The 45,606-nt window shown below is 69.8% G+C and carries 44 protein-coding genes; 19 read left to right on the top strand and 25 right to left on the bottom strand.

Going from position 1 to position 45,606, the window contains the following annotated elements:
- The first annotated feature begins 269 nt into the window (after positions 1-269).
- Both AB0O34_RS21480 and AB0O34_RS21475 read left to right on the top strand, forming a co-directional pair.
- Positions 270-647: a DUF72 domain-containing protein gene (locus AB0O34_RS21480; protein WP_363917859.1), complete on the top strand. Its 378-nt coding sequence runs from the start codon at positions 270-272 to the stop codon at positions 645-647.
- A gap of 244 nt (positions 648-891) precedes the next feature.
- Positions 892-3,642 (top strand): M36 family metallopeptidase, encoded by a 2,751-nt coding sequence (locus tag AB0O34_RS21475; protein ID WP_363917853.1) that lies wholly within the window; start codon positions 892-894, stop codon positions 3,640-3,642.
- A 56-nt stretch (positions 3,643-3,698) separates the two neighbouring features.
- Here AB0O34_RS21475 and AB0O34_RS21470 read toward each other — a convergent pair whose 3' ends face one another.
- A complete protein-coding gene (locus AB0O34_RS21470; protein ID WP_363917851.1) occupies positions 3,699-4,463 on the bottom strand; it encodes an ATP-binding protein in 765 nt (254 codons plus the stop codon).
- A gap of 417 nt (positions 4,464-4,880) precedes the next feature.
- Here AB0O34_RS21470 and AB0O34_RS21465 point away from each other — a divergent pair, with 417 nt between their 5' ends.
- Together AB0O34_RS21465 and AB0O34_RS21460 are read left to right on the top strand one after the other, a co-directional pair.
- Positions 4,881-5,702 (top strand): helix-turn-helix transcriptional regulator, encoded by an 822-nt coding sequence (locus AB0O34_RS21465; RefSeq protein WP_363917849.1) that lies wholly within the window; start codon positions 4,881-4,883, stop codon positions 5,700-5,702.
- Positions 5,693-5,905, top strand: coding sequence for a DUF397 domain-containing protein (locus AB0O34_RS21460; RefSeq protein ID WP_363917847.1), 213 nt, complete (start codon positions 5,693-5,695; stop codon positions 5,903-5,905). Before AB0O34_RS21465 ends, AB0O34_RS21460 begins: the two co-directional genes overlap by 10 nt.
- 77 nt (positions 5,906-5,982) lie before the next feature.
- Here AB0O34_RS21460 and AB0O34_RS21455 read toward each other — a convergent pair whose 3' ends face one another.
- The 8 genes from AB0O34_RS21455 to AB0O34_RS21420 form a co-directional block, all read right to left on the bottom strand.
- On the bottom strand, positions 5,983-6,300 hold the full coding sequence (locus tag AB0O34_RS21455; protein ID WP_363917845.1) for a hypothetical protein: 318 nt from the start codon (positions 6,298-6,300) through the stop codon (positions 5,983-5,985).
- A gap of 108 nt (positions 6,301-6,408) precedes the next feature.
- Positions 6,409-7,008 (bottom strand): DUF4276 family protein, encoded by a 600-nt coding sequence (locus AB0O34_RS21450; protein WP_363917843.1) that lies wholly within the window; start codon positions 7,006-7,008, stop codon positions 6,409-6,411.
- Positions 7,005-8,297 (bottom strand): AAA family ATPase, encoded by a 1,293-nt coding sequence (locus tag AB0O34_RS21445; RefSeq protein WP_363917841.1) that lies wholly within the window; start codon positions 8,295-8,297, stop codon positions 7,005-7,007. The genes AB0O34_RS21450 and AB0O34_RS21445 overlap by 4 nt, the downstream gene beginning before the upstream one ends.
- The gene (locus tag AB0O34_RS21440) at positions 8,294-8,626 is read right to left on the bottom strand and encodes a type I restriction-modification system subunit M N-terminal domain-containing protein (RefSeq protein ID WP_363917839.1); all 333 of its coding nucleotides are present in this window, start codon (positions 8,624-8,626) and stop codon (positions 8,294-8,296) included. Before AB0O34_RS21440 ends, AB0O34_RS21445 begins: the two co-directional genes overlap by 4 nt.
- A 162-nt stretch (positions 8,627-8,788) precedes the next feature.
- Positions 8,789-9,685 (bottom strand): hypothetical protein, encoded by an 897-nt coding sequence (locus tag AB0O34_RS21435; protein WP_363917837.1) that lies wholly within the window; start codon positions 9,683-9,685, stop codon positions 8,789-8,791.
- A gap of 250 nt (positions 9,686-9,935) precedes the next feature.
- Complete coding sequence (locus tag AB0O34_RS21430) at positions 9,936-10,670, bottom strand: hypothetical protein (RefSeq protein WP_363917835.1); 735 nt, start codon at positions 10,668-10,670, stop codon at positions 9,936-9,938.
- The gene (locus AB0O34_RS21425; protein WP_363917833.1) at positions 10,664-11,260 is read right to left on the bottom strand and encodes a hypothetical protein; all 597 of its coding nucleotides are present in this window, start codon (positions 11,258-11,260) and stop codon (positions 10,664-10,666) included. Before AB0O34_RS21425 ends, AB0O34_RS21430 begins: the two co-directional genes overlap by 7 nt.
- The gene (locus AB0O34_RS21420) at positions 11,257-11,409 is read right to left on the bottom strand and encodes a hypothetical protein (RefSeq protein ID WP_363917831.1); all 153 of its coding nucleotides are present in this window, start codon (positions 11,407-11,409) and stop codon (positions 11,257-11,259) included. Before AB0O34_RS21420 ends, AB0O34_RS21425 begins: the two co-directional genes overlap by 4 nt.
- A 57-nt stretch (positions 11,410-11,466) precedes the next feature.
- Here AB0O34_RS21420 and AB0O34_RS21415 point away from each other — a divergent pair, with 57 nt between their 5' ends.
- Positions 11,467-11,835 carry a UTRA domain-containing protein gene (locus AB0O34_RS21415; protein ID WP_363917857.1) on the top strand — a complete coding sequence of 123 codons (369 nt, stop codon included), beginning with the start codon at positions 11,467-11,469 and terminating at the stop codon, positions 11,833-11,835.
- 195 nt (positions 11,836-12,030) lie between these two features.
- Here AB0O34_RS21415 and AB0O34_RS21410 read toward each other — a convergent pair whose 3' ends face one another.
- The 4 genes from AB0O34_RS21410 to AB0O34_RS21395 form a co-directional block, all read right to left on the bottom strand.
- Positions 12,031-13,122 (bottom strand): Gfo/Idh/MocA family oxidoreductase, encoded by a 1,092-nt coding sequence (locus AB0O34_RS21410; RefSeq protein WP_363917829.1) that lies wholly within the window; start codon positions 13,120-13,122, stop codon positions 12,031-12,033.
- The gene (locus AB0O34_RS21405; RefSeq protein ID WP_363917827.1) at positions 13,107-13,811 is read right to left on the bottom strand and encodes a ThuA domain-containing protein; all 705 of its coding nucleotides are present in this window, start codon (positions 13,809-13,811) and stop codon (positions 13,107-13,109) included. The genes AB0O34_RS21410 and AB0O34_RS21405 overlap by 16 nt, the downstream gene beginning before the upstream one ends.
- 350 nt (positions 13,812-14,161) lie before the next feature.
- A complete protein-coding gene (locus AB0O34_RS21400; RefSeq protein ID WP_363917825.1) occupies positions 14,162-14,521 on the bottom strand; it encodes a VOC family protein in 360 nt (119 codons plus the stop codon).
- A 66-nt stretch (positions 14,522-14,587) separates the two neighbouring features.
- Positions 14,588-15,586 carry a sigma-70 family RNA polymerase sigma factor gene (locus tag AB0O34_RS21395; protein WP_363917823.1) on the bottom strand — a complete coding sequence of 333 codons (999 nt, stop codon included), beginning with the start codon at positions 15,584-15,586 and terminating at the stop codon, positions 14,588-14,590.
- Between the two features lie 48 nt (positions 15,587-15,634).
- Between AB0O34_RS21395 and AB0O34_RS21390 the strand changes: the two genes are divergently transcribed.
- Positions 15,635-16,204 (top strand): maleylpyruvate isomerase family mycothiol-dependent enzyme, encoded by a 570-nt coding sequence (locus AB0O34_RS21390; protein ID WP_363917821.1) that lies wholly within the window; start codon positions 15,635-15,637, stop codon positions 16,202-16,204.
- On the opposite strand, the gene AB0O34_RS21385 is transcribed toward AB0O34_RS21390, so the two are convergent.
- Positions 16,114-17,019 carry a helix-turn-helix transcriptional regulator gene (locus AB0O34_RS21385; protein ID WP_363917819.1) on the bottom strand — a complete coding sequence of 302 codons (906 nt, stop codon included), beginning with the start codon at positions 17,017-17,019 and terminating at the stop codon, positions 16,114-16,116. The two genes, AB0O34_RS21390 and AB0O34_RS21385, sit on opposite strands and share 91 nt — an antisense overlap.
- A 140-nt stretch (positions 17,020-17,159) precedes the next feature.
- A complete protein-coding gene (locus tag AB0O34_RS21380; protein ID WP_363917817.1) occupies positions 17,160-17,396 on the bottom strand; it encodes a DUF397 domain-containing protein in 237 nt (78 codons plus the stop codon).
- A 266-nt stretch (positions 17,397-17,662) separates the two neighbouring features.
- On the opposite strand from AB0O34_RS21380, the gene AB0O34_RS21375 reads away from it, so the two are divergent.
- The 4 genes from AB0O34_RS21375 to AB0O34_RS21360 all read left to right on the top strand — a co-directional run bounded on the left by AB0O34_RS21375 (position 17,663) and on the right by AB0O34_RS21360 (position 21,726).
- Positions 17,663-18,205 carry an ATP-binding protein gene (locus AB0O34_RS21375; protein ID WP_363917815.1) on the top strand — a complete coding sequence of 181 codons (543 nt, stop codon included), beginning with the start codon at positions 17,663-17,665 and terminating at the stop codon, positions 18,203-18,205.
- Between the two features lie 147 nt (positions 18,206-18,352).
- Positions 18,353-19,177 carry an SAM-dependent methyltransferase gene (locus AB0O34_RS21370; protein ID WP_363917813.1) on the top strand — a complete coding sequence of 275 codons (825 nt, stop codon included), beginning with the start codon at positions 18,353-18,355 and terminating at the stop codon, positions 19,175-19,177.
- A 144-nt stretch (positions 19,178-19,321) separates the two neighbouring features.
- On the top strand, positions 19,322-20,599 hold the full coding sequence (locus tag AB0O34_RS21365) for a multidrug effflux MFS transporter (RefSeq protein WP_363917811.1): 1,278 nt from the start codon (positions 19,322-19,324) through the stop codon (positions 20,597-20,599).
- Positions 20,600-20,880: 281 nt separating this feature from the next.
- The gene (locus AB0O34_RS21360) at positions 20,881-21,726 is read left to right on the top strand and encodes a hypothetical protein (protein WP_363917809.1); all 846 of its coding nucleotides are present in this window, start codon (positions 20,881-20,883) and stop codon (positions 21,724-21,726) included.
- Between the two features lie 14 nt (positions 21,727-21,740).
- Here the strand turns inward: AB0O34_RS21360 and AB0O34_RS21355 are convergent, their stop codons facing one another.
- Both AB0O34_RS21355 and AB0O34_RS21350 read right to left on the bottom strand, forming a co-directional pair.
- Entirely contained in the window at positions 21,741-23,207 is a 1,467-nt protein-coding gene (locus AB0O34_RS21355; protein ID WP_363917807.1) for a glutamate--cysteine ligase, read from the bottom strand.
- Positions 23,208-23,273: 66 nt separating this feature from the next.
- Positions 23,274-26,747, bottom strand: coding sequence for an indolepyruvate ferredoxin oxidoreductase family protein (locus AB0O34_RS21350; protein ID WP_363917805.1), 3,474 nt, complete (start codon positions 26,745-26,747; stop codon positions 23,274-23,276).
- Between the two features lie 290 nt (positions 26,748-27,037).
- Here AB0O34_RS21350 and AB0O34_RS21345 point away from each other — a divergent pair, with 290 nt between their 5' ends.
- Together AB0O34_RS21345 and araD are read left to right on the top strand one after the other, a co-directional pair.
- Entirely contained in the window at positions 27,038-28,159 is a 1,122-nt protein-coding gene (locus AB0O34_RS21345; RefSeq protein ID WP_363917803.1) for a hypothetical protein, read from the top strand.
- 138 nt (positions 28,160-28,297) lie between these two features.
- Positions 28,298-30,022: an L-arabinonate dehydratase gene (gene araD, locus AB0O34_RS21340; RefSeq protein ID WP_363917801.1), complete on the top strand. Its 1,725-nt coding sequence runs from the start codon at positions 28,298-28,300 to the stop codon at positions 30,020-30,022.
- A 21-nt stretch (positions 30,023-30,043) separates the two neighbouring features.
- On the opposite strand, the gene AB0O34_RS21335 is transcribed toward araD, so the two are convergent.
- Positions 30,044-30,673, bottom strand: a complete 630-nt coding sequence (locus AB0O34_RS21335; RefSeq protein WP_363917799.1) for a helix-turn-helix domain-containing protein — start codon at positions 30,671-30,673, stop codon at positions 30,044-30,046.
- A gap of 95 nt (positions 30,674-30,768) precedes the next feature.
- Between AB0O34_RS21335 and AB0O34_RS21330 the strand changes: the two genes are divergently transcribed.
- Positions 30,769-31,605, top strand: coding sequence for a methyltransferase domain-containing protein (locus AB0O34_RS21330; protein WP_363917797.1), 837 nt, complete (start codon positions 30,769-30,771; stop codon positions 31,603-31,605).
- Positions 31,606-31,799: 194 nt separating this feature from the next.
- Positions 31,800-32,480: a GntR family transcriptional regulator gene (locus AB0O34_RS21325; protein WP_363917855.1), complete on the top strand. Its 681-nt coding sequence runs from the start codon at positions 31,800-31,802 to the stop codon at positions 32,478-32,480.
- A gap of 22 nt (positions 32,481-32,502) precedes the next feature.
- Here the strand turns inward: AB0O34_RS21325 and AB0O34_RS21320 are convergent, their stop codons facing one another.
- The 3 genes from AB0O34_RS21320 to AB0O34_RS21310 form a co-directional block, all read right to left on the bottom strand.
- The gene (locus tag AB0O34_RS21320; RefSeq protein WP_363917795.1) at positions 32,503-33,279 is read right to left on the bottom strand and encodes a ribonuclease activity regulator RraA; all 777 of its coding nucleotides are present in this window, start codon (positions 33,277-33,279) and stop codon (positions 32,503-32,505) included.
- Between the two features lie 14 nt (positions 33,280-33,293).
- Positions 33,294-34,199 (bottom strand): dihydrodipicolinate synthase family protein, encoded by a 906-nt coding sequence (locus tag AB0O34_RS21315; RefSeq protein ID WP_363917793.1) that lies wholly within the window; start codon positions 34,197-34,199, stop codon positions 33,294-33,296.
- Between the two features lie 192 nt (positions 34,200-34,391).
- A complete protein-coding gene (locus AB0O34_RS21310; RefSeq protein ID WP_363917791.1) occupies positions 34,392-35,885 on the bottom strand; it encodes an alpha-N-arabinofuranosidase in 1,494 nt (497 codons plus the stop codon).
- A 424-nt stretch (positions 35,886-36,309) separates the two neighbouring features.
- On the opposite strand from AB0O34_RS21310, the gene AB0O34_RS21305 reads away from it, so the two are divergent.
- From AB0O34_RS21305 to AB0O34_RS21290, 4 genes are all read left to right on the top strand, one after another.
- Complete coding sequence (locus AB0O34_RS21305; protein WP_363917789.1) at positions 36,310-37,659, top strand: extracellular solute-binding protein; 1,350 nt, start codon at positions 36,310-36,312, stop codon at positions 37,657-37,659.
- Positions 37,660-37,669: 10 nt separating this feature from the next.
- Positions 37,670-38,608, top strand: a complete 939-nt coding sequence (locus AB0O34_RS21300; protein ID WP_363917787.1) for a sugar ABC transporter permease — start codon at positions 37,670-37,672, stop codon at positions 38,606-38,608.
- Positions 38,605-39,465, top strand: coding sequence for a carbohydrate ABC transporter permease (locus tag AB0O34_RS21295; RefSeq protein WP_363917785.1), 861 nt, complete (start codon positions 38,605-38,607; stop codon positions 39,463-39,465). The genes AB0O34_RS21300 and AB0O34_RS21295 overlap by 4 nt, the downstream gene beginning before the upstream one ends.
- Before the next feature lie 99 nt (positions 39,466-39,564).
- Positions 39,565-40,752: a TIGR03118 family protein gene (locus AB0O34_RS21290; RefSeq protein ID WP_363917783.1), complete on the top strand. Its 1,188-nt coding sequence runs from the start codon at positions 39,565-39,567 to the stop codon at positions 40,750-40,752.
- A 213-nt stretch (positions 40,753-40,965) separates the two neighbouring features.
- Here the strand turns inward: AB0O34_RS21290 and AB0O34_RS21285 are convergent, their stop codons facing one another.
- The 4 genes from AB0O34_RS21285 to AB0O34_RS21270 all read right to left on the bottom strand — a co-directional run bounded on the left by AB0O34_RS21285 (position 40,966) and on the right by AB0O34_RS21270 (position 44,952).
- Positions 40,966-42,288 (bottom strand): PHB depolymerase family esterase, encoded by a 1,323-nt coding sequence (locus AB0O34_RS21285; RefSeq protein WP_363917781.1) that lies wholly within the window; start codon positions 42,286-42,288, stop codon positions 40,966-40,968.
- 184 nt (positions 42,289-42,472) lie between these two features.
- Positions 42,473-43,510: a LacI family DNA-binding transcriptional regulator gene (locus AB0O34_RS21280; protein ID WP_363917779.1), complete on the bottom strand. Its 1,038-nt coding sequence runs from the start codon at positions 43,508-43,510 to the stop codon at positions 42,473-42,475.
- Positions 43,511-43,565: 55 nt separating this feature from the next.
- Entirely contained in the window at positions 43,566-44,183 is a 618-nt protein-coding gene (locus tag AB0O34_RS21275) for a hypothetical protein (protein ID WP_363917777.1), read from the bottom strand.
- 1 nt (position 44,184) lies between these two features.
- On the bottom strand, positions 44,185-44,952 hold the full coding sequence (locus AB0O34_RS21270) for a hypothetical protein (RefSeq protein WP_363917775.1): 768 nt from the start codon (positions 44,950-44,952) through the stop codon (positions 44,185-44,187).
- 300 nt (positions 44,953-45,252) lie between these two features.
- Between AB0O34_RS21270 and AB0O34_RS21265 the strand changes: the two genes are divergently transcribed.
- Positions 45,253-45,606: MarR family transcriptional regulator (locus AB0O34_RS21265; protein ID WP_363917773.1), on the top strand; the 354-nt coding region annotated here is incomplete at its 3' end.

Raw genomic sequence — 45,606 nt, 5'->3', positions numbered from 1 at the left:
GTCCCCCACCCAACCGCGCTGATCCGCCGGGGCGGGCCCACGCGGTCCACCACCCCGCCGTCCAGCCCCGGCACCAGTCACTGACTGAGTTTTGCCTCCGTTGACGGAGCAAAGCAGGGCGAGTTCGACTTCTAATCCCTCGCCAGACCCACGAGAAGCCCGTAGGCCACCGCCACGGGCTTCTCGTCATATAAGCCACCCGGTGTCCGGAATAGGCATCGGTCAGCCGCCGTACAACGGCGCCGCCTTCACCGAAGCCGCAGCACCCGCTGGTTGTCGGCGCCCAGGGCATCGGAGGCCGCTTTCAGCACCGCGTTGAGCACGTCGGCGGCCTGCGTGTACCGATCCTCGGTGAGCAGTTCGTCGGACCCGGCCTGCCGCAGCGGGTGTGGCTGGAGCGGTACGCCGAGTGCTTCGACACGGTGGAGAACAACAACGCCTTCTACCGGCTGCCGCCCCGCGAGACGTTCGAGAGCTGGCGCGAGCGGACCCCGGACGGTTTCGTCATGGCGGTCAAGGCCAGCCGGTTCCTGACCCACATCAAGCGGCTGAAGGAACCCGAGGAACCGGTCCAGCGGCTGATCCGCACGGTCCCATATATGCCTATTTCTAACGCTTTACAAGATCTTGTCATGCTTTCTGGGTGATGTTACCACTGTCTCATCACGTGGGACGCGGCCGACGGAGGCCACGTCCCCATTTCAGGAGGCAAGCAGCGTGTCGTCGTCTCTTCCACCGTTACGCATCATCATCACTGCGGTTGCCGCAGCCTCGCTCGCCCTTTCCTTCGCCGGGGTCGCCCAAGGCGAGCAGCGCCATGAGCCGCGGAAACTCCCGGTCGTCCACGGCGATGGACAGGGCAAACCGGATAAGGACAACAGGAAGGGCCGAGTGGCACCCCCGCGCTCGGCCAAGAAACCGGCCAAGGCGACCCTCCGATGGAATGATCTCGGAACTCCCGCACTCGTCACCTCGGAAGAGCCGCTCGCCGAAGGGCTCGCCGCCGATCCCGTACAGGCCGCCCGTGCCTATCTGAAGGCCAACACAGACCTCTTCGGCCTGCGGGCCGAAGCCGTCGACGCATTGGAGACGGTCGCGGTCAATCCGATCGGCAAGGGGCATGCCGTGCTGCTGCGGCAGAAGTTCGGCGACCTGCCCGCCGGCTACGACGGTCTGGTCGCGGTCGGCGTGACCGACGGCAAGGTCCTGCACGCCTCCTCGACGCTGTCACGGGCCACGAGCGCACCTCCGGCCGCGGTCATCACCGAGCAGCAGGCACTGGAGATCGCCGCTCGCGACGCGGAGATCGACCTCAGCGTCGCATCGACCAAGCGCGCCGAGGAGGTGGCGGTCCCCGCCGCCGACGGGGTGCACCGCGCCTTCCAGGTCACGCTGATCGAGCAGGGGCATGAGGAGGAGCCCGCGGCCTACACCAGCTATGTCGACGCCGTCAGCGGCGACATCCTGATCAGGGAGAACCTGGTCGATCACTTCGACCCCGAGAATCCGTCATGGTCGGCGTTCGCGGCCAATCCCCCGGCGGACTACTCCTCCACCGACACGCGCCAGACCTGGTGCGCCGCCCCCCGGCGGGGGTGCGACCTCGTCGTCGGCGGGGACCCGGCCACCGGCAAGGCGTGGGATGTCGATCACACCACGGACACGCCGACGAACACCAGCTTCGGCAACGCGGCCCGCACGGTGGAGAACCGCGCCAGCGGTTCTTCCGGAACGGTCGGTACGCGCAGCAACGTGATCACCCCGAGCCGGAACTACAGCTTCCCGTGGCAGAACCAGTGGTTCAACGCCAAGTGCGACCCGGCCGCGTTCGACCAACCGGGCGAGGCCGACCTAGAGGCGGCGATCAGCAACCTGCACGCGATGCACAACCGCATGCACGACTGGTCGTACCGTCTGGGCTTCACCGAGACGGCCTGGAACATGCAGGTGAGCAATGGTGAGCGCGGCGGGCTCGGCGGCGACCCGGAGCGGGGCAACGCCCAGGCGGGTGCCAGGGTCCTGCCGGTCCGCAACAACGCCAACCAGATCACCCCTGCGGACGGTGTCGCCCCCATCAGCAACATGTACCTGTGGCAGCCGCAGGCCGGGGCGTTCTACGCGCCGTGCGTGGACGGTGACTACGACATGTCGGTGATCGGGCACGAGTACACCCATGCCATCTCCAACCGCATGGTGGCCGGGCCGAACTCGGGTCTCAGCGGGGCTCAGGCCGGCGCGATGGGCGAGAGCATCTCCGACCTGTTCGCCATGGAGTACCTCTTCGAGAACGGTTTCCGCCCGCGTGGCGACACGCCGTACGTGACCGGTGGCTACGTCACCGGCGACGCCGAGCGGGGCATCCGCAACTACGACATGTCGAAGTCGCCGCTGAACTACAGCGACATCGCCTACGACCTGGTGGGACAGCAGGTGCACGCCGACGGTGAGATCTGGTCGGCGACCCAGTTCGACGTTCGGGACGCCTTCATCCACAGGTACGGCAAGGGCTCGGCCAAGGATCAGCGGGCCTGCGCCGAGGGCCGCAAGCCGCTCGACGACTGCCCGGGCAACCGGCGGTGGATCCAGTTGCACTTCGACGCCTTCCTGCTCACGACCGCGGGCAACCTCAGCATGGTGGACATGAGGGACGCGATGCTCGCGGCGGACAGGGTCCGCTTCGGCGGTGCGAACCAGGACATCATGTGGAAGGCGTTCGCCGAGCACGGCCTCGGCGCGGGAGCGGCCAGCAACGGGACGGCCGACCCCGACCCGACGCCCAGCTTCGCCTCCCCGGATGGCGGCAACGCCACGGTGACCCTCCACCCCGAGGGCGAGGCCGCCGACGCACCCGTCCGCCTGTATGTGGGCGACTACGAGGGCCGCGTGGTCCCGGTCGCGGACACCGATCCGGCCACCGCGCTCGGCGCGACCTTCGAGATCGTGCCCGGAACATATTCGTTCGTCGCGGTGGCCCCCGGGTTCGGGCACACAAGGTTCGAGTCCAGGGTGAAGAAGGACCGGAAAGACCGGCCCACAGAGCTTCCCGTGGAGATGTTCCGCAACCTCGCCTCGGCCGCGGCGGGCGCGACGGCGACCGGCGACGGGGTGAACCAGGACAAGCTGATCGACGAGACCGAGGCAACGAACTGGGCATCGCTCACCGCTCCGGTCGCCGGCCGCTCGGTCATGGTCGATCTGGCGGGCACCAAGGCCGAAAAGATCCGGAGGGTTCAGGTCAGCGCCATGCTGCGGCCCGGCATCAACGATCCCGCCGACCCCGGTTCGACGCCGCAGAACCGGTTCACCGCGCTACGCGCCTTCGAGGTTCTGGCGTGTGACGCGACCTCTGGCACCGACTGCGCGAACCCCGCGAACTACACCACGATCTACACCAGCCGTAAGGATGCCTTCGCCACCAGCCTCCCGCGTCCGCGAGGCGGCGACCTGATCATCAAGTCGTTCGATGTCCGGCGGACGCCCGCGACCCACCTGATGCTGCGCACGGTGTCCAGCCAGTGCACCGGCAACCCGCTGTACGCGGGCGAGCAGGACAACGATCCCAACTCCGCCACCGACTGCGCCACCGCCGCCCCGCTCGCCGGTCAGATCCGGGCCGCCGAGTTCCAGGCGTTCTCCCACTGACCCGTCGTTCACACCTGAGGTGCTGGTCAGCTCGCGACGAGCTGACCAGCACCTGTTCATAGGGAGCCGCGACTTGAGTTGGGAAGGTGCCATCGGGCCCAGACGGTCTTGCCGGGGCCATCGGGAAGCCGGGTGGCGCCGCATTCGTGGGCGAGGGCCTCGACGATCGTCAGGCCTCGGCCGTGCACGGCCTCGATGCCGAGGTCGAGGCGGCGGGGCTGGTCACGGCCGTGATCGGTGACCTGGACGCGCAGCCCTTCGGCCTCCGCCGACAGGGAAAGCCTGACCGGGGGTTCGCCGTAGGTGATCGCGTTGGCGAGCAACTCCCCCACCACCAAGATCACATCATCGGCGAGGGTGTGGAGAGCCCAGGAGATGAGTATCTCGTTCACCATGCTGCGGGTCTTGCCGACCATCGACAGGTCGGGGGGCAGGTCCCAGCAGACGGTACGCGGGCCTTCCGGCGCCTCGGGCATGGTGACTCCTTGGGATGGATGTGGGGTTCGCGGGGATGAGCGGGGTGCCGGGGGCGGCGATGGGTGGGGTGCCGGGCCGGGCCGCTCGGCCTCGCGCATGAGGTCGCGCAGCTCGTCGGCGGTCCGGGCCTGGACGAGCAGGGGTCCGTGGGTGGTCCAGCTCGCGACGGCGTAGAAGCACCGCGCTCCGACGCCGTACCAGACGGCCCAGCCGGGTTCGAGCTGGTCAAGTTGCCGGGCGGCGGCTCGTTCGGCCGGATCCCACCGTCGCGGGTGAGCCGGGCCGGCGTCCGCTCCTCGCCGGTGCCGCCCGCTCACCCGGCTTTTGGTGTCACGCCTGGTCATGCCGCTACTTCGTTCCGGTACGGCCCGCGACCGGCGTAGAAGACCCGCCCGCTCGGCGGCGACCGCGCCGGTACGGCACGGGGATCACGGCCGAGGGGTGGCGGAGTGGTGACACGTTCATATCCGGCGGACGGAGAGATCGACCATCGAGGTCACGCCTTTCCGCACTCTCGACGACCATTCTCATCCCCTCTTATCCGGACATAGCTGACGCTTTTTGCGACGGCGCCATAGAGCCCTCATCAATACGGATGAGAGGGCCTCTCCGCCTCTTCGCTTGCTCTTGAAAACCCTTCACAGAGTGCCTCCGACCAGCTACGTTGTGCACCAAAAGGCCCCACACATAGCAGGACACTCGGTAGCGATAATGTGCTGGTTGTGCTGGGGAGTAGCGTTTCCTCGTTGGACGGAGTCGAAATGTCGGTACCCCCCGAGCCCGACCCCACTGTTAAGCCGCTGGCCCTCTTCGGCGCGGAGCTGCGCAAGCATCGGAAAAGAACCGGATTGTCCCAGGAGCGCTTGGCGCAGATTATCCAATTCAGCCCAAGCCTGGTCGGCTTCATCGAGAGAGGTCAACGCACACCAAGCCGTGGTTTCGTGCAACGCTGTGACGGCGCGCTTGAGACGGGCGGCGAACTCGTCCGCCTGTGGACACGCGTCACCGGCGAAGCCACCCCCGGATGGTTCCGCGGCTGGCTGGACATCGAGAAGGAAGCTCACACCCTGCATACCTGGCAACCGCTGTACGTGCCGGGACTTCTGCAAACAGAGGAGTATGCGCGACTCGTTCTACGTGGAGAGCCAGGCATCACAGATGAGCAGGTAGAGAAGCTTGTAGCAGGGAGATTGGAACGACAGTCGATCCTTGCTCAAACCGCTGCTCCACTGTTCCGAGCAGTCCTCGACGAAGGCATCCTTCATCGTCCGATCGGCGGTAAGGATGTTATGCGCGAACAACTTGCACGTCTTGTTGAGGCCGTCAAGTCACCCCGAATCGGGATCCAGATCGTGCCCCTGGCTATCGGAGCGACTACAGGACTCCTCGGTGGATTTGTCATCGCGCAGCTCCCCGGAGGTACGGATACGGTATATATCGACTCCGCGACTCACGGACACGTGACAAATCAGCTAGAAGATGTCAAAGCCGTCCACAGCCGATACGACACCATCCGAGCTGAGGCGTTGCCCCAACATGTCTCGGTCCAGTTGATCAGAGAGGCGGAGAAGCTATGGACTTGAGCGACGAACTGAACACCGCACACTGGCGCAAGGCCAGCAAGAGCGGATCGAACGGCGGTGACTGCTTAGAGGTTGCTCCGCTGTCCGGGGGACGGATAGGCCTGCGGGACACCGAGGCCCCCGAGAAGGCGCCCTTCGTGGTGAGCGCGAGCGTCTGGGACGCCTTCATCGACGGGGCGAAGAAGGGCGAGTTCGACTTCTGACCGCTCCAGACACGCGAGAAGCCCCTGGTTTCGTCGCCAGGGGCTTCTCGTCGTATCAGCTAGGACAACTCATCAGGTCAGCTTCCTGAGAGCCGAAGACGAGCCAGCAAGTCTCGCACCTCCCAGGTACGGTGATGCTGAAGACCGTAGAGGACAGCAAGATCCTCGTGCAGGGGCTGGAGGACGGCCTCCGCATCCTCCACCTGTCCTTCGGCGGCGAACAGGGAGCCGATGTCGCGCCGCAGGTCGAGCACTGTCTGGTCCAGTCCGAGATCCCTAAGGGCGTCGCGAAGTGCCGTGGCCGCGTCGCCGGACTGGGAGGAGCGCGCCTCGTCCACGATGATCGCGAAGCGGCGCTCCTTGATCTCGGTGGGCGTGCGCTTCAGATAGTCCATGAGCGACGGGAAGGTCTACAACGTCACGGTGATGATCTTGCCGCTTGACCATCGCCGAGACGATCGCGGCACCGAACACCGATTCGTGGTGGATGGGCTCATGGGGGGTCACCTCTTCCCGGTGATGAGGTATACGACATCCCGCCAGAACTTGTCGAAGGACGGGGAGTTCTGCCGCGCCAGGTGAAGATCGAAACGGGCCGCCAAACTGGTTTGGTGTTTCTTCGGGTTGTACGGCTGCGCGCCCGTCCGGTTGTTCGTGAGCCATTCTTTGCATCCTCTGAGCCGCTCCGGGTCGTCAGGAGACTTCAGATCCGCTCGAAGGCTCGCATGTCCCCTGAGCGAAATCGCGGCGGCCAGGAACCACGCCTCAAACTCCCGATTGGCGAGCACTACGACCATCGGGACATCCGCTCTCGCCGCACGTGCCCGGGACAGCAGACGGGGGCCAAGGTCAGCTGGACAATCGTCGTCTGAGTCCAACAGCACTAACACGCCGGTCGCACCCTCGATGTCCGAAACCAGGCGGTGAACCGCACCCTCGATGCCTCCCGCCGCCACAAGCGAGTTCCTGTTCACCCGGCGAGGTGGGGGTATGTCCGCCCACAGATGCGGGGCGATCTCCATCGCCAGCCTGCGCAGAAGCACAGGCAATGCCTGCACCTCTCCATGCCCCTCGACAATGGTCCCGATACGAATCCGAGTCATCGCTCAGCTCCCTGCCCACCGTTGGCTGGTGCCGCAGGACGAAGGTGTCCCTGCCGATGCATTTCGGCCAGATGAGAGGGGTTCTTGATCAGATTTCGTTTAGTGTGTTCGCTGAGTTCCCCTATTCGGGTCACCCCGTCCACCATCTCCACCATCCGCAGCACCGAAGGATGCACTCCTTCGGTGTCCAGAAGGTCGGAGCTCTGTGTCGTCACGATGACCTGAGTCCGGTGGGAGGCCTCGTGCAGCGCGTCGAACAGGCACGCGACTCTTGCGGGATGGATGGCGATCTCCGGCTCCTCGATGGTCACCAGCGGGATGGTGGCCGTCAGGGCTTCCGGCTGGAAAAGAGCCGTGAGCACCCCCATCCCGCGAACCGTGCCTTCAGAGAGTTGCTCACTCTGGAACACCTGAACGTGCGGATCCCCAGGGTGAACGGCGTCGGCGTTCACCGCGTTCCAGAACGGCAGGACCGGGTCCCCGGTCCAGAACCGCGCCTGGATCGTCGCGTAGTCTCCCTGGAGTCGCTGATCCACGCCGAGTAGCGACGGGATCAGCCATCGCATGTAGCCGTCCAGGGACTCCTTGAACTCGGGGTGCTGACCGGCGAGGAGCCCCATCACCTGTCCCAGGTGCTCACCGCGCTCACCTAGCTGTGTCCGCCGGACGCGAGTGTCGTCCAGTTGCCGCAAGACATCGGTCTCCAGATCGTAGAACCGCATCGCGAGAAGGGCGCGTAGCAGCCTGTCGTAGGGAGCGAGCCGGCCGACTATCGGCAACAGGAGTTCCTCGGGGTTGAGCCGCGCCCCCGGAATCCCACCGTCCACATTTCGCTGTCGCTCGCTCGTCAGATCAGTGGAGAAGGAGACGTCCTCGCCGGGAAGATGGAGCGAACAACTCTCCCGGAGAACGAGGTGTGTGAATTCCTCCTGCGGGTCCCGGCCGATGCAAACCTCGTACGTCGCCCTCCCGCCGTCCGGCCGCAGGGACAACTCCACGGCGATCAGGAAGGAGTCCGCGATGTCGCTCCTATCTGACTCACCCGGACTTTCCATCCTCCTGAGGACCGACTCCAGCCCACCCCGTTTCGCGATCGCCTGGCCGGGCGAGTAGGCCAGCGCGTCACGGACGAACATGATCGCGTCGAGGAAGTTCGACTTCCCCGACGCGTTGAACCCGGCCAGCACGGTGAGCGGCCCAAGCCGTACATCACACTCAGCGAGGGAACGGAACCCCTGCACACGAACCCGGGAAACGAACGGAGGCGCCTGCTCATGCGTGCTGGTCATGGCACATCCATCCCTCGTCCACCGGCCGTGGACACCTCGAACTGTCCAGTGACAGCAGCCGTGATCAGCGACTGCCGGTACTCGTCGTCGTCCCGCTTCACGGGCCGCAGATCCAGGAGGAAGCGGTCCATGTCGAGGTCCCGGCCGGAGAGCCGATCGACCTCGGCCAGGACCTTGTCCCGCGTGGGCGCCAGCACGCATTCGAGGCGGCGCAGCACGGTGAACGGCAGGATGACCTTGCCATGGTCCGCCTGCTTGTCGTCGCCTCGCGGCAGATCGGTGACCGACCATGCGTGGTTCACGAGTTCGGCGACCTTGTCGTGGTTCAACGGTTTCCTTCCAAAGGCTCCGGGGGGGTTGGTCGCTGGGGGCGGTGAGCGCCTGGTCTCACCCTGTCATTCTTCGGGCGGGAGCACCGCCCCGCTGGTAAGTCCCACATCGTGTTGGCGAGCGGTCTCCGCGGCCAGCCGTACGGCGAGGTCGGCCGCTCGTCACAGCGCGGCCATCCTGCGGAACGCTTTGCCGTACCGGCGCTGCTCTTCCAGCGGAAGGAGCGGCACCCGCAGCCGCCGCGCGTCGACCCGTACGATCGTGCTGCCCGTGGCCGTGCTGTTGAGATTGTCCTCGGCCGACAGGAATCCCGCGAGGAACCACGGATCGAGCCTGTCCAGGTCCGGGCGGAACAGATGGAGGTGCGGGCCGAGGAACGCGCCGGCATCGCCTTGGTCGGCCACCCGGGCCGTGCTGGAGGCGCCATGCAACATCTCGGGGAGCAGGACGTCTCCGCGCCGGATCTCCACGGATTCGGCGAGATGACTCGCCGGGACACTGCCGGAGGCCCCTCGACTCGCGGTCACGTCACCGGCCGTCAGAACCGGCGTGTCATCGTGCTCTGAGGGCGCGTCGTGCCCGGTGGGCTGCTTGTCACGTCCGGGCCTCGCCCTGTGCAGGTCGATCGCGCCGCCGCGCACGAGGTCGGCCACCGTCGCCGTACGCCAGGTGGCGGCCTTCGCGCCGGCGGGCTTCCCACACTCAGCGGCGTCCATCCGCAGCGCGGCGCGCACAACTGCGGGCACGCCTTCAGTAACGACGTCACGGGGTAGTTTGCGCAGCTCAGCCCTCAGCTCATCCAGCGGCGACGCCTCCGGGAGCTGGCCGCGAGCGGCCAACCAAGACTCGACGGCGTCTCGGTCGTAGGTGGGGCTGGCCTCTGTGCCCCCGCTCGGCTGCGAGAAGTCTGGGTGGCGCCGCCGCCAGTTGCTGACCGTCGCTCGCGTCACCCCCGCCAGACGGGAGATCTCCGCGGCCGTCAGCTGCTCGGACCCGTGTCCTACCACTTCGTCCTGCCAACGCTCGGGGGGCTTGTAAGCCAGCTCCACTGCATACACACCGCCAACCGTTGCACAGTGATTGACAGTGCTTTCACTCCATGCTCTCCTGGAGATGCTTTCAGGGGGCGTAACTCTAGCGACGCCTGCCGCCTATGTGGTGAGAACCGCCCCGCCACCCCAAAGCATCACCAGCACCGCGAGCAAGAGCACGTAGACCCTTGGGCTGTTCGGCGCACTCGACGGAAAGCTTCTCGACGAGCTCGCGTTCGCCCCCGCTCTTTCCCGACTTCCCCCGGGACGCGGTCCCCTACCTGGTGCGCGGCCACTTCACGATCCCCAAGGTCGAATGGTCGGGGATCTGTCCCAGCTCGTCGGCGCTCATCGACAGCGTCGGCGTCCGGCGGCACGCCGAGATCGTCCGAAAGCTCGAGAACACCGGCTTCCGGGAGCCCAAAGCCTGATTACCCGATGGTAGCGTTGCGAGAGGCTTGTATGAACGCGGCAATGCGGAATCACAGCCATTGGGCGGATATGCGCATGAGGCACCCGGCAGGCTGCCCCAGTTCGTCGTCTCTTCCAGGCCGGGATCGTTAAAGTCACCGCCCAGCACGGTGACCGCTACGGCCAGGTCGCTGTTGGCCTGCGCTTCCAGCACCCGAAGGTCGGGGCTGAAAGGACTGAAGTGTGTGCTGGCAAAGATCATCTTCATGCCGGCGACCTTGCAGCATATCCGTGCCTGAGCGTGCCAGAACGGCGCGTGTCGTTCGTGCCGTGACCGCAGCACCTCGATATTGCTGCCGTTGCGGACGAGCACCGACAGGTGACATCCATGCCGGGGAGCGGTCACCAGATACACCCGCGCTCCAAGCATCCATTCGGCCATGTGCACGCCCCGGCCGCCGCATTCCAGCCAGTGCTTGGCTTCCTGGATGAGCACCACGTCGGCGCCGATGCCGGCGAGGAGACGAAGCTGGCGGCCCAGACGGCCGGCGTTTCCCTCATCTATCCCGCCGTCCCGAAGATTCCACGAGGCGATCAGCACCTCGGATCCTGGGAGGAACAGGCCGTCACGGGGCGGCGATCACGCGGCTCGAACAGAGCACCCACCTGCAGAGCCGCTATCCGGAGCAGCAGCGGAGGGGAGGTGTACCACACAATCCGGTACAGCCAGTTGAAGGGCCGGTTCTTCCATGGGATGCGCGTTGCCCTTTTCGTCGCCTTCAAGCCGTCGATGCATGCTGTTGCGCTGGTGGCACGCAGAGCGATGGCGTCGCAGATGAGCTCGTTCATCCATCCCATGCCGGCGGTGACGGCCCACCACGCCGAGATCGCGATCCAGCTTCGCATGCTGCCCGCGATGATCCATCCGACCGAGATCCCCGTCTGCTGCGTGGCCGCATACAGGGCCATGATTCCGGTGGCGTGTCCCATCTCGTGGCGCAGCGTCGCCTCCAGTTGGGCGGCCGGTCTGGACGCGTAGCCCGCGCGCGGGACAAGCCCGTGCAGTATCCGTCTGATCGTCATGCCGCGCTGCGCCTTCGGGGATTGCGCCGATGGGTCGGCCAAGCCGGTGGCCTGCTGGTACGACCGGCCGACGACCTCGTCGAACGGCTTCAACCCGGTGGTGCTCACGTCGCCTCGTTTTCGTCGGAGATGCAGGTGATGAGGGTCAGCCCCCAGGGCAGCGGGTGCACCACCTCGGCGATGCGTAAACCCGCTTCCTGCAGCAGCGCTGCGTACTGTCCGAGTCTGCGTTCACCCGTGCCGAACAGGGCCGCCATCCGCAGCCCCAGGTCCCGGGAGGGGTCGGGGGCGGCGAGGACGACGAGCCCGATGTGATGTTCACCAAGTACGTGTTCCGCGGTGACGGCGAACCCGTACAGCTCAGTAGCAGCTGGGAGCCACTGGCGTTGACACGCGGTACACCGGTCGTGCTGCCTGAAGACGGCCCCCACGCCGGCCGTGGAGTGGTGGAACGCATGCGGCAGATAGGGGTGAACATCACGCACGCGGCCGAGGCGGTCTCGGCTCGCCAGGTGCTCGCCGAGGAGGCCTCAGCGCTCGACATCGCACCGGGGGCGATCGTGCTCACCATCGAGCGCACGTACTACGCGGACGCACGCCCGGTCGAGACCGCCGACATCGTGATCCCCGTCGACCGGCACCAGGTGGTGTACGGCACCTCAATCTGGGACAAACCACAATAAGTTACATGCACCCACCGAGCGCCTGCAGCGAGTCGATCAGAGGTGGAGAAACTGTGGATCTGAGGCGCTCCCGCGATCCGCTGGCTGGAGGCATGCCTGGCCATCGAATCGCGCCAGAAGGACTACGCGCTGTGGAAGACGATCGCCGGTCCACGAGCACCGCTGGAGGGGAACATCTGGGTCAAGGTGTGCAGTTCATGGCTCGGCTGGGAGCAAGCCCACGGGCTGGGGTCGTTCACATGTGCTCGTGATGGTCACCGCCGTCCCTAAGCGCGCCGAGGACAGCAGCGACTCCATGATGTCGAGCACGTGGTAGGCCAGCGCCCCGCCGGCGCGGGACTCCCGGCCCGCCGGGGTCGTGGCGAGATCCGCCAGGCCGACTCCGCGCCCGGCCTCGACGTGGCCGGCCATGGCGGGAAGGGTCTGCCAGCCCTCCTCACCCACCCTCGCCAGCAGGACGGGGCCGTCGAAGTGGTTCGGATCGGGGACGACGAGCGAGCCTCGTTCGCCGTGCACTTCGATGTTGGGCGCGCTGGTGGCCGCCCCTTCGAAGCTCATCACCAGTGTGGACAGCGCCCCGGACGCGTGTACGAGCACGCCGGTGACGTGGGTGTCGACAGCGACCGGGATCTCCTCGCCGCGGCGGGGGCCCGAGCCGATGGCCCGCTCGGCCCGCGTGCGGCTGGCGGCGCCGATGACCGTCGTCACCGGTCCGAGAAGGGTGATCAGACTGGTGATGTAGTAGGGGCCCATGTCCATGAGCGGGCCGCCGCCGGGGGCGTAGTAGAAGTCGGGATTCGGGTGCCAGCGTTCGTGACCGGGGGTCATCATGGTCGCGGTCGCCGCGACCGGCCTGCCGATCAGGCCGTCGTCGATCGCCTTGCGCGCGGTCTGCGTACCGGTGCCTAACACCGTGTCCGGCGCGCAACCCACCCGCACCCCGGCGGCGGCGGCCGCGCGTAGCACCCGCGCGGCATCGGCGGCGGTCGCGGCAAGGGGCTTCTCGCAATACACGTCCTTGCCGGCCGCGATGGCCTGCAACGCGATTTGGGCGTGCGCGGCGGGGATGGTCAGGTTGAGTACGACGTCAATGCGCGGATCCGCCATCAACTCCGTCACGCTCAGCACCTCGACGCCCGCGTACGGCCGCACCGCCTCCCTGGCCCGTTCGAGATTCAGATCGGCCACGGCCACCAGTCGCAGCTCCGGCAGTCGTTCGATGCTCTGGCGGTACTGGTCGAAAATGACACCACACCCCACAACGCCGACGTTCACCGGCTGGCCCACAACATTCCCCTCTCGATGATGGTGCGCACGCTGTCGTTACGCAGGACGTCGAGGCTGTGCCCAGGGGTGGTGACGAAGATTTTTCCGTCGCCCCAGCCGCGGGTCCAGATCGCCGGCGAGGTGACCTCCCGGTGCCAGGGGTCCCACGGGCGGACCCTCTGTGTCGTGGTGGCGAGCACGTCGCTGTAATCGTCGGTCAGCACCCAGTACTGTTCGGTGACCAGGTCGAAGTCCGCGATGCCCGCGGTGATGGGATGGGCGCTCGCCTCGGGCGTCATGGTGACGGTGTACGGGACGAAGTTGTCGGCCTGCGAGCCGTCCCGTTCGGCCGGGTCCTTACCGGGATGACAGGCGAACTGCCCGCCGATGAGGTGCAGGTAATCGGAGGAGTTGCGGAAGGAATCGGCGATGCCGCCGTGCCAGCCCGCCATTCCCGTACCGGCTCGAATCGCGGCCTCCAGCCCGCGCAGCTCCTCCGGCTCGATCGTGCCCATGGTGTAGCACTGGACGATGAGGTCGACACCGGACATGAACGCGGGGTCGGCGTACGGCGCCGGGGATTCCGCCCGATGCACCTCGAACCCGTGCTTTTCAAGGAAGGGAACGAAGAGGTCGGTGGCCGCCACCGGGGCGTGCCCTTCCCAGCCGCCCCGCACCAGCAGAGCCCTCCGGCCGTGATCACCTGTCATGCCTTCACCTATCACTTCAGTCCAGGGGCAAAACACTGCAATCGTCACATTTCTGGCCCCGGATCACTAGGGCACCATCTTCTGAGGCGTCGTGCTCACTGCTGGACTCGGCGGGAGCCGGGGTGTCGGTGACAACGGTCGACGGTCACTGACCCCGGTTCGGAGTGCGGCCATCGGTGGCGAAACCCGGGTGCTCCACCTGCTGCGCTCGGTGGCGGCGCCGAGCGGGCGGGCGCCGTAACCGGCCAGCATTCACCCTCCCTGCCGAACAGGCTGAGGAACTCGACCGGTTCGGTACCGGCGGCGCCGAACCAGTGCGGTACGTGTGGCCGCATCGCCGGTCTCGATCATCAGAGGGGCTGGGTCAGGTTCACCATGTTGCCGTCAGGGTCGTGAACGTGGGCCACTCGCTGGCCCCATGGCATGTCGTTGGATGGGCCGAGCACGCGCCCCCCGGTCACCTCGACTCGACCCAGCAGGGCGTTCACGTCGTCGACGTCCACACTCAGCAGGATCCGCTGCGGGGCGGCCAGGTCGGTCGCCGCCTCGTCGACCAGTCCGAGTTCGGAGTTGCCCAGCCTCAGGCCCACGAAGAAGGCGGGGCCGTCGTCGGGGTAGCGGCGCACTTCCACCGCGCCGAGCAGGCGCTCGTAGAACCTCTGCAGCCGAGTCAGGTCGGGTGTGGTGATGATGGGCTGGACTCTGGTCATGTTCCGCCGCTCCTGTTCGCGCGTTCGAGTCGCTGTCGATGGTGATACGCCCTGGGAGCGCGGAACTCATCGGTGTGACGGCACCGTCTCCGGCGCTCTGGAGGAATCGGCCGGCGAGCCGAACAGCGGGATCAGCCGGTCGGCGTCCAGATAGGTGGTGATGCCGCTGATCAGGCCCTCGAACACATCGAGGAGGACCAGCCCGAAGGGCAGGTGGTCGCCATCGGGACCAGGCCGCGTCTGCCAGAACGCCGGCGAGCCGTTCGCCGCGGCCGGGACGAGGCGGGCGCCCGCACAGGACCCGTCCGGGGCCAGCATCACCTGCCGGATCTGGTCACGGCCGCGAAGCCACCAGGTGAAGGGCGGCATCGACATCGTGGCATCCTCGTGGAGCAGAGCCACGAGCGCGGTGATGTCGTGGCGCTCGAACGCGTCGCAATAGCGGGTGAGCAGCTCACGCTGGGTGGGGTCGGACGGCCGGAACGGCTCGCCGGTCCTGACGTCGAGCGCCTTTAGCGTCGACCGCGCCCGCTGCAACGCGCTGGTCACCGATGCGACGGTGGCCCCCAGCAGGTGGGCGACCTCCTCGGCCTTCCAGCACAACACGTCGCGCAGGATCAGCACGGCCCTCTGCCGGGGCGGCAGGTGCTGCAGGGCGGCGACGAACGCCAGGCGGATCGTCTCGCGTCGCACGGCCAGCTCTTCTGGATTGCCGTCCATCGGCAGCACAAGACCGTCCGGAACCGGCTGGACCCAGACCCGCTCTGGCATCGGCTCGCCGATGCCGTCCCCGGCGTTCGCCGCCCGGCTGAGGTCCATGGCGAGGGCCCGGCGTTGTGGGCTGCGCAGCATGTCAAGGCAGATGTTCGTGGCGATGCTGTAGAGCCACGTGCGCAGCGACGCCCGCCGCTCGTCGTAGCGGTCGAGTGACCGCCAGGCACGCACCAGCGTTTCCTGCGCCGCGTCTTCGGCCTCGAAGGCGGACGCGAGCATCCGGTAGCAGTAGCCGGTCAGTTCGGCCCGAAACGGCTCCAGCCGGGCGCCTTCGCCGGTCAACGTCTCCATCACCCATCGACCATACGCATCGTCACGGACATTACGGCGACCCGGCCGATGAGTTTCCGGCGCTTCGCCCGTACCCATGCCGAGAGCGCGCGGCGGGTCCGTGCGCCGGACAGGAGGCATGAGATGACTGAAGATCACCTTCGGGCCGCGGTGACGGCGGAACGTGGCGAACAGGCGGAACTGCTCGCCGCCCTTCGGCCGGAACAGTGGGACGTGCCCACGTTGTGTGCCGGCTGGAGGGTGCGCGAGGTCGTCGCCCACACCACCATGCCCTTCCGCGCCTCACTCGGGCGGACGCTGGTGGAACTGGCGAAGGCTCGCGGAGACATCAATCGCATGGCCGATCAGTGCGCGCGCCGCGACGCGGCCAGGATGCCGGCCGAGGCGCTGCTCACGTTACTGCGGTCGGGCCGAACGCGGCAGGGTCGTGGTCCCGGCGCTCCCGCCATCTCGTGCTGGACCCGCAGGTTTCATCGGCATCCCCGGCGAGTAACGCCGCGAGGCCGGGTGGTCACGGGGCGCCGCGGTCAGATCTCGTCGAGGATGCGGGTGAGGGCTCGCTTGGTGTCGGAGACCGGGACGGCGTCGATGCACAGGCGTTCCATGACGGCCTGGTAGCGGTCGAGGTCGTCGCGCTTGTCGAGGTAGATCGCGCTGGTGAGCTGCTCCAGGTAGACCACGTCGGGCAGGTCGCGCTCGGAGAACCGCAGGATGCTGAACGGCCCGCCGGCGGCGGCGTGGCCGCCCGCGCTGAACGGCATGACCTGCACGGTGACGTTGGGGGACGCGACGATGTCGATGAGGTGCCTGATCTGGCCGCGCATGACCTCGGCCCCGCCGAGCGGGCGGCGCAGCACCGCCTCGTCGATCACGGCCCACAGGTGGGGGGCGTTGGGCCTGCCGAGCAGCTTCTGCCGGGCCATCCGCAGGTCGACCCGCCGCTGGATCTCCTCCTCGGTCCCGTCGGGGTGGCCGAGCAGGACGACCGCGCGGGCGTACTCCTCGGTCTGGAGCAGGCCGGGGATGAACTGGACCTCGTAGCTCCGGATGCGGGTGGCGGCCTCTTCCAGGCCGACGTACGCCTCGAACCAGTTCGGCAGGACGTCGTCGTAGTTGTGCCACCAGCCGGGGCGGTTGGCCTGCGCGACCAGGGACAGCAGGCCGTCGCGATCGCTCTCCTCGGTGACCCCGTAGAGCGTCAGCAGGTCGGCGACGTCCCGGGCGCGGAAGCTGACCCGTCCGAGCTCCATACGGCTGATCTTGGAGTGCGAGGCCCGGATCGAGTGCCCGGCCGCTTCGAGGGTGATGCCGCGGTTCTCACGGAGGCGGCGGAGCTGGGACCCGAGAAGGATGCGCAGGACCGTAGAGCTGCCGCGCTCCCGAGCCATCATGTTGAGCGGGGTCTCGTCCCCTTCGGCTCGGGCAGTGATCATGTCGGTTCCTTAGAACAGCGGTGTCGTCTCACTTCTCGCGGTCACAGAGAAGTTCACGATACCCCCGGGGCGCTAATCCGGATATACCCCAACATCACCCTTAGGCTACGATTTCAAACCCTCCGTAGCTGCCGGTTCGGTCAAAAGGCCAGGTCATCGAAGTCGCCGTTCTTGGCACCCCGAATGAACGCGGCCATTTCCGCCTGGCTGTAAATGAGCGCCGGGCCGCCGGGATGCCGCGAGTTGCGCACGGCGACTCCGCCGTCCGGGAGCGGGGCCACCTCGACGCAGTTGCCGCTCGGGTTGCTGTAGGCGCTCTTGCGCCAGCGCGCCCCGGCGATCGCGGACGCGGCCATGCCGTTGGAGATCTCGTTCATCTCGCCTCTTCACATATCCCCGAAACCCGACGAACCCTGCCATCCGTCACCACAGGTCCCTCACCGGAACGAGGACACCCAGATGGGCGCTTCCATCCTCAAGTGTCAGCATACCTCTGTGCGTTTGCACGTGCATCGGTACTTGCACCTGCACACGGAAAGGGAGCAATATGTCCAAGTAGTTACAACTCCATGCTGAGATCGACCTAACCTCACAGGGCTCGCCTATGACTGGGTACAGGACACAACGGACTAAACCCACGCAGGTGGGAAATGACAGCTGGGAAGGCTGGCTCGCCGCGCTCGACCACGTCCTTTCCTCCTCGGGTCCGTGGGCGGTCGGCGGCGGCGAGGATCCCGAACGCCTGCAGCTAGCGCTCTGCGAACTCCGGCACGACCCGTACGCGGCACGCACCGCACGCCGGTTCACGACCACCACGCTGCGCGCCTGGGAACTGGAAGATCTTCTCGACGACGCCGAGCTCGTCATCGGCGAGCTGGTGATCAACGCGCTGAGGCACGGGCTGAGCAGCCGCGCCGCCGTGTACTCGGGACGTCCCGTGCGGATCATCCTCGCCCTCACCGAGCAGTCCCTGATCTGTGTGGTCACCGATCCCAGCGACGAGTTCCCCACGCCGCGCGACCCGGACTTCGTGTCCGAGGGCGGGAGAGGGCTGCAGGTCGTCGCGGGCATCAGCCACCAGTGGGGATGGGCCCCGCTGGGCTCCCCCGGCAAGGCGGTGTGGGCGGGTTTCACCCTCCCGGGCGGCCAGGCCCACCCCGTGAGACACCTGGAGGTCTGCTCCTAGCGCCGCACCCGTGGATCAGCGTGCAGACTGGAACAGGGTTGTACCGCTGAGACCGTCGCCGGCACCCACTGTCAGCGCTTGTCGAAAAGACGAATATCGTCTCCCGAATTAGCGCTAACATCGGCATTCGGCAGAACGGGGAGGATCATGACGGCGTTCTCGAAGCTCGAACGTCTCGGTTTCGATCCGACGATCCCCAACGAAGCCCGCATGTACGACTACTTCGTGGGCGGCAAGGACAACTTCGCCGCCGACCGGGAGGCCGCGCGGCGAGCGCTCGAAGTGGCGCCCGAGCTTCCCATCTTGTGCCGTGAGGGCCGGCGGTTCCTCGACCGGGCGGTGCGCTATCTCGCCGGCGCCGGGATCCGGCAGTTCGTCGACATCGGCTGCGGCCTTCCGACGCAGGGCAACGTCCACGAGGTCGCCCAGGCGGCGGCGCCCGACTCGCGCGTGGCCTACGTCGACAACGACCCGGTGGTCGTCGTCCACTCCCAGGCCCTGCTGGAGGACGACAAGCAGACCGCGGTCATCGAGGCCGACATGCGCGACCCCGATCAGATCCTCAGCCATCCCCGGCTGACCGGCCTGATCGACCTGGACGAGCCGGTCGCGATCCTGCTGCTCTTCACGCTGGTCATCGTCCCGGAGGACGAGCTCGTCACCCGCATCGTCCGGCGGCTGCGCGACGCCGTCGCCCCGGGCAGCCACATGGTCATCGCCCACAGCGTCTCCGACCCCCGGCCCGAGACCACCGCCAAGCTCGCGGCCCTCTACCAGGACGACGGGGTGGTCTCCGGCCCGCGCCGCGACCAGCTCCGCACCAAGGCCGACGTCGAGCGGCTGTTCGAGGGACTTTCGCTGGTCGAGCCGGGTGTGGTCTACATCCCGGCGTGGCGGCCGGACCCCGGAGACCAGCCCGTCGCCCCCGAGTCGGTCTGGTCCGTCGGCGGCATCGGCCTCAAGGCCCCCTGAGCCGCACCGGCCATGCCCGGCCTGCGTCTCCCCAGGTCACAGGCGTAGCCTTGCGAAAGATGGCCTCGACGTAGCCCCGGACACCGCGAAGGCGCCGTGCCGGCGAGCCGGTGGCGTGGGTCCTACCGCCTCGATGGAGTCCTCATGTCCGCTACCGCCACCCTCAGCGCACCCAGAGCGACGGGCCCGGCTCCCCTGCTGGTCGCCGTGCTCGGCCTGCTGTCGGCGTTCCAGCCTTTCGCCCTTTACATGTACCTGCCGGGTTTCGTCCCCCTCGCGCGCGACCTGCGCACCTCGGCCATAGGTGTGCAGCTGACCCTCAGCGCCTTCCTCCTCGGGGTGGCGCTGGGCCAGTTCTCGATCGGAGCGCTGTCCGACCGCCTCGGCCGGCGCGCGCCGCTCCTGGTCTGCCTGGCCCTGTGCACGGTGGCCGGGGCCGTGTGCGCCCTGGCCCCCGCCATCGGGGTACTGATCGCGGCACGGTTCGTCCAGGGGCTCGCGGGGTCGGCCGCCATCGTCGCCGGCCGCGCCATCGTCACCGACACCGGGCGTGGCAGGGACGCCGCGCGCGTCTTCGGCATCCTCATGGCCGTCCTTGGCGTCGCGCCCGTCGTCGCCCCGCTGGCCGGGGGGATCGTGGCCGGCACGGCGGGCTGGCGCGGGGTGTTCGCGGCGCTCGCCCTGCTGTCGCTGCTGATGTTCCTCGCCGCCCTGGTCGCGGTCCCCGAGACGCTGCCCAAGCACCGGCGTGGTGCCGTGGACCTCCACGCGACCGCCCGGGTGGTACGCGGCCTGCTGCTCGACGGGCCCTTCCTCGGCTACGCCCTGGCGTTCACCTTCGCCTTCGGCGCCCTGATGGCGTACGTCGCCGCGTCGCCCTTCGTCCTTGGGAACCTCTTCGGCCTGACGACCGCCACCTTCTCGCTCGCCTTCGCCATCAACGCGCTGGGACTGTTCCTCGTCAGCACCGTCAACGCCAGGCTGGTGTACCGCTTCTCCCCGCATCGGCTGCTGCAGACCGGGCTGGCCATCCTGTTCGTGGCCGCCGCCGCGCTGTGCGTGCTGGCCGTGACCGGGCTGCTGTCGGAGGTGACGGGCCTTCCGCTGCTGCTCGTCGCCGTGTCCTCGCTCGGGCTCGTGCTGGGCAACGCCGCCGCCCTCGCGCTCGGGCGCGCACCGCACTCCGCCGTGACCGCCTCGGCCCTGCTGGGGACCCTGCAGTTCGCGTTCGGCGCGCTGGTGGCGCCGCTGGCCGGCCTGCGCGGCGATCGCAGCGCCGTGCCCATGGCCCTCGTGATGGACCTCTGCGCGGTGCTCGCCCTGCTTGCCCTGGCGCTCACCCGCAACGCGCTGGATCTGACGCCGGGCGAGCGTCCGGACGCCGAACGTGCGGGCATGAGGTCCTGCGATCAGCGGGGCTGACACCCGGGCTCGAATCAGGCAGGCACCCGTCGCCGGGGTCGGGGGTGAAAAAAACTTTACGGACGTCCCGCGGTCTTGGTGTCAGCGGTCGGCGCACCACTGACACGCAGGGCAGACCCGCCACCCCCATCATGATCTCGAATGATTACGGACCGTTGGTGCCGTGCGGCCAATCGAGACCCAATATGTCAGCGATGTCGCCCGAGATAGATCAGTCTTCGTCCGCGCGTCGCGGCGAATCAGACTTAACTTTTGCCCCATACCCCGTAAAATCCGCCGATGTGAACGATGGTCATCACGCTCCACAGGAGCTTCCGGTCCGCGAACGCTCGTTCCGGACCAGCTCCGGCCGGCACCGGCGGCCGGTGCCCGCGCAGTTGCCTCCGGACGCGCCCGCGCTCGTGCTGGCCGCGCCGGGCACCGCCTGCGACGTCCCCGCGGCCATCAAGACCATTGTCGGCGTCGAGCATCCCCAGCTCGACGTGCGCCTGATCCACCTCGGCGACAGCAAGACCAGCCTGGCCGAGATGCTCACCGACTGCGCCTCCGACCGGCCGAAGGAATCGCCGGCCGCCATCGTGGTCCCCCTCGTGACCGGCCCGCACCAGCAGGTCTACCGGGCCATCCGGGAGGCCGTCGCCGACAGCGACGTCCTGACGACCATCGCCGACCCGCTCGGCCCGCACCCCCTGCTCGCCGAGGCGCTGCACGTCAAGCTCTCCGAGAGCGGGCTCGCGCGGGCGGACCGCATGCGCCTGTTCAACATCGCGGCTCCGGTCGACGGGATCATCGTCGCCACGGTCGGCGGCCAGGAGGCCGTGCGGGCCGCGGACGCGACGGTCGTCCTGCTGGCCGCGCGGCTCACACTTCCCGTGGTGGCGGCCTCGCTGGACGCCTCCCCCGGCGTCGGGGACGCCGCCCAGCGGCTGCGCAACATCGGCGCCTCACGCCTGGCCCTGGCCCCGTTCCTCATCGGCCCCGAGATCGACGTCCAGAAGATCACCGCGGCGGCCGAGTCGGTGGGCGCGGGGTGCGCGGAGCCTCTCGGGGCCCACGGCGCGGTGGCCCAGCTCGTCGCGCTCAGCTACGGAAGCTCCCTCACCGGCATCGACCCCGAGCAGCCTTAGCGGCCGGCCGCCCCTCAGAACCGGAGCGGGCCGGGCCAGGTGTGCACGGGCTGGTCGGTGAAGGCCAGGTCGCGGTAGCGCGCCAGCATGGCGGCCCGGGCGCCCGGCTCGTCGCCCAGCGCGGCCAGCGCCTCGCGCTGCCAGACCGCTCCGGTGCGGCGCAGCAGCACGCGCTCGCGGATGATCGAGAGCAGCCTGGACGCCTCGGACTCCTCCACCCCCGCCCCCGCCAGGCCCTCAGCGGCCACCGGCAGCAGTTCGAGGATGACCTCGGAGGCCGGCGCGGGGTCCGTACGCCCCGGCCAGGCGAGCACGGCGTCCAGCCCGTTCCGCGCGGCGCGGTAGAAGTTGCGGTAGGCGTCGGCGAAGGGGAAGCCCTCGATCCAGTCGGGCCCGGCCGCCGTCGCCACCACGAGCCCCAGCAGGAACGCCGCGTTGGCCGCCATGTCGGCGCAGGTGGGCCCGGCAGGCAGGGCGCGGAGCTCGACCCGCAGGTGCCCGCCGCCCGCCGGGTCGTAGACGGGCCGGTTCCACTGCCACACCGTGCCCTGGTGGAGACGTAGCTCCGCGAGCCGGGGCACTCCGCCGTCCCGCACGGCCGCGAGCGGGTCCTCCTCGTCCATCACGGGCATGACCGGCTCGTACTCGCGGACGCTCAGCTCGAACAGCTCCTCCGCGCCGCTCTCCACCCAGCCGGAGCCGAAGCACACGCGGCCGTCCACCCGCCACGGGCGCTCCATGTCGCGGTCGTCCGCCGAGGCCTCGAACAGCGCGATGCGGGTCTCCTCCCACAGGTCGCGGCCGAGGAAGGACGGGGAGTTGCCGCTGACCGCGAGCACCGGGCCGATGGCGAGCTGGGCGGCGTTGTACACGCGCGCGAAGTCGGCCGGTGGCGTGCGCAGGTGTACCTGCCAGGAGGTGTTGGCGCTCTCGAGGATGACGTCCTCCACCTCCAGCTCCAGGCGCTCGACGCCGTGGATCTGGACGCGGAACGGCTCGGCGCGCACCCGGCGCATCCCCCGGCTGAGCGCCCGGTAGCGGGTCTCGTCGCTCATGGCGTCACGGGTGAAGTCGAACTCGGTGAGCGTGGGCAGGATGCCGATGGGCACCACCCGGCCGCCCCGCGAGCGGGCGGCCTTGTCGACCAGGAGCATCATGTCACGCGCCTCGGCCGCCAGGGCGGTGAAGGGCCGCCCGGCCAGCGGCAGGGGGGTCAAATTGACCTCAAGGTTGAAGCTGCCCAGCTCAAGGACCACCCGGTCGTCCCCCGCGACCGCGCGGACCTCCTTGTTGCGGCGCAGCGGGCGGCCGTCCGCGTCGATCAGGAAGAGCTCCAGCTCTGCGCCGACGGTCGCGGGCCCGGCGCCGAAGCCGGGCCTGGCGAGCAGCTCACGCAGCGCCTGGAGGGAGTCTTTCAGTCGCTCCCCGAAACGCCCGTACTCCGCCTCGGAGAACCGCTCCTTGGCTACTTGCTGTCCCATCGCTTCCCCCACGAGTGCAGGTCCCGGTCTCCCCCTCCCTCTCCCGGGGAACCCGTTTCATGCCTGCTACCTCGGCTCGCGTGACTCCCGGAGTTCGGCGAGCCGCTCCCGGTAGCGCTCCACACCCGCCAGCTTCACCTGCTCGTACCCCCGGACGAGGTCGGGCAGGCCGGCCATCTCGACCGCCCGCGCGTGCGTGCCGGGGGTCAGCCCGGCGGCGCACTCCTCCACGAGGGCGGTGTACTCGCCGATCAGCCCCCTTTCGACTTTACGGAGGTGCGCGTGGCCGAAGAGGTCCCAGGGGGTCCCGCGCAGGCCGCGCATGGCGTACAGAAGGCGGAAGGCCGGGCGGAACCAGGGGCCGAGGGAGATCTTGCGGCGCAGGCCGATCGCCCTCAGCAACGGCGGGTGCAGGCGCCAGCGCACCTTCGCGCCGGCGCCGAAGCGCTCGTCGATGTCCGCCTGGACCGCCGGGTCCAGGCACAGCCGCGCGACCTCGTACTCGTCCTTGTAGGCCATCAGCTTGTGCAGGTGCCACGCGACGGCCTCGGCCAGGGTGGTCTCCTCGGTCACCGCCGCCTCGGCCTCCCGCACCCGCCCGACCAGCTGGGCGTACCGCTCCGCGTAGCGGGCGTCCTGGTAGGCGATCAGCTCGGGCACGCGCACGGTGACGAGCCGTTCGAGCTCGCTTCCCGGCTCGGCCTTGACCAGGTCGATCAGCGCCTCGGCCTCGCTGCCGGGCGTCACCCGCGTGGCGACCCCCTCAGTGGAAGCCGGGAGGCCGGTGCCCCCGGGGGCGTGGACGACGTGCCTGCCGAGCCGGAAGGCCCGCACGTTGGCCGCCACGGCCACCCCGTTGAGCTCGATCGCGCGCTCCAGCGAAGCGGCCGAGACGGGCAGTGCCCCGGCCTGGTAGGCGGCGCCGAGGAGGATCAGGTTGACGTACTGGTCGTCCCCGAGCAGCCGCCCGGCGAGCTCCTGCGCGTCCAGCACGACGGAGGCCTCTTCCCGGGACGCCGACACCACGCGGGACACCACACCCTCGGCCCTGGGGAACGCCAGGCCCGGATCGGCGACCATGCGGCCGGTCGGGACCTCGGCCGTGGAGAGCACCGCGACCGTCCGCCGCGGCGAGGCCACCGCGAGGTTGGCGGCGTCGGCCGCGACGAGCAGGTCGGCGCCGAGGTACAGGTCGCAGCCGCCATCGGCGATCTTGTTGGACTCCTCGGCCGGCTCGGTGGTGATCTTCACGTCGGAGACGACCGCGCCGCCCTTCTGCGCCAGGCCCGTCTGGTCGAGGCTCCTGACGTGCTTGCCGTCGAGCGTCGCCGCGACCGAGATGATCTGGGCGAGCGTGACCACGCCCGTGCCGCCGACCCCGGTGATCCGCATGGCGAACCGGTCGGCCGGCACCCGCGGCTCCGGCTCCGGCGCCTCCTCCGGCGCCTCCCAGGTGACCACCGGGCTCGCCGAGCGGGTGCTCCCCCCGCGCGCCGCGGCGTCCGCGGCCGGGGTGACGGTGAGGAAGGACGGGCAGTCGCCGTCCAGGCAGGAGTAGTCGACGTTGCAGCTCGCCTGGTGGATGCGGGTCTTGCGGCCGAACTCGGTGTCCACCGGCTGCACCGACAGGCAGTTGGACTTCGCCCCGCAGTCGCCGCAGCCCTCGCACACCCGTTCGTTGACGACCACCCGCGTCGCGGGAGCCACCGCCTGCCCGCGCCGCCGCTTGCGCCGCTTCTCGGCCGCGCACTCCTGGTCGTGCACGAGCACGGTGACCCCGTCCACGGCCGCCAGCGTCTCCTGCGCCCTGACCAGCAGGTCGCGGTGCCACACCTCGGCCCCGGGCGCGAGCCGTACGCCCCGGTAGCGGGACGGGTCCTCGGTCGTGACGATGATCTTCCGTACGCCCTCGGCGGCGAGCAGGCGGGTGATCTCGGGCACGGCCATGCCGCCGACGGCCCGCTGTCCCCCGGTCATGGCCACCGCCGAGTTGTACAGCAGCTTGAAGGTGATGCGGCTGCCCGCGGCCACCGCCGCCCGCACGGCGAGGCTGCCGGAGTGCAGGAAGGTGCCGTCGCCGATGTTCTGCACGAGGTGGTCGCGGTCGAGGAAGGGCTCCATGCCGATCCACTGCGCGCCCTCGCCGCCCATCTGGGTGATCCCGCTGACCTCGCCGGCCTGCGCCTCGTCCATGAAGACGACCATGGTGTGGCAGCCGATGCCGGCGCCGACCAGCGTGCCCTCGGGCACCTTGGTGGAGCGGTTGTGCGGGCACCCCGAGCAGAAGTACGGCGTGCGCGACATGACGGGGAGGAGCTGGATGGACTCCCTGCGCGCACGCGGCGGTGGTTCGACGCCGAGGCGCCGGGCCAGCTTGCGGGCGATCAGGTCGGGCCCCAGCTCGCCGCCCACGGGGAACAGGGCGCGGCCGGCGTCGTCGGACTTCCCGAGGACGGCCGGCCGGTCCGGCATCGCGTACAGCAGTTCCTTGAACTGCTGCTCGACGAACGAGCGCTTCTCCTCGACCACCACGATCTCGCGCAGCCCCGCGGCGAACTCCCTGACCGTGCGGCCGTCGAGGGGCCAGGGCATGCCGAGGCGCAGCAGGCGGACGCCCCGCCGCTCCAGCTCGTCGTCGGCCAGGCCGAGGATCGCGAGCGCCTGCCGCAGGTCGAGGTAGGTCTTCCCCGCGGCCACCAGCCCGATCGTGTCGCCCGGCCGCCCTACCGTGACGCGGTTGAGCAGGTTCACGTGGCCGTAGGCGCGGGCGATCTCCAGCCGGGCGTGGTGCGCGGAGCGTTCCAGCTCCAGCGGGACCGGGTTGAGCATGCGGGCGGTCGGCACGTGGCGGTACGGCCGGCCGTCGAGCTCCACGTCGGGCAGCACCGGCAGCGGCCTGGCGGAGGGAAGCTCCACGGTCGCCGACCCGTCGGCCACGTTGGTCACGATCTTCATGGCGGCCCACAGGCCGCTGTGCCGGGACAGGGCGAACCCGTGCAGGCCGAGGTCGAGGATGTCGGCGGGGTCCGCCGGGTAGAGGATCGGCAGCAGCAGGTCGGCCAGCGCCGCCTCGGAGGCGGAGGCCACGGTCGAGGACTTCGACACCGGGTCGTCACCGACGAGCGCGAGCACCCCGCCGTCGCGATGGGTGCCTACCAGGTTGGCGTGCCTGATGGCGTCGGTCGCGCGGTCGAGGCCGGGGGCCTTGCCGTACCAGATGCCGAAGACGCCGTCGTGGCGGAAGCCCGAGAGGGTCGCGGCGAGCTGCGTGCCTGCGACCGAGGTGGCGGCCAGCTCCTCGTTGAGCCCCGGCCGGTGGATGACGTCGTGCTCGTCCAGCAGCGCGCGGTTGCGCCCCAGCTCCAGGTCGTAGCCGCCCAGCGGGGAGCCCTGGTAGCCGGACACGAACCCGGCCGTGTCCAGCCCCGCCTCCCGGTCGCGCCGCCGCTGGTCGAGCGGGAGCCTCACCAGTGCCTGGATGCCGGTCAGGTGGACACGGCCTTCCTGGCGGCCGTACCGGTCCTCGAGCCGGAAATCCACGTGCGCCTCCTCGAATCTGCTACACCCACCACCATCCTCCTGATCGTCCCGCAGACGAATCGGATGATCGACAGAAACGTACGCGGTTCTTGGAGCCGAAGACCCTTGACAGGCCACAGCGGCCGCAACCGGCTCGGCACCGGCGCCCGTACGGGCACCCGCGTGGCCGGGTGCCCGGTTCGCGGCTTCGGGAGTGCGATCACCTGAAGCCATTGACTCCGCCCGGCCGAGTCGGTATGCCTGGACAACGCCATTTGTTGGGTGAGGGCCCCTCGTGGGAGGCGGTGGCAATGCGCGTGCTCGTGCACGCCTACCCGTGGGACGTGATCGGCGATCCGCTGTTCACCGGACGGGTGCAGGCGCTCGGCTGTGACGGGGTCAACCTCGCCGCGAGCTACCACACGGTCAGGGCGGCGACGCCATGGCATCCCGAGCACGCCTATCTCGACGCGAGACACTCCGCGCTCTACCGGCCGGTCCGCGAGGAGGCCTGGTCGGGCAGGCGCCTGGCACCGGCCACGGCCGGCTGGATGGACGACCCCGACTCCTTCGGCACGGCCACGCGCACCCTCACCGACGCCGGGGTCCCGGTGACGGCCTGGATCGTGCTCACGCACAACTCCCGCCTGGGCGAGGCGCACCCGGATATCAGCGTGGTCAACTGCTTCGGCCAGCCGTATCCCTGGGCGCTGTGCCCCTCGCACGCCGAGGTGCGTGACTACGCCGCCGCGCTGGCCGCCGAGGCCGTACGCGACCTTCCCCTGGACGGGGTGCTCCTTGAGGCCTGCGGGCAGCTCGGGGCCGACCACGGCGGCCACCACGACAAGACGGAGGGCGCCTACGACGCGCGGGCCCGGCGCATGCTGTCGGTCTGCTGCTGCGCGGCCTGCCAGGCGGCCTGGGCCGCGGGCGGCGTCGACCCCGAGCGGGCGGTGCGCGACCTGCGCGCCGCCGTACGCTCCCGCGAGCACGACCTCGACCCGGCCATGGCGGCCACGCTCCTGGCCGTGCGCCACGACGCGGCGGACGAGCTGCGCCACCAGGTCGTCGAGGCGCTGCCGGGGCTGCGGGTCAGCCTGCACGGCAGTCCCGACCCCTGGGCCACCGGCGCCAACCCGGGGCTCACCCCGCACGCGGGCAAGGGGGTCGACACCGTCGTCGTGCAGTGCTGGCCGACCGGGCCGGAGTCCCCCGACCGGGTGCGGCTCGCGCACCGCGTGCTTCCCGAGGAGGTGGCGGTCGGCGCGTACGTGACCGTGCTGCCGCCGGTGCGGCCCGAGGAGACCACGGCGCACGTCCGGCGGCTGGTCGAGGCGGGCGCCGAGGAGATCCACCTCTACCACGCGGGCCTCGCCGGCCCGTCGCGCCACGGCCTGCTGGCCGACGCCACCCGCGCCGCCACGAGCCCCTGATCCCTGCCCTGTTCTGCCCCCGAGGCCCCCGCCCGGGCCGGCCCAGGAGCCGGCATCCCGGTGGCCGGGCCGCTCCGACCTGCCTGCGTAACGCCAGCCGTTCCCGATATCGTGATATATCAGGATATGAGGTGACTAATGAAGCGTCTGACGCCCGAGCAGTTGAGAAGCCACCGGTGGTACGGCACCGAGAGTCTCCGGTCCTTCAGCCACCGCGCGAGGACCCGCCAGCTCGGCCTGTCGGCCGAGGAGCACATGGGCCGCCCCGTCATCGGCATCCTGAACACCTGGAGCGAGCTCAACCCGTGCCACATCCACCTTCGCGAGCGGGCGCAGGACGTCAAGCGCGGAGTGTGGCAGGCGGGCGGGTACCCCGTGGAGCTGCCGGTGATGTCGCTGTCGGAGACCTTCCAAAAGCCGACCACCATGCTCTACCGCAACCTGCTGGCCATGGAGACCGAGGAGGTCCTGCGCTCCTACCCCGTGGACGCCGCGGTGCTCATGGGCGGATGCGACAAGACCACCCCCGCCCTGATCATGGGCGCCATCAGCATGGACCTCCCCGCCATCTTCGTACCGGCGGGCCCGATGATCCCCGGCAACTGGCGCGGCGAGGTCCTTGGCAGCGGCAGCGACATGTGGCGCTACTGGGCCGACAAGCGGGCGGGCCTGGTCGACGACGCCGAGATGAGCGGCGTGGAGGAGGGCATCGCCCGCTCCCCCGGCCACTGCATGACGATGGGCACCGCCTCCACAATGACCTCGGTCGCCGAGGTGCTCGGCATGACGCTCCCCGGCGCCGCCTCCATCCCCGCGGTGGCCTCCGCCCACAACCGGATGGCCGCCGCCACCGGCAGGCGCGCCGTCGAGATCGCGTGGGAGGACCTGCGCCCGTCCCGGATCCTGAACGCCGAAGCCTACGCGGACGCCGTCACGGCCGTGCTGGCCCTCGGCGGGTCCACCAACGCCGTCATCCACCTCGTCGCCATGGCCCGCCGCAGCGGCGTGGAGCTCACGCTCGACCACTTCGACGCGGCCTCCCTGCGCGTTCCCGTGCTCGCCGACCTGCGGCCGAGCGGCACGTACGTCATGGAGGACTTCTACCTGGCGGGCGGGCTGCCCGGGCTGCTGAGCCGGATCGCCGACCTGCTCCACCTCGACCGGCCGACCGTCACCGGCCACAGCCTGGGCGAGGTGCTCGACGGGGCCGGGGTGTTCGACGACAAGGTCATCCGGACGCGCGACAACCCCCTGTCCACCGAGGGCGGCCTCGCCGTCCTGCGCGGCAACCTCGCCCCGGACGGAGCGGTCATCAAGCACGTCGCCGCCGACCCGCGGCTGCTCAAGCACACCGGGCCGGCGGTGGTGTTCGACGGGCACCGCGACCTGATGCGGCGTATCAACGACGAGAGCCTGCCCATCACGGCCGACTCGGTGCTCGTGCTGCGCGGCGCGGGGCCGCGCGGCGGTCCCGGCATGCCCGAGCACGGCATGCTCCCCATACCGGACCGGCTGCTCAAGATGGGGGTCCGCGACATGCTGCGGATCTCCGACGCCCGCATGAGCGGCACCAGCTACGGCGCCTGCGTGCTGCACGTCGCCCCGGAGTCCCACGTCGGCGGGCCGCTCGCGCTCGTACGGGACGGGGACCCGATCACCCTCGACGTCGAGGCGCGGCGCCTGTCCCTCGACGTGCCCGAGGAGGAGCTGGCCCGGCGCCGCGCGGCCTGGCGGCCTCCCGAGACCGTCTTCCGGCGCGGGTACGGCACGCTCTACGACGCCCACATCACGCAGGCGGATGAGGGCTGCGACTTCGACTTCCTCGCCGGCAGCGGAGGCGCCCCCGAGCCCGACACGGAGTGAGACCCCGCGCGGGGGGCGGCCTCACGCGCACAGCTGGGAGCTCAGGGTCTCGTAGGCCCATCGCTCCCAGCGATCGGGCGACCAGCCGCGGTCGCGGACGAAGACCAGATACAGCTCGGGGCTGAGCAGGCCGTACAGCAGGTCGGCCGCGAGCTCCTCCGGCACCCCTTCGCGGGCCCCCGGCTTGGCCACCAGAGCCCTCGCGGCGGTCGCGTGCACGGTGAACCGCGGATCCGTCTGCTCGTCCCAGAGCTCTGCCACGCCGGAGTCGGCGGCCGCGGCGGCGCGCAGCATCTCGGTGATCGGGGCGACCCGCTCCAGCATCTGGCGCGTGCCGCGCAGATGGGACCGCAACTGGCCGGGGGCCGTCTCCGCGTCGAGTGACTCGCGAAACCACGGCCGGTCCATGGTGGCGACCGGCGCGTCGTCGCCGGCGAGGGTCACGTCGACGAGCTCCTTGAGCAGCGCCCGCTTGTTGCCGAAGGTGAAGTAGATCGTCTGCACGGCCACGCCCGCCAGGTCGGCGATGTCCTGGAGCGCCGTGGTGCCGTAACCCTGCCGGACGAACAGCTCGCGCGCGGCGTCGAGCATGCGCGCCCGGGTCTCCTTGGCCTTCTGCGCCCGATTGGCCCCGCTCTTGACCTTACTCATGGCTGTAGTCTATCTCTAGATGTTGACTCTAGAGTTCATCTCTAGCCAATTCGGCGGCCTTTCGGACACCACCGCGACACAACGGGAGCAGACAGATGCGAGACATCGCGAACACCTGGCACGCGGAAGCATGGAACGGCTGGGAAGGCCTCCACTGGGCCGAGAATCCCCGCCGCTACAACTCGATCATGTTCGGCTTCGACGACGCGCTGTTCGACGCCGCCGCGATCGCCGAGCACGACCACGTCCTCGACGTCGGCTGCGGCACCGGCCAGCCCACGCTGCGCGCCGCGCGGCAGGCCCGCGGAGGGCACGCCCTCGGCGTCGACATCTCGGCGCCGATGCTCGAACGCGCCCGCGCTGACGCGGCCGGGCAGGGCGTCGCCAACGTGGCGTTCGAGCAAGGGGACGCCCAGGTCCATCCCTTCCCCGGTGGCGCCTTCGACGTCGCCATCAGCCGCGGCGGCGTCATGTTCTTCGACGACCCCGTGGCCGCGTTCGCCAACATCCGCCACGCCCTGCGGCCAGGTGGCCGCCTGACGTTCATGGGCCCGCGGCCCGGCGGCCAGGACGGCGAGTACGCCCGCGCCACCGCCGCGCTGAGCCCCCTGATGCGCGGACCGTCACCCGCCGCGCGGGGGATGATGTCGATGGTCGACCCCGACCGCATCCACGAGGTGCTCGGCGAGGCCGGTTTCGCCGGCACGAGCGTCACCGGCGTCGAGGCCATGATGGACTACGGTCGCGACGCGGCGGACGCCGCCGACTTCATCCTCTCCACGGGCCCGGTACGCCACAACCTCCGCGACACCGACCCGGCGGTCGTCGAGAGCACCCGTGCGGCGCTGCGAGCAGGGCTGCGGCCGTACGAGACCGCTGAGGGAGTCCGCGTGCGCGGGTCCGTCTGGCTGGTCAAGGCCACTCGCTCTTGAGCCGGGTGCGCCGTCACGATCGGCTCTGGGACGCGACGCCACCATCAAGGAGCCTGCCGGCGCGACCTTGGGCTGATCAGGAGCTGACGCCTTTACATTGTAGATCACGTGGTTGGATCCCCCGCTCTCTCGCCCACGGCGGGGATGGGTGGGCGTCACAGGCAAAGGTGCGCGACGATATACCGGTGTACAACATGTCAGAGGAGCCGGTCCTGCGGCCGGTCGCGAGGTCGACCACGCGCACCGACCTCGTAGCCGACTCGATCCGGGCGGCCATCCTGTCCGGCCGGATCAAACCCGGTGAGACGCTGGTGGAGCGCAGGCTCGCCGAACAGCTGGGCGTGTCCAAGACCCCCGTGCGGGAGGCCCTCATCGGGCTCGCCGCGACCGGGCTGGTCGTGATCAGTCCCAACCGCGGGGTCAGCGTACGGGTGCTGGGCGCCGCCGACCTGCGCAAGGCCCAGGAGCTCCGCCTGCTTCTCGAGCCGTGGGCGGTGGCGGGCTCCACGAGGTCGGCACGCGCGCAGACCGTGCGTGACGCGCGGGAGGCGCTGGAGGAGGCGGGCGAGCTGCTGTCGGGAGACGACCCGACCTCCCTCAGCCTGGCCAACCGCCGCTTCCACCGCGCGCTCTACTCCGGCTGCGACAACGAGCTGGTCACCGCGCAGCTGGACAACCTCCAGGACCTCACCGCCGTCGGGACGGTCACCGTGCTCTGGCGTCACTGGCCGACATGGCGTGAGGAGTTCGCCGAACACCAGGACATCCTCGCCGCCGTGGAGTCGGGCGACGCCCCGCTGGCCGAGCGCCTGACCAGGGCGCACATCAAGCGTTCTGTCACCCACCTGGCGCGCGACCCCGGCCGGAAGTGCTAGCGGACAACTACCCCCGAGCCGGTCAGCGTGCGCCTCCCCCGCCGGGGAGGGTGGACCGGTAGCGGCGGAGGGTCTCCTCGTCCGGAGGGTAGGTGCCGCGCAGCGGGGCGCCGGCCTCCACCTGCGCCTGGATGAAGTCCTCCAGCCTTTCCTGTTCGAGGGCGTCGCGCGCCACCTCCGCCGCGAGGTGGCGGGGCACGCAGACGACGCCCTCCCCGTCCGCCACGATGATGTCGCCGGGGTACACGGGCACCTCGGCGCAGCCGATGGGGACCTGCAGGTCGACGGCGTGGTGGCGCGCGAGGTTGGTGGTCGCGCACACCCCCGCGGCGAAGGCCGGCAGCTCGAGCTCCGCGAAGAACGGCGAGTCGCGGACCGCCCCGTCGGTGACCAGCCCAGCGGCGCCGCGCCGCAGCAGGCGGGTCGCGAGGATGCCGCCGATCGAGGCCGCCCGGGTCTGGCCCCGGCAGTCCATGACGAGCACCTGCCCCGGGCCGACCGACTCGACCGCGAGCCGCTGCGGATGATCGTAGTCCTTGAACACCGACAGCACGTCCAGATCCTCGCGCGCGGGGATGTGGCGCAGCGTGAACGCCTCCGCCACCATCCGCGTGTGCGCCGGGTTGAGCGGGCGCAGCCCGGCCAGGAAGGTGTTGCGGAGCCCACGGGCGAACAGCTGCGTGGTGACCGTCGCCGTCGAGACCCGGCGCAGGGCGCCGAACACCTCCGGCCCGAGCGCGTCCTCGCCCGTGCCGCCGTTCACGTCTTCCCCGCCGTTCACGTCTTCACGCCCGCTCACGTCTTCACGCCCGCTCACGCGGCACCGACCGGGAGGCGCAGGGAGCGGAGGACGGCGGTGACCTCGTCGCGTTCCCCGTCGGGGAGGACGGAGATCGGGGGGCGCACGTCGCGGCGGCACAGGCCGAGCTGGGCCAGCGCCTCCTTGAGCACCGAGACATTGTTGGCGTTGCCCCGCCTGGCACGCAGGTCTTCGATGGGCTTGAGGCGCTGCCACAGCCGCATCGCGCCGCCGGTGTCGCCGGCCTGGAGCAAGCCGTGCAGTTCCAGCGACAGCTCGGGCACGATGGCGACCAGGCCGGAGGTGAACCCGCGCGCGCCGCCCATCCAATAGAACGGCGCCCAGCTCTCGGCGAGCCCGCACACCCAGGTGACCTCGGGGACCTCGACCGTCATCTCGGCGAACCGCACCGGGTCGGGCAACGCGTACTTGACCCCGACCACGTTCGGGCACGCGTCCACCAGGGCCCGCACCGTCCCGGGAGTGATCAGCGGGGACCGGAGATAACACACGACGCCGAGCCCGGGGACGGCCTCGGCCACGGCCCTGTGGTAGTCGACCCAGCCTTCCTCCGACTGGTAGGGATGCACGGGCTGGTGGACCATGACGGCGTGCGCGCCGAGTTTCGCGGCCTCGGTCGCGAGCCGGACGGCCGAGCCGGTGTCGTGCCCGACGCCGGCGATGACGCGCGCCTCGCCGGCCGACTCCAGGGCGAGCGCGACCACGCGGTTCAGCTCGGCGGTGGACAGCGAGTAGAACTCTCCGGTGTTGCCGTTGGGGGTGACCGCCGTGATCCCCGCCGCGACCATGCGCGACACCACGGCGGCGTAGGCCGGCTCGTCGATCCGCCCGAGCCCGTCGAACGGCGTCACCGGTATGGACACCACCGACGAAAGCACCCGCCTCACGTCATCCAGCATCGCGATCTTCCCTTCATGGCGACTCCTGACTCTGGTATATCAGTACATCGTCGTGCTGACCTACTGACATATGTCAAAGATCGTCGCGCAGGTGAAGGAGGTCACCCCCGACTGAGCCGCATAACGTGCGACTGCTGGTGGGCAGGAGTCCCACCCAGCTCAGGTTTTCCCATCCATGCCCGGTATGAAGGCTCAGCGGGCCAGGCGGATGACGTTCCAGGAGACGGGTGGGAGGAGCACCCTGGCCGGGCCTGTCTGGACGTCGGGGTTGGGCCGCGGGGTGACGCGGTCGGGGGCGTCGGCGGTGTTGGCGGCGTAGACGTCGTCGTCGGTGAGCGTGGTGGCCTCGACGACCCGGACCGTCCCGAGCGCGCGGGTGTCCAGGGTCAGCTCCACGGGCCGGTCGGTCGAGCGGTTCACCGCGAAGACGGTGGTGTGCTGGTCGTCCCGCGTCGCGACCGCGTGCAGCACCGGCACCTCGCCGAACTCCGCCGTGTCGTACAGCGGCGAGACCGGCTCCACACGCAGCACGTCGCCGGAGGCGTACCGGGCGGCCTGGGCGAACGGGTGGAAGATCGTCTGCCGCCAGGCACGGCCGCCGGGCTCGGTCATGATCGGCCCGATCACGTTGACGAGCTGCGCCTGGCAGGCGGCGGTGACCCGGTCGCTGTTGCGCAGCAGGGTGATCAGCAGCCCACCCACGGCGACGGCGTCGGCCAGGTGGTAGCGGTCCTCCAGCAGTGGTGGCGCCACCGGCCAGTCCCGGAACGGCTCCCGGGAGGCGAAGCGGCTCTGGTACCAGACGTTCCACTCGTCGAAGGACACGTTGACGCGCTTGGCGGCACGAAGCTTGGCCCGTACGTGGTCGGCCGTGGCGACGACGGAGGCGATGAAGTTCTCCATGTCGGTCGCGCACGCGAGGAAGCTGCCGAGGTCGCCGTCCTTCTCCTCGTAGTAGGCGTGGCAGGAGATGTGGTCGACGTGCTCGTAGGTCTCCGCGAGGACCGTGGCCTCCCAGGATCCGAACGTCGGCATGGAGGAGCCTGAGCTGCCACAGGCGACCAGCTCCAGATCGGGGTCGATCATGCGCATCGCCCGCGCGGTCTCGGCGGCGAGCCTGCCGTACTCGTGGGCGGTCTTGTGGCCGATCTGCCAGGGACCGTCCATCTCGTTGCCGAGGCACCACATGCGGATGCCGTGCGGATCCTTGGCGCCGTTCGCGATGCGCAGGTCGGACAGGCGGGTGCCGGACTCGACGTTGCAGTATTCGAGGACGTCCAGCGCTTCCTGCACCCCGCGCGTGCCGAGGTTGACGGCCATCATCGGCTCGACGCCCGCCTTGCGTGCCCAGCGCGCGAACTCGTCGAGGCCGAACAGGTTGGGCTCGGTGCAGTGCCAGGCCAGGTCGAGCCGCGCCGGGCGGCCGGCGGCCGGGCCGATGCCGTCCTCCCACCGGTAGCCGGAGACGAAGTTGCCACCGGGGTACCTCGCGGTGCTCGCCCCGAGCTCGCGGGTGAGTTCCAGGACGTCGCGGCGGAAGCCGTCCTCGTCCGCGGTGGGGTGGCCCGGCTCGTAGATCCCGGTGTAGACGCAGCGGCCGAGGTGCTCGACGAACGTGCCGAACGTGCGGCGCCGCACCGGGGCGACGCGGAAGGCGGGGTCGATCGTCAGGGACGCCTGGTGCACGGTTCCTGCCCGCCTTCGCGATCTGTAACGCACCGGTTGACCCGACCGATTGTTAGCGTTCCCATCGGGCCGGTCAAGGACTCCCAATGGTAACGATTCGATCTCGTCAACGCTCGCACAGGTCACACCGCAGGCGCCCTACCTCTCGCAACAAGGGTCTTGACAGCGATTGTGTTATCGCAAACACTCGGGAAACCTCACCGAAACAATGAGGGTGCCGCCCGCGACCACGACCCGGCCCGCAGGCGATACCGGGCGCCCCTGACCGGCGCCCGTGGATCACCTTGAGCGGGCGGGCCGCGCCCGGCTCCGCCGTCGCCTCTTCGTCCATATTGTCAGCGATAACGGACACCACCGCAGGCCGGTCCGCGCACCGCTCACGGCATCGACCGGCACCCAGACGATCTCGTGATCGGAGGAGACGATGGCCGGCGTACCCCCGCGAGCCGTTCCGGGTGGCGGTCCCCCGCGAGCCGTTCCGGATGGCGGTCCCCCGCGCCCGACCCGGCGGGCCGTGCTCGGCACGGCGCTCGCCCTGGGCGCGGTCCCTCTGACAGGATGCGGCGCGGCGAGCGCCACCACCAGGGTCCGCTACTGGAACCTGTTCGGCGGCGGCGACGGCGCGCTGATGCTCGAGATGCAGGACGAGTTCAGAGCCCGGAACCCCGGCATCTCCCTGGAAGCGGTCACCCTGGCCTGGGGCGCTCCGTACTACACCAAACTCGCCATGGCGGCGGCCGGCGGACGCGCCCCGGACGTCGCGATCCTCCACCTCTCCCGGCTCGCGGGATACGCCCCCGGCCACCTGCTCGACCCGTTCGACGAGCGGCTGCTCGCCGAGTTCGGCGTCACCCCTGGGCAGCTGCCGTCCGGGCTGGTCGAGCGGGCCACGGTCGGCGGCAGGCTGTACGCGCTGCCGCTCGACACCCACCCGTTCGTCACGTACTACAACACCGACGTGGCGCGGAAGGCCGGGCTGCTCGGAGCCGACGGCAAGCTCGCGCCGATGACCGGGCCCGACCAGGTCATCGAGGCGCTCACCAGGGCCAAGAAGGTCACCGGAGCGTACGGGCTGGCGCTCGACAACCTCGACGTGATGCCGTGGCGGCTGTTCTGGGCGCTCTACCGCCAGCAGGACGGCGACATCGCGCTCCCGCCCGGCGGCGCGGCCGGCATCGACGACGCCAAGGCACTCAAGGCCCTGACCTTCATGGGCCGCCTGACCGCCGAGGGCCTGGCCACGAAGGACACCGACTACGCCGGCGCGGTCGCCACGTTCGCGGGCGGCAAGGCGGGGTTCCACTGGAACGGCGGCTGGGAGACGACCACGTTCACCACCGCCGGGATGCCGTACAACATGACCAGGCTGCCCGCCATCTTCGGCGACGCCCGCACCTCGGGGGACTCCCACTCCTTCGTCCTGCCGCACCAGCGGGCTCGCGACCCCATCACGACGCGGGCCACCTACCGGTTCATCACCGAGCTGCTGAAGTCCAGCGTCACCTGGGGGCGGGCGGGGCACGTGCCCGCGTACCAGCCGGTCGTGACCGCCCCCGAGTACCTGGCCCTGAAGCCGCAGTCGGAGTACCGCGACGTCACTCCGGACGTGCAGCTCGACCCGCCCGCGTGGTTCAGCGGGTCCGGGTCCGACTTCGAGACCCAGGCCGCCTCCGCCTTCCAGTCGGTGCTCGCCGGCTCGCGCACCCCCGAGCAGGGTCTCGCGCTGTTCAAGTCGGCCGTCGACAAGCTGCTCTCCACTCCGAGTCCCGTATGAGGAGGCCCTGATGGCGACCATCACCACGCGGGCGACGGCGGCGGTCCCCGTAACCGGGACGAGGCCGCCGCTGTGGCGCCGCATCCCCATCGGCCTGCTGTTCGTCCTGCCGTTCCTGCTGTTCTACGCCGCGTTCCTCATCTGGCCCACCCTGTCGGCGTTCGGGCTCAGCTTCTTCAACGAGAGCCTCACCGGCACGCGCGGCGAGCCGGCCGGGCTGCGCAACTGGACCGAGATGCTCGGCGACTCCGCGATGTGGAGCGCGCTGGGCAACACCCTGTACTTCACCCTGCTCAGCACGCCTCCCCTGGTGCTGGTCGGGCTCGTCATGGCCCTGCTCACCAACCGGGTCATGCCGCTGCGCTGGCTGTGGCGGCTGTCGTTCTTCATGCCGTTCCTGCTGCCCGCCAGCGTGATGGCACTGATCTGGATCTGGATCTACCAGCCCGGCTTCGGCCTGCTCAACGCCGGGCTCACCGCGATCGGGCTCCCCGAGGCCGGATGGCTCAGCGACCCCTCGCTGGCCATGGTCTCGGTGGTCATCGCGACGCTGTGGTGGACGGCGGGGTTCAACTTCCTGCTCTACCTGGCCGCGCTCCAGCAGATCCCGGAACACCTGTACGAGGCGGCGTCGATCGACGGTGCGGGCTGGTGGCATCGGCTGTGGTCGATCACCCTCCCGCTGCTCAAGCGCACGACCGGCCTGGTCATCGTGCTCCAGCTCCTCGCCAGCCTGCGGATCTTCGACCAGGTCTACCTCATCTACAACGGCTCGGGCGGGCCCGGCTTCTCGGCGCGGCCCGTCCTCGAGTACGTCTACGACACCGCGTTCACGAGCTTCCGGTTCGGCTACGCCTCGGCCATCTCGTCGTTCTTCTTCGTGCTGATCGTCGTGGTGTCGGTCACCCAGCTCAAGCTGTTCCCGTCGCGCCGGGAGGACGAGCGATGACCGCCGTACCGACACCGAACAGGGCGCCTCAGGCGACGGCGCGAGCGTGGAACATCGCCGGGCTGGCCGTCACGGCCGTCATCGCGGCCCTGTGGCTGACCCCGCTGCTGTGGGCGGTGGACACCGCGCTCAAGCCCGAGAGCGAGACGACGAGAATCCCCGTCACCTGGTGGGCGGACGACTTCACCTTCGAGGCGTTCCGCAAGGTCTTCACCGAGAGCGATCTGGTCCGGTGGTTCCTCAACAGCACCGTGGTCGCCGCAGGCGTGACCGTGCTGGTGCTCCTCACCGCGAGCATGGCCGCGTACGGCTTCTCGCGGACGAACTTCCGCGGCAGGAGGGCGCTGCTCGCGGTCGTCGTCGCGGGCATCATGGTGCCGCCCCAGGTGCTGGTCGTGCCGCTGTTCCGGGAGATGCTCGGCCTCGGCCTGGTCGACACCTACTGGGCGATGATCCTGCCCCAGGTGGCCGCGCCCGCGATGGTATTCATCCTCAAGAAGTTCTTCGACGGGCTGCCGCGCGAGCTGGAGGAGGCGGCGCGGGTCGACGGGGCGTCGCCATGGCGGCTCTACTGGCAGGTGGTGCTGCCGCTGTCCCGGCCGGTGCTGGCCGCCGTCGGCATCTTCACGTTCATACTCACCTGGAACAACTTCTTCTGGCCGTTCCTGGCGGTCTCCGACCCTGACCTGATGACGATCCCGGTGGGGCTCGCGACGATCCAGAGCTCGTACGGCCTGCGGTACGCGCAGATCATGGCGTCGGCCGTGCTCGGCGGCCTGCCGCTGCTGGTGGCGTACGTCTTCTTCCAGCGCGACATCATCCGCAGCGTCGCCCACACCGGTCTGAGCGGTACGTGATCGGCTCGCCTCGGAAAGAAGTACAACTCGGTTTGAACCGGCTCACAGAGTGCCGCGTACCTCCGTCCGTACGCACATGCAGACGACATAGGAGGCCTGATGCGGCCACGCATCGTCACGCTCTGCGCTGCGGCACTCGTCCTGGGCATTTCCACCGGCACGATCCCGGCGCACGCTGAGTCCACGCAGTCCAAGGAGTCCACCAAGACCACCACTCACACCAACACGCGGTTCGCCGAGCTCCCCCTGATCTCGGACGTGGCGGGCAAGGCGGACGTCACCGACCCCAAGCTGGTCAACCCCTGGGGTCTCGCCATGGGCAAGACGCTGTGGGTCTCCAACGCGGGCACCGGCTCGGCGACCGTGTACTCGGGCGGGGCGAGCCAGCTCACCAAGGAGAAGACCGAGGTCGCCATCCCCGGCGGCACGCCGACCGGCCAGGTCTTCAACGGTGAGGAAGGCTTCGAGATCTCCAGCAAGGGCGTGTCGGGCCCGGCGACGTTCATCTTCGCCAGCCCCAGCGGCGCCATCACCGGCTGGAACGCCGAGGTCAACCCGGGCAGCGCCATCATCGCGGCGTTCACCCGCAAGGCCGACTACAAGGGTCTCGCGATGATGCGCACCAACCGCGGGTCCTTCCTCCTCGCGGCCGACTTCGCCCACAACCGGATCCACGTCTTCGACGACGACTTCAGCCGCGTACGGCTGTCGCGGTGGGCCTTCGTGGACCGCGGCCTCCCCCGGGGTTACTCCGCCTACAACGTGGAGATCGTCGGAAACGCCGTCTACGTCGCGTACGCCAAGCGGGACCCGGAGACCGGCAAGTCGATCGCGGGCAGGGGTTTCGGCTTCATCAGCCGGTTCAACGCCTCCGGCCGGCTGACCGCCCGCGTCGCCGCCCGTGGCGCGCTCAACGCCCCCTGGGCGATGATCGCCGCACCGAAGGGCTTCGGCCAGTACGCCGGGGCGCTCCTCGTCGGCAACTTCGGCGACGGCTGGATCAACGCCTACAACCCGAGGAACGGCCGCTACCTCGGCCCGCTGCGCAAGGCCGACGGCAAGGCCATCGCGATCGAGGGCCTGTGGGACCTGGAGCAGGGAACCGCCGCCAGCGGTGGCGAGAACGCCCTGTGGTTCTCCGCCGGAATCCAGAAGGCCCAGCACGGCCTGGTCGGCCTGATCATGCCCGCGGACGCCGCCGGTACCTCGGCGACACCGTCCTCCTCGCCGAGCGCGTCGGCCAAGCCGACCGCCTCGCCGACTTCCTCCTCCAACTCTTCGTACTAGCGCAAGGGAGGTGGGCGACCACCGAGCCGCTCGGTCAGAGGGCTCCTTCCAACCGAGGATTCATCATCTTTCCTAGAGAACAGCACGACCCGCCCGAATGAGCGGAAGTCGGCTGCGGGGTGGCGCGCCCCGCAGCCGGCTTTCGGTTGTTCGGACATCCCGCCCCCGGGGGGTTGTCCGGCGTCCCCCGGCTTTCGCGTGCCGAGCGGGCCCTCAGCCGATGGTGCAGCTCACGCCGCCGAGGGTGAAGGAGGCCGGCTTGCCGGTGTTACCGGTGTGGGTGGCCTGGAAGCCGAAGTCCGTCGAGGCGCCCGGTGCGATGGTCGCGTTGTAGGCGAGGTTCCTGGCGGTGACCTGGCCGCTGGAAGGTGAGACGGTGGCGTTCCAGGCGGAGGTGACCACCTGCCCGCCGGGAAGCGTGAACGCCAGCGCCCAGTTGCTGATCGGGGAGGTGCCGGTGTTGGCGATCGTGACCGCGGTGGTGAACCCCGTGTTCCAGGTGTTCATCGTGTAGGTGACGCGGCAGGGACCCGACCCCGGAGACGGAGTTGGGGTGGGCGTGGGCGTCGGGGTCGGCGTGGGCGTCGGGGTCGGGGTCGGGGTGGCGGTGGGCCCGCCCGCGAGGCCGAAGAACTGGATGGCCGCCGCGGCCATGCCGCTCGTCGGCAGGCTGTGCCCGACGCCCTGGACGCTGATGGCCTCGACCGGGACGATGGTGCCGGTGCCCCCGTAGCGGGTGCGCGTCCAGCTCGGCTGCGGGTGGTCGGTCAGCGCGGCGGTCTGGCTGAGCCCGTGGACGTTGGTCCACTGCTTGATCTCTTCCTGGAAGTTCGGGTAGCGGAGCGTCGCGTCCTCGGTGCCGTGCCACACCTGCATCCGGGGACGGGCGCCGCTGTAGCCGGGATAGGCCGCGCGTACGAGGTCGCCCCACTGCTGCGGGGTCTTGGTGACGGTGCCGTTGGCACACGCGCTGTTCCAGCTGGAGCCGTCGGTGGTGGCGAAGCACCCGAACGGAACGCCCATGAAGGCCGCGCCGGCCTTGAAGATGTCCGGGTAGTCGCCCAGCAGGACGTTGGTCATCATGCCGCCCGAGGACGCGCCGGTGACGTACACCCGATCGGGATCGCCGTTGTTGTGCTGCTCGACGTACTTCACCATGGACACGATGCCCACGGGGTCGCTGCCGCCGTCGTGTCTCAAGGCCTGCGGCGAGGAGACGTCGAAGCAGCTGCCGCTTCTCGTCGCGGACGGGTAGACGACGATGAACCCGTACCTGTCGGCCAGGGAGGCGAACTCCGTTCCGGAGAAGAAAGCCGGGCCGGAGCCCGTGCAGTAGTGCACGGCGACCACGATGGCCGGTCGTGCCGCGACCGAGTCGGGCACGTACATGTGCATCCTCAGGCCGCTGGGGTTGGTACCGAAGCCGGTGACCTCGGTCAGCGACGCGGGCGACGCCGGGGATGCCGTGGCGAGGCCGGCGACGACGAGCATCGCGGTGGCCGCGACGGCGCCCAGCAGCGTTTTTCTGATCCTCATCAGATGTCCTGTTCTTCCGGCGTGGGTCGCGTCGCGCGCGACCCCTTGAAACATTCCGGAGTATCGACCGGAATGTTTCAGCGGACAAGATGGCCGGTGGGCACCTGCAAAGGACGACCCGGGGACCTGGGAGGCAGCACGACACGGCCGCGAACAGGGTGAAAGTTTCGGCGACGGCCGTCGCTCAAGCAGGGGGCGCGGTGCTCTGCCGGACCACGAGCGTGGTGCTCAGTTCGACGCGGCGCTGGGCGGGTTCCTCCCCGTCGGCGAGCGCCAGGACGAGCTCGGCCGCGGTGGCACCCATCTGGACCAGCGGTTGCCGCACCGTCGTCATCGGCGGGCCGGCCCACCGGGTGAACGGCAGGTCGTCGAAGCCGACGACGCTCAGGTCGTCGGGTATCCGCAGCCCCGCCTGCCTCGCGGCCTCGTAGACGCCGAACGCCTGGAGGTCGTTGGCGGTGAAGACGGCGGTCGGCCGGTGCGGCAGGCGCAGCAGCTCGGCCCCGTCGCGCAGCCCGCCCTCGACATAGAGGGTGCTGACGCGCACGAGGCCGGGATCGACCGGCACGCCCGCCGCGTCCATGGCCGCCCGGTAACCGTCGAGCCTGGCACGGCAGCAGGGCCACTGGGGCGGCCCGCTGAGCATGGCGATGCGCCGATGGCCGAGGTCGAGCAGGTGCCGGGTGGCCGCCATGCCGCCGCTCCAGTTCGTGGCGCCCACCGACGGGGTCTCGTGCAGCGGCTCCCCGGTCGGGTCGAGCACGACCAGTGGGATCGACCGGGTGGCGAGCTGCGACTGCTGCTGAACGGTGAGCTCGGAGAAGACCGCGATCACCCCGGTCGGCCGCCGGGCGAGCACCTGCTCCGTCCAGGCCTTCCCGGGGGTGAGCCTGCCCTGCATCTCGGTGAGCACGACGACGAGACCGCGGTCGCGGGCGACCTGCTCGACTCCCCTGATGATCTCAAGCGCCCAGAGGCTTTCGAGCGCGTGGAAGACCAGCTCGATAATCGGGAACGACGAGCTGCTCTCGCGCCGGCGGTATCCGTGCTCGCGCAGCACGGCCTCCACGCGCTGCCGGGTGCTGAGGGCGACGCCCGAGTGACCGTTGATCACCCGGGACACGGTCGGCGCGGACACCCCGGCCAGACTGGCGATCTTCGCGACGGTCAGCTCATGCCGCTGCGCTCCCTCTGCGCCAAGGCCGGAACCCGTCACGGTCATCGGCTCAGCTTACCCGCCCGCCTTTCACGCGGGCCAGATCAACGGACTCGCCGGGCTACCGGATCGTGCCGAACGCCAGGCCCGCGGCGAGGGCGATCACCAGTGAGAGCACGACCAGGACCATGACCGAGGTCAGCGGGCTGCGGCGGCGGGACGGCTGGAGCGCCGCGCGAAGCGCGTGGATGCGAGGAGCCGGTGTGACCGCCGGCGGCGTCGGGACGCGCTCCGCCGGAGGCCGCGCGGGCCGGGACGTGGCGGGCGTCCGCGGCTGAGGCAGGGCGGGCACGGCGGGGCGGATCGACGGCGCGGGCGCCGGGGTCCGGGACCGGGCCGGCGTCGGGGCGGGGGCGCGTGTCGGGGTCGCGGTGGGGGTGGGCGTGGACGGCGAGGTGGGGGGCGGCGTCGGCGCGGGGGGCGGGGTCGGCACGGGGGCAGGGGCAGGGGGTGGCGCGGGAGCAGGCGGTGCCGCCGGGGCCTGGCAGATCGGAGGGTATCCCCCGATGCTGATGCCGACCCGCAGGCTCACCACCACGTCGACGTCGAGACAGAGGGTCACGTCGGCCGCGACAAGATTTCCCACCGAAGCTGAGGCGGGGGGGTTTCCGGCGAGGACTGCCAGTGACAGGCTCGCGGCGGGCACCGCCAGGAGCGCCGCCGTGCGAGGAGCGGCCACGTCACCCGCTCCACGGGATCCGGTCGAACTCCGTGAGCGCGGCGCTGAACGCGTCGGGGCCGACCGACAGCCCGCTGGCGAACACGTGGGAGATCTGCCAGGTCAGGAACACCCCGACCCCGAGCAGCGCCGCCATCACCACCAGCGGCACGAGCGTCTTGCCCCGGGGCCGGGCACCGGCCAGGAACGGGAACACGATGACGATGAGACCCGTGAGGATCGTCAGCGGCAGCACGCCCCCCGGAGGCGTGGCCCGCGCGTCGGCCGCTCGCTGGCGGCGGGCCGCCGACAGATCTCTCACCTCGTCGAGAACGTCGGCCTTGGCGGCCTTCGCGTCGTCGTCCTTGACGATCAGGCCCGCCGCCTGAGTGCGCAGTGTCGCGAGGCGCGACGCGCCCTCCACGCTGAGCGTGCCGGAGGCCATGAGCGGCCACTCCTTGTTGAGCACGAACCCGACGTAGTCGCGCACCTGCCGCTGCAGCTGGGAACCGCCCGGAGCGGGAAGCCGGGCCGCGGACCAGTAGGTCTCCACGGCCGCCTGGCTCTCGGCGTAGGTGTTCTGGCGGGCGGCGTCGGCCGTCGTCCACGGCACGACGATCGCGATGGCGAACACCAGCAAAAACAACGACGAGAGCATCGATCCGGCGTGGCTCGCGGACGGGCCGTCCGGGACGAGGTCGTCGGTGCCGTTGCCGAGCCTGCGGAAAAGAAAGGCGGCGGTCGCCACCACGCCGACCGCCGCGGCCACTGCGAGTACGCAGACCAGCATGACCATCTCCATAGCTTCGTATCAGGCGGGGGTGCCCCGCCTTGCCGATCGCATGCCGTCACATAGCTATCACATTACGTAACGACCATGGTGGCCGTTCGGGGAGATGTGGGTGGGGTTTTCCCCCGGGGAGGTGGGCGTCCGGGTCGCTTTCGGCGTCGCGGACCGGCTCTCGGTGCGGCGCGAGCCGTAGCCCCCTGCGCTCCTCCTCGCCCCGCCTCCTGAGCCCGCGTGCCTCCGGCTCGCCCCGGTGGCCAGGACTTTTGGTAAATACCTCTGACTTAGAGGTATTCTCCAGGAGTGTCATATACACAAGGCGATTTAGCGGACGAATCGGGCACGTTCGAGGTGCTCGCGGAGGAGTTGCTGGCCGCCGTGGTCACGTTGCGGCGGGCGTCGCGCCGGGCCGCCGGGCGAGGGCCGGTGTTCGCGTCCCTCACCGGCGCCCAGGCCGATCTCGTACGCCTGCTGTACCGGCGGCCCGGCCTCGGCGTCGCCGCCGCGGCGGCGGAGCTCGGCATGGCGCCGAACTCGGTGAGCACCCTGGTGGGCCAGCTCACCACCGCGGGACTGGTGCGGCGCACCCGGTCCGACGGCGATCGGCGGGCGGCCAGCCTGGAGCTGACCGACGCCTCCCGGCAGCGCATGAGCGAG

Source organism: Sphaerisporangium sp. NPDC088356 (assembly GCF_040685555.1).
GTDB lineage: Bacteria > Actinomycetota > Actinomycetes > Streptosporangiales > Streptosporangiaceae > Sphaerisporangium.
Note: the sequence above shows the minus strand (reverse complement) of the source record. Positions and strands in the feature narration are given on the sequence as shown.

Bases quoted from the DNA above. Each gene is read 5' to 3' on its own strand.
- AB0O34_RS21470 (WP_363917851.1), bottom strand. From the start codon at position 4,463: ATGACCAGGCGTGACACCAAAAGCCGGGTGAGCGGGCGGCACCGGCGA.
- AB0O34_RS21465 (WP_363917849.1), top strand. From the start codon at position 4,881: ATGTCGGTACCCCCCGAGCCCGACCCCACTGTTAAGCCGCTGGCCCTC.
- AB0O34_RS21460 (WP_363917847.1), top strand. From the start codon at position 5,693: ATGGACTTGAGCGACGAACTGAACACCGCACACTGGCGCAAGGCCAGC.
- AB0O34_RS21455 (WP_363917845.1), bottom strand. From the start codon at position 6,300: ATGGACTATCTGAAGCGCACGCCCACCGAGATCAAGGAGCGCCGCTTC.
- AB0O34_RS21450 (WP_363917843.1), bottom strand. From the start codon at position 7,008: ATGACTCGGATTCGTATCGGGACCATTGTCGAGGGGCATGGAGAGGTG.
- AB0O34_RS21445 (WP_363917841.1), bottom strand. From the start codon at position 8,297: ATGACCAGCACGCATGAGCAGGCGCCTCCGTTCGTTTCCCGGGTTCGT.
- AB0O34_RS21420 (WP_363917831.1), bottom strand. From the start codon at position 11,409: ATGGCGGCCCTGTTCGGCACGGGTGAACGCAGACTCGGACAGTACGCA.
- AB0O34_RS21415 (WP_363917857.1), top strand. From the start codon at position 11,467: ATGTTCACCAAGTACGTGTTCCGCGGTGACGGCGAACCCGTACAGCTC.
- AB0O34_RS21405 (WP_363917827.1), bottom strand. From the start codon at position 13,811: ATGACAGGTGATCACGGCCGGAGGGCTCTGCTGGTGCGGGGCGGCTGG.
- AB0O34_RS21400 (WP_363917825.1), bottom strand. From the start codon at position 14,521: ATGACCAGAGTCCAGCCCATCATCACCACACCCGACCTGACTCGGCTG.
- AB0O34_RS21395 (WP_363917823.1), bottom strand. From the start codon at position 15,586: ATGGAGACGTTGACCGGCGAAGGCGCCCGGCTGGAGCCGTTTCGGGCC.
- AB0O34_RS21390 (WP_363917821.1), top strand. From the start codon at position 15,635: ATGAGTTTCCGGCGCTTCGCCCGTACCCATGCCGAGAGCGCGCGGCGG.
- AB0O34_RS21385 (WP_363917819.1), bottom strand. From the start codon at position 17,019: ATGATCACTGCCCGAGCCGAAGGGGACGAGACCCCGCTCAACATGATG.
- AB0O34_RS21380 (WP_363917817.1), bottom strand. From the start codon at position 17,396: ATGAACGAGATCTCCAACGGCATGGCCGCGTCCGCGATCGCCGGGGCG.
- AB0O34_RS21370 (WP_363917813.1), top strand. From the start codon at position 18,353: ATGACGGCGTTCTCGAAGCTCGAACGTCTCGGTTTCGATCCGACGATC.
- AB0O34_RS21365 (WP_363917811.1), top strand. From the start codon at position 19,322: ATGTCCGCTACCGCCACCCTCAGCGCACCCAGAGCGACGGGCCCGGCT.
- AB0O34_RS21355 (WP_363917807.1), bottom strand. From the start codon at position 23,207: ATGGGACAGCAAGTAGCCAAGGAGCGGTTCTCCGAGGCGGAGTACGGG.
- AB0O34_RS21345 (WP_363917803.1), top strand. From the start codon at position 27,038: ATGCGCGTGCTCGTGCACGCCTACCCGTGGGACGTGATCGGCGATCCG.
- araD (WP_363917801.1), top strand. From the start codon at position 28,298: ATGAAGCGTCTGACGCCCGAGCAGTTGAGAAGCCACCGGTGGTACGGC.
- AB0O34_RS21335 (WP_363917799.1), bottom strand. From the start codon at position 30,673: ATGAGTAAGGTCAAGAGCGGGGCCAATCGGGCGCAGAAGGCCAAGGAG.
- AB0O34_RS21330 (WP_363917797.1), top strand. From the start codon at position 30,769: ATGCGAGACATCGCGAACACCTGGCACGCGGAAGCATGGAACGGCTGG.
- AB0O34_RS21325 (WP_363917855.1), top strand. From the start codon at position 31,800: ATGTCAGAGGAGCCGGTCCTGCGGCCGGTCGCGAGGTCGACCACGCGC.
- AB0O34_RS21315 (WP_363917793.1), bottom strand. From the start codon at position 34,199: ATGCTGGATGACGTGAGGCGGGTGCTTTCGTCGGTGGTGTCCATACCG.
- AB0O34_RS21305 (WP_363917789.1), top strand. From the start codon at position 36,310: ATGGCCGGCGTACCCCCGCGAGCCGTTCCGGGTGGCGGTCCCCCGCGA.
- AB0O34_RS21300 (WP_363917787.1), top strand. From the start codon at position 37,670: ATGGCGACCATCACCACGCGGGCGACGGCGGCGGTCCCCGTAACCGGG.
- AB0O34_RS21295 (WP_363917785.1), top strand. From the start codon at position 38,605: ATGACCGCCGTACCGACACCGAACAGGGCGCCTCAGGCGACGGCGCGA.
- AB0O34_RS21290 (WP_363917783.1), top strand. From the start codon at position 39,565: ATGCGGCCACGCATCGTCACGCTCTGCGCTGCGGCACTCGTCCTGGGC.
- AB0O34_RS21285 (WP_363917781.1), bottom strand. From the start codon at position 42,288: ATGAGGATCAGAAAAACGCTGCTGGGCGCCGTCGCGGCCACCGCGATG.
- AB0O34_RS21280 (WP_363917779.1), bottom strand. From the start codon at position 43,510: ATGACCGTGACGGGTTCCGGCCTTGGCGCAGAGGGAGCGCAGCGGCAT.
- AB0O34_RS21270 (WP_363917775.1), bottom strand. From the start codon at position 44,952: ATGCTGGTCTGCGTACTCGCAGTGGCCGCGGCGGTCGGCGTGGTGGCG.